The sequence below is a fragment of the Acinetobacter sp. ANC 4216 genome, from assembly GCF_004331195.1.
In the GTDB taxonomy this organism is placed as follows: domain Bacteria; phylum Pseudomonadota; class Gammaproteobacteria; order Pseudomonadales; family Moraxellaceae; genus Acinetobacter; species Acinetobacter kookii.
Genome location: NZ_SJOC01000015.1, coordinates 1 through 57671, shown reverse-complemented (window position 1 = coordinate 57671; position 57671 = coordinate 1). Strand labels below are relative to the sequence as shown.

General features: G+C 41.0%; 56 protein-coding genes and 1 pseudogene (1 of these 57 running past the window's edge). 37 read left to right on the top strand and 20 right to left on the bottom strand.

Annotated features, from left to right (window positions below):
• The 15 genes and pseudogenes from E0H88_RS12745 to E0H88_RS12680 all read left to right on the top strand — a co-directional run.
• Nucleotides 1–1772, top strand: the 3' portion of a protein-coding gene (locus E0H88_RS12745; protein ID WP_131274439.1) for a tape measure protein. 1306 nt of this gene lie to the left of the window's left edge; only the last 1772 of its 3078 coding nucleotides appear in the window; its start codon lies beyond the left edge, outside the window; it ends in the stop codon at nucleotides 1770–1772.
• Nucleotides 1769–2188 carry a hypothetical protein gene (locus tag E0H88_RS12740; protein WP_131274438.1) on the top strand — a complete coding sequence of 140 codons (420 nt, stop codon included), beginning with the start codon at nucleotides 1769–1771 and terminating at the stop codon, nucleotides 2186–2188. Before E0H88_RS12745 ends, E0H88_RS12740 begins: the two co-directional genes overlap by 4 nt.
• Nucleotides 2178–4097, top strand: a pseudogene (locus E0H88_RS12735) (hypothetical protein); the annotation flags it as partial. The gene E0H88_RS12740 and the pseudogene E0H88_RS12735, both read left to right, overlap by 11 nt.
• Before the next feature lie 139 nt (nucleotides 4098–4236).
• On the top strand, nucleotides 4237–5853 hold the full coding sequence (locus E0H88_RS12730) for a hypothetical protein (protein WP_131274437.1): 1617 nt from the start codon (nucleotides 4237–4239) through the stop codon (nucleotides 5851–5853).
• A 52-nt stretch (nucleotides 5854–5905) separates the two neighbouring features.
• On the top strand, nucleotides 5906–7207 hold the full coding sequence (locus E0H88_RS12725; RefSeq protein ID WP_131274436.1) for a hypothetical protein: 1302 nt from the start codon (nucleotides 5906–5908) through the stop codon (nucleotides 7205–7207).
• On the top strand, nucleotides 7204–7500 hold the full coding sequence (locus E0H88_RS12720; RefSeq protein WP_131274435.1) for a hypothetical protein: 297 nt from the start codon (nucleotides 7204–7206) through the stop codon (nucleotides 7498–7500). The genes E0H88_RS12725 and E0H88_RS12720 overlap by 4 nt, the downstream gene beginning before the upstream one ends.
• On the top strand, nucleotides 7497–7883 hold the full coding sequence (locus tag E0H88_RS12715; protein WP_131274434.1) for a hypothetical protein: 387 nt from the start codon (nucleotides 7497–7499) through the stop codon (nucleotides 7881–7883). The genes E0H88_RS12720 and E0H88_RS12715 overlap by 4 nt, the downstream gene beginning before the upstream one ends.
• 8 nt (nucleotides 7884–7891) lie before the next feature.
• The gene (locus tag E0H88_RS12710) at nucleotides 7892–8794 is read left to right on the top strand and encodes a LamG domain-containing protein (RefSeq protein WP_131274433.1); all 903 of its coding nucleotides are present in this window, start codon (nucleotides 7892–7894) and stop codon (nucleotides 8792–8794) included.
• 138 nt (nucleotides 8795–8932) lie between these two features.
• Nucleotides 8933–10783, top strand: a complete 1851-nt coding sequence (locus E0H88_RS12705; RefSeq protein ID WP_252152025.1) for a hypothetical protein — start codon at nucleotides 8933–8935, stop codon at nucleotides 10781–10783.
• On the top strand, nucleotides 10776–11009 hold the full coding sequence (locus tag E0H88_RS12700; protein WP_131274432.1) for a hypothetical protein: 234 nt from the start codon (nucleotides 10776–10778) through the stop codon (nucleotides 11007–11009). Before E0H88_RS12705 ends, E0H88_RS12700 begins: the two co-directional genes overlap by 8 nt.
• A 63-nt stretch (nucleotides 11010–11072) precedes the next feature.
• Nucleotides 11073–11447: a hypothetical protein gene (locus E0H88_RS12695; RefSeq protein WP_131274431.1), complete on the top strand. Its 375-nt coding sequence runs from the start codon at nucleotides 11073–11075 to the stop codon at nucleotides 11445–11447.
• Nucleotides 11444–12028 carry an N-acetylmuramidase family protein gene (locus tag E0H88_RS12690; protein WP_131274430.1) on the top strand — a complete coding sequence of 195 codons (585 nt, stop codon included), beginning with the start codon at nucleotides 11444–11446 and terminating at the stop codon, nucleotides 12026–12028. Before E0H88_RS12695 ends, E0H88_RS12690 begins: the two co-directional genes overlap by 4 nt.
• On the top strand, nucleotides 12028–12417 hold the full coding sequence (locus E0H88_RS12685) for a hypothetical protein (RefSeq protein WP_131274429.1): 390 nt from the start codon (nucleotides 12028–12030) through the stop codon (nucleotides 12415–12417). Before E0H88_RS12690 ends, E0H88_RS12685 begins: the two co-directional genes overlap by 1 nt.
• Nucleotides 12347–12547, top strand: coding sequence for an Rz1-like lysis system protein LysC (lysC, locus tag E0H88_RS16335; protein ID WP_502699736.1), 201 nt, complete (start codon nucleotides 12347–12349; stop codon nucleotides 12545–12547). Before E0H88_RS12685 ends, lysC begins: the two co-directional genes overlap by 71 nt.
• A gap of 458 nt (nucleotides 12548–13005) precedes the next feature.
• On the top strand, nucleotides 13006–13443 hold the full coding sequence (locus E0H88_RS12680) for an Sbal_3080 family lipoprotein (protein WP_092818259.1): 438 nt from the start codon (nucleotides 13006–13008) through the stop codon (nucleotides 13441–13443).
• A gap of 99 nt (nucleotides 13444–13542) precedes the next feature.
• Here the strand turns inward: E0H88_RS12680 and E0H88_RS12675 are convergent, their stop codons facing one another.
• Nucleotides 13543–13752 carry a cold-shock protein gene (locus tag E0H88_RS12675; protein WP_092818258.1) on the bottom strand — a complete coding sequence of 70 codons (210 nt, stop codon included), beginning with the start codon at nucleotides 13750–13752 and terminating at the stop codon, nucleotides 13543–13545.
• A gap of 455 nt (nucleotides 13753–14207) precedes the next feature.
• Here E0H88_RS12675 and E0H88_RS12670 point away from each other — a divergent pair, with 455 nt between their 5' ends.
• The 6 genes from E0H88_RS12670 (at nucleotide 14208) to E0H88_RS12645 (ending at nucleotide 21302) form a co-directional block, all read left to right on the top strand.
• Entirely contained in the window at nucleotides 14208–14567 is a 360-nt protein-coding gene (locus E0H88_RS12670) for a hypothetical protein (protein ID WP_131274428.1), read from the top strand.
• Between the two features lie 144 nt (nucleotides 14568–14711).
• A complete protein-coding gene (locus E0H88_RS12665; protein ID WP_131274427.1) occupies nucleotides 14712–14984 on the top strand; it encodes a hypothetical protein in 273 nt (90 codons plus the stop codon).
• A gap of 294 nt (nucleotides 14985–15278) precedes the next feature.
• Nucleotides 15279–17918 (top strand): bifunctional aconitate hydratase 2/2-methylisocitrate dehydratase, encoded by a 2640-nt coding sequence (locus tag E0H88_RS12660; protein WP_131274426.1) that lies wholly within the window; start codon nucleotides 15279–15281, stop codon nucleotides 17916–17918.
• 73 nt (nucleotides 17919–17991) lie between these two features.
• Nucleotides 17992–18978 carry a PD-(D/E)XK nuclease family protein gene (locus E0H88_RS12655; RefSeq protein WP_092818253.1) on the top strand — a complete coding sequence of 329 codons (987 nt, stop codon included), beginning with the start codon at nucleotides 17992–17994 and terminating at the stop codon, nucleotides 18976–18978.
• A gap of 194 nt (nucleotides 18979–19172) precedes the next feature.
• Nucleotides 19173–19394, top strand: a complete 222-nt coding sequence (locus E0H88_RS12650) for a hypothetical protein (protein WP_131274425.1) — start codon at nucleotides 19173–19175, stop codon at nucleotides 19392–19394.
• 342 nt (nucleotides 19395–19736) lie between these two features.
• Nucleotides 19737–21302, top strand: coding sequence for a sensor domain-containing diguanylate cyclase (locus E0H88_RS12645; protein ID WP_131274424.1), 1566 nt, complete (start codon nucleotides 19737–19739; stop codon nucleotides 21300–21302).
• A gap of 34 nt (nucleotides 21303–21336) precedes the next feature.
• Here E0H88_RS12645 and E0H88_RS12640 read toward each other — a convergent pair whose 3' ends face one another.
• On the bottom strand, nucleotides 21337–23889 hold the full coding sequence (locus E0H88_RS12640) for a bifunctional diguanylate cyclase/phosphodiesterase (RefSeq protein ID WP_131274423.1): 2553 nt from the start codon (nucleotides 23887–23889) through the stop codon (nucleotides 21337–21339).
• Nucleotides 23890–24668: 779 nt separating this feature from the next.
• Here E0H88_RS12640 and E0H88_RS12635 point away from each other — a divergent pair.
• From E0H88_RS12635 to E0H88_RS12620, 4 genes are all read left to right on the top strand, one after another.
• A complete protein-coding gene (locus E0H88_RS12635; RefSeq protein WP_131274422.1) occupies nucleotides 24669–25583 on the top strand; it encodes a cation diffusion facilitator family transporter in 915 nt (304 codons plus the stop codon).
• 179 nt (nucleotides 25584–25762) lie between these two features.
• Nucleotides 25763–26824 (top strand): HlyD family secretion protein, encoded by a 1062-nt coding sequence (locus E0H88_RS12630; protein WP_131274421.1) that lies wholly within the window; start codon nucleotides 25763–25765, stop codon nucleotides 26822–26824.
• Entirely contained in the window at nucleotides 26821–29577 is a 2757-nt protein-coding gene (rbbA, locus tag E0H88_RS12625; protein WP_131274420.1) for a ribosome-associated ATPase/putative transporter RbbA, read from the top strand. Before E0H88_RS12630 ends, rbbA begins: the two co-directional genes overlap by 4 nt.
• A 1-nt stretch (nucleotide 29578) precedes the next feature.
• A complete protein-coding gene (locus E0H88_RS12620) occupies nucleotides 29579–30706 on the top strand; it encodes an ABC transporter permease (protein ID WP_092818241.1) in 1128 nt (375 codons plus the stop codon).
• A 278-nt stretch (nucleotides 30707–30984) separates the two neighbouring features.
• Here the strand turns inward: E0H88_RS12620 and E0H88_RS12615 are convergent, their stop codons facing one another.
• The 3 genes from E0H88_RS12615 to E0H88_RS12605 form a co-directional block, all read right to left on the bottom strand.
• Complete coding sequence (locus E0H88_RS12615) at nucleotides 30985–31686, bottom strand: VIT1/CCC1 transporter family protein (RefSeq protein ID WP_131274419.1); 702 nt, start codon at nucleotides 31684–31686, stop codon at nucleotides 30985–30987.
• 557 nt (nucleotides 31687–32243) lie between these two features.
• Nucleotides 32244–32729: an Lrp/AsnC family transcriptional regulator gene (locus E0H88_RS12610; RefSeq protein WP_092818166.1), complete on the bottom strand. Its 486-nt coding sequence runs from the start codon at nucleotides 32727–32729 to the stop codon at nucleotides 32244–32246.
• Between the two features lie 270 nt (nucleotides 32730–32999).
• On the bottom strand, nucleotides 33000–33866 hold the full coding sequence (locus tag E0H88_RS12605) for an alpha/beta hydrolase family protein (RefSeq protein ID WP_131274418.1): 867 nt from the start codon (nucleotides 33864–33866) through the stop codon (nucleotides 33000–33002).
• A 118-nt stretch (nucleotides 33867–33984) separates the two neighbouring features.
• Here E0H88_RS12605 and E0H88_RS12600 point away from each other — a divergent pair, with 118 nt between their 5' ends.
• The gene (locus E0H88_RS12600) at nucleotides 33985–34455 is read left to right on the top strand and encodes a hypothetical protein (protein WP_131274417.1); all 471 of its coding nucleotides are present in this window, start codon (nucleotides 33985–33987) and stop codon (nucleotides 34453–34455) included.
• 78 nt (nucleotides 34456–34533) lie between these two features.
• Here the strand turns inward: E0H88_RS12600 and E0H88_RS16145 are convergent, their stop codons facing one another.
• Nucleotides 34534–34776, bottom strand: a complete 243-nt coding sequence (locus E0H88_RS16145; protein ID WP_092818163.1) for a hypothetical protein — start codon at nucleotides 34774–34776, stop codon at nucleotides 34534–34536.
• Nucleotides 34777–35247: 471 nt separating this feature from the next.
• Complete coding sequence (gene brnQ, locus E0H88_RS12590) at nucleotides 35248–36540, bottom strand: branched-chain amino acid transport system II carrier protein (RefSeq protein WP_131274416.1); 1293 nt, start codon at nucleotides 36538–36540, stop codon at nucleotides 35248–35250.
• A gap of 358 nt (nucleotides 36541–36898) precedes the next feature.
• Between brnQ and map the strand changes: the two genes are divergently transcribed.
• A complete protein-coding gene (map, locus tag E0H88_RS12585; protein ID WP_131274415.1) occupies nucleotides 36899–37693 on the top strand; it encodes a type I methionyl aminopeptidase in 795 nt (264 codons plus the stop codon).
• Between the two features lie 426 nt (nucleotides 37694–38119).
• Here map and E0H88_RS12580 read toward each other — a convergent pair whose 3' ends face one another.
• The 4 genes from E0H88_RS12580 to E0H88_RS12565 all read right to left on the bottom strand — a co-directional run bounded on the left by E0H88_RS12580 (nucleotide 38120) and on the right by E0H88_RS12565 (nucleotide 41329).
• Complete coding sequence (locus tag E0H88_RS12580; protein ID WP_131274414.1) at nucleotides 38120–39019, bottom strand: LysR substrate-binding domain-containing protein; 900 nt, start codon at nucleotides 39017–39019, stop codon at nucleotides 38120–38122.
• A gap of 96 nt (nucleotides 39020–39115) precedes the next feature.
• Complete coding sequence (locus tag E0H88_RS12575) at nucleotides 39116–39820, bottom strand: SIR2 family NAD-dependent protein deacylase (protein WP_131274413.1); 705 nt, start codon at nucleotides 39818–39820, stop codon at nucleotides 39116–39118.
• Between the two features lie 26 nt (nucleotides 39821–39846).
• Nucleotides 39847–40767 (bottom strand): alpha/beta fold hydrolase, encoded by a 921-nt coding sequence (locus E0H88_RS12570; RefSeq protein WP_131274412.1) that lies wholly within the window; start codon nucleotides 40765–40767, stop codon nucleotides 39847–39849.
• Between the two features lie 16 nt (nucleotides 40768–40783).
• Nucleotides 40784–41329, bottom strand: a complete 546-nt coding sequence (locus E0H88_RS12565) for a PadR family transcriptional regulator (protein WP_092818157.1) — start codon at nucleotides 41327–41329, stop codon at nucleotides 40784–40786.
• A 135-nt stretch (nucleotides 41330–41464) separates the two neighbouring features.
• On the opposite strand from E0H88_RS12565, the gene E0H88_RS12560 reads away from it, so the two are divergent.
• From E0H88_RS12560 to E0H88_RS12545, 4 genes are all read left to right on the top strand, one after another.
• A complete protein-coding gene (locus E0H88_RS12560) occupies nucleotides 41465–43489 on the top strand; it encodes an FAD-dependent oxidoreductase (protein ID WP_131274411.1) in 2025 nt (674 codons plus the stop codon).
• Between the two features lie 170 nt (nucleotides 43490–43659).
• Complete coding sequence (locus E0H88_RS12555; RefSeq protein WP_131274410.1) at nucleotides 43660–44070, top strand: nuclear transport factor 2 family protein; 411 nt, start codon at nucleotides 43660–43662, stop codon at nucleotides 44068–44070.
• Nucleotides 44071–44153: 83 nt separating this feature from the next.
• Entirely contained in the window at nucleotides 44154–45242 is a 1089-nt protein-coding gene (locus tag E0H88_RS12550) for a YheT family hydrolase (protein ID WP_092818154.1), read from the top strand.
• A gap of 267 nt (nucleotides 45243–45509) precedes the next feature.
• Nucleotides 45510–45746 carry a hypothetical protein gene (locus tag E0H88_RS12545; protein ID WP_425550232.1) on the top strand — a complete coding sequence of 79 codons (237 nt, stop codon included), beginning with the start codon at nucleotides 45510–45512 and terminating at the stop codon, nucleotides 45744–45746.
• 674 nt (nucleotides 45747–46420) lie between these two features.
• Here the strand turns inward: E0H88_RS12545 and E0H88_RS12540 are convergent.
• The 3 genes from E0H88_RS12540 to E0H88_RS12530 form a co-directional block, all read right to left on the bottom strand.
• The gene (locus E0H88_RS12540) at nucleotides 46421–46732 is read right to left on the bottom strand and encodes a hypothetical protein (RefSeq protein WP_092818153.1); all 312 of its coding nucleotides are present in this window, start codon (nucleotides 46730–46732) and stop codon (nucleotides 46421–46423) included.
• Nucleotides 46733–46823: 91 nt separating this feature from the next.
• Nucleotides 46824–47240 (bottom strand): hypothetical protein, encoded by a 417-nt coding sequence (locus E0H88_RS12535; RefSeq protein WP_131274409.1) that lies wholly within the window; start codon nucleotides 47238–47240, stop codon nucleotides 46824–46826.
• A gap of 205 nt (nucleotides 47241–47445) precedes the next feature.
• The gene (locus tag E0H88_RS12530) at nucleotides 47446–47916 is read right to left on the bottom strand and encodes a CinA family protein (protein WP_092818152.1); all 471 of its coding nucleotides are present in this window, start codon (nucleotides 47914–47916) and stop codon (nucleotides 47446–47448) included.
• Nucleotides 47917–48163: 247 nt separating this feature from the next.
• On the opposite strand from E0H88_RS12530, the gene E0H88_RS12525 reads away from it, so the two are divergent.
• The 4 genes from E0H88_RS12525 to E0H88_RS12515 all read left to right on the top strand — a co-directional run bounded on the left by E0H88_RS12525 (nucleotide 48164) and on the right by E0H88_RS12515 (nucleotide 52852).
• Nucleotides 48164–49579 carry an iron-containing redox enzyme family protein gene (locus E0H88_RS12525; RefSeq protein ID WP_131274408.1) on the top strand — a complete coding sequence of 472 codons (1416 nt, stop codon included), beginning with the start codon at nucleotides 48164–48166 and terminating at the stop codon, nucleotides 49577–49579.
• An 85-nt stretch (nucleotides 49580–49664) separates the two neighbouring features.
• On the top strand, nucleotides 49665–51791 hold the full coding sequence (gene katE / locus E0H88_RS12520) for a catalase HPII (protein ID WP_131274407.1): 2127 nt from the start codon (nucleotides 49665–49667) through the stop codon (nucleotides 51789–51791).
• A gap of 626 nt (nucleotides 51792–52417) precedes the next feature.
• On the top strand, nucleotides 52418–52558 hold the full coding sequence (locus tag E0H88_RS15950) for a hypothetical protein (protein WP_165493318.1): 141 nt from the start codon (nucleotides 52418–52420) through the stop codon (nucleotides 52556–52558).
• 72 nt (nucleotides 52559–52630) lie between these two features.
• Nucleotides 52631–52852, top strand: a complete 222-nt coding sequence (locus E0H88_RS12515; protein WP_092818148.1) for a hypothetical protein — start codon at nucleotides 52631–52633, stop codon at nucleotides 52850–52852.
• 459 nt (nucleotides 52853–53311) lie between these two features.
• Here the strand turns inward: E0H88_RS12515 and E0H88_RS12505 are convergent, their stop codons facing one another.
• From E0H88_RS12505 to E0H88_RS12485, 5 genes are all read right to left on the bottom strand, one after another.
• Nucleotides 53312–53545: a DUF2171 domain-containing protein gene (locus E0H88_RS12505; protein ID WP_131274405.1), complete on the bottom strand. Its 234-nt coding sequence runs from the start codon at nucleotides 53543–53545 to the stop codon at nucleotides 53312–53314.
• Between the two features lie 308 nt (nucleotides 53546–53853).
• A complete protein-coding gene (locus E0H88_RS12500; protein ID WP_131274404.1) occupies nucleotides 53854–54486 on the bottom strand; it encodes an SOS response-associated peptidase in 633 nt (210 codons plus the stop codon).
• 195 nt (nucleotides 54487–54681) lie between these two features.
• Nucleotides 54682–54933 carry a hypothetical protein gene (locus tag E0H88_RS12495; protein ID WP_092818145.1) on the bottom strand — a complete coding sequence of 84 codons (252 nt, stop codon included), beginning with the start codon at nucleotides 54931–54933 and terminating at the stop codon, nucleotides 54682–54684.
• A 228-nt stretch (nucleotides 54934–55161) separates the two neighbouring features.
• On the bottom strand, nucleotides 55162–55329 hold the full coding sequence (locus E0H88_RS12490) for a hypothetical protein (RefSeq protein WP_092818144.1): 168 nt from the start codon (nucleotides 55327–55329) through the stop codon (nucleotides 55162–55164).
• A gap of 164 nt (nucleotides 55330–55493) precedes the next feature.
• Nucleotides 55494–56360: a glucose 1-dehydrogenase gene (locus E0H88_RS12485; protein ID WP_131274403.1), complete on the bottom strand. Its 867-nt coding sequence runs from the start codon at nucleotides 56358–56360 to the stop codon at nucleotides 55494–55496.
• 257 nt (nucleotides 56361–56617) lie between these two features.
• On the opposite strand from E0H88_RS12485, the gene E0H88_RS12480 reads away from it, so the two are divergent.
• Together E0H88_RS12480 and E0H88_RS16330 are read left to right on the top strand one after the other, a co-directional pair.
• Nucleotides 56618–56827 carry a hypothetical protein gene (locus E0H88_RS12480; RefSeq protein ID WP_131274402.1) on the top strand — a complete coding sequence of 70 codons (210 nt, stop codon included), beginning with the start codon at nucleotides 56618–56620 and terminating at the stop codon, nucleotides 56825–56827.
• A 241-nt stretch (nucleotides 56828–57068) separates the two neighbouring features.
• Nucleotides 57069–57185, top strand: a complete 117-nt coding sequence (locus tag E0H88_RS16330; protein WP_502699739.1) for a hypothetical protein — start codon at nucleotides 57069–57071, stop codon at nucleotides 57183–57185.
• 248 nt (nucleotides 57186–57433) lie between these two features.
• On the opposite strand, the gene E0H88_RS12475 is transcribed toward E0H88_RS16330, so the two are convergent.
• Nucleotides 57434–57671, bottom strand: a 238-nt coding sequence (locus tag E0H88_RS12475) for a transposase (protein WP_131274401.1), incomplete at its 5' end; no start/stop codon positions are given.

The following is a 57671-nucleotide window of genomic DNA, read 5'->3' as shown; positions in this document are numbered from 1 at the left end:
CGATTGGTGTTTTGGTCCCCACTGTTTTTCAGCCAATAGGTACATGGTTGGGTGAGGCTGCAGCAAAAACTGAAGATTATGTTTTCAATAATGGAGAGCTAGCCAAATCACTAGAAACACTTAAACAGCAAGAGTTAGCATCTGAGGCTAGAGCAAAAGCTTTAGCTGATAGTAAAAAATTAATTGCTGAAGCAGCTGAAAAGAGCCGAGATAAAGCCTATCAATTAACTGAGCAGTCTAAAAAACTGGTTACAGAATTTAATGAGTTAATTAAAAAAGGTGAACCAACAAAAGATGCTTTAGAGAAAATATCTCAAGCTATGAAGTTTGACTCAACCAAAAGCATTAATGACTCGGTTACCGCATTAATTCTTTTAAAAGATCAAGGGAAGATTACAGGTGATCAACTTCAGCAGAGCTTAGGCAAGGCACTGGATGGTAAAGACCTAGTTGTATTTGAGACTAATGCGCGCGCAGCTTTTGCAGGAACATCAAAGGAAGCGGAGAAAAATGCCCAACTAACCGAAGCGGTAATGAAAGCAGCTTTAGAGCGCACAGGTTTAAGCACTGAGCAGCTGCAAGGTAAGTTTTCACTGGCATTTCAGTCTGCAAATAATGATGTGCAAACTGTAGTTAATAATCTTGATGCCTACAAAGCTAAGGGTATTGATACCGGATTAGCCTTATCCGCCAATCTAAATAAAGCGATTGATACAGCTCAAACCCGTGCTGAATTGGATTATGCAAAAGCCAAACTAATTGAGCTTGAGAAACAAGGCTTAATTACTGGTGAACAGGTCGCATTAGGTTTAGGGCTTATTGAGAAAAAAGCCCAGCAATTACCAGATGCATTAAACCCCGCTATTGCAGCATTTAATGCTCTTGGAATTAAAACCAAAGACCAACTAAATGAAGCAGCAGACGTTGCAAAAAGAAACTTTGATGTAGTGAGTAAGAGTGGGCGGGCTACAGCAGACGGTATCAAGCAAGCCTATACACAAATGCTTAATGCTGCGATTGCTTCAGGTGATCAGGCGCGTATTGCTGCAGTACAAGCTAAGGCTGCAAGTCATGGCTTAACAGTAGAAATTAGTGATACTGGCAAAGCGGTAGTCCAAACTACATCCGAGTGGGTAAAAGCTAATGCTAATGTTGAGAATTCTGCCCGCGGAATCGGCGATGGCTACCGTCATGCAGGGCAAATCGCACGTGAAGAAGCCAAGTCATCCACAGAGGCATGGCGTGATGCTGTTGCAGCAGCATCCAAACAGTTTGATGCAGAGATGAAACGCCAGGGTGAAGCACTCAGCAAAGGGATTTATAACTACAGCTCTTATAGTAAAGCCGATGTTTTATCACAGCTGAAGAGTAAGGGTTATAGCGATAAAGAGGCTGAAAAATTGGCTGGCTCAATCTGGTCCAAAGCCATGGAAGCGGATCGTGCTGCTAAAGAGCGTGGTCTAGGCGGTGATGGAAGTCTCGCAATGAAAGCATTAATTAATGCTGAATTTGATAGAGCTGCCGCTAAAGGCCTTACCACTCAAAACGGTACGAACAAGATCAATGAATTGTTGAGTCAAATCACTTTAAGCAGTCTTGCACCAAGTATCAGCACACCAACAACCAATATCCCTTCAACTGATGCTTCTAAAAACGTGAACTACAACATTAATTTTGGTGGTCAGACACTCTCATTATCAGGCTCAGTAGAACAGGAATCAGTAATGAATCAATTGATCAACCAACTTAAAATACAGGCGAAATCAACATGAAACTTATTCGCTTAGCAACATCAGAGACCGTCCCACTAGAGGACGGTTTTTTATGGCCTGATGAATTCTCCTGGAAGGCTATTGAGCAGACTCAAAACTATGCAATCGATGGCTCTCTGGTAATTCAAGAAGGGAAAAAGAAATCAGGCAGACCGATTACATTACAGCCGGCAGATAAGGAAATGGGCTGGATCAAGCTGCGTGAATTACGAACTGTTCTGGAATGGTCAAAACTGCAGGGTGAAAACTTTAAGTTGCAATTTGAGCAGCCACACGATAGTCGACAATTCACGGTCAAATTTAATCACCAGGATGGGGCTTTAGATGCCGATCCGGTTAAAGGGATTCCAGCGGTATCACTGGATGATTATTACAACGTGACCTTACGCTTTACGGAGTTAAACGATGGCGATTGAAACAAAGGATTTAGTGATTTACAAGTCTGAACGCTTGACTGATAACTCGGATGGCGGTGGTAAATACTCCGGTGTGGTGGTTCAAGATGGTATTAGTAACAACCTGTTCAACGATGTATCTGAGATGGATCGCACCATGGGTGATGTATCCATGCGTAAAGTTTTCCCAGCAGTGACTACTGAAGATGTTGATCTATTGATGGGTGCAACGGTCTTTGTATCTGAACTGCCAGAAGATCCAAACGTATCGGCATTGCTATTCAGTACTAAAAACTGGACCGATGAACGTCAGTCCGCCCAGAACCGGGTGGAGAATTATCTGGCCAAAGGCGGGCAGATTGCTGGTACACCACTGGATACACATTGGAAGGGCATGTCATCACTTCAGGTGGCTATGTTCCCGCAAGAAGTTGAATCATCCGTGGGTGACACAATTGTGCTGATCAGTGATGAAGGCAAGGCTTTGGAATATGAGCAGTATGTGCGTATTACCAAGGTTGAGACACGCACTGCAGTCATGGTGATCGATGGTAAAAATGTTGAGTACAAGGTAGCTACTTACTCGCTAAACGATCCACTTGAAATTGATTTTGTAGGTTTGTCAGCGCGTCAATGGTATTCAGGCAGCACATCAAAAACCATTATCCGGGACACTATTGTTGCCGATACCGGGTTGTATTACTCGTCTACTGCACTAGCATCTAATGCAAATGTAGGTGAGTTTACAGTCAATGCTAAAAGCATCTTTGCCCAACTGATCCCGTCGGCCCAGACTGAAACACCGATTATTGATGTCAATGCCGCAGGTGAAAGTGTGGTGCTGGTTGCGGGTAATACTGGCACTATTACAGCTGGTTACCCGAATATAGTGATTGGAGTCAGCCAGAATCTTTATATCGGCTCTGCAGTGATTCCTTCAAGCGTATCATTCACTTTGCAGGGTCAGCAAATTACCGATCAAGGCGGATTATTAAAGAATACTCAAGGCACCCAAGTTGGAACGATTGATTACCAGCGCGGTCTAATCCAGTGGACTTCATCTGCACCAGCTGGAACTGTGAGTTTGAGTATTACCTTCAAACCAGCAGCAGCGCCAAACCAGTATTATCAGAGCCAAGCTATTCCGGTAACTCAGAACAACCAAAGTACCAACTGGACCGGGGTTTTAATACCGATTCCAGCTCCGGGTGCTTTATCGATTTCATACATGAGTCAAGGCAAGTTTTATACCCTGCATGATGATGGATCGGGTCAGCTCAAAGCTTTAAGCCCATCCTTTGGTTCAGGCATGATCAACTATGAAACCGGTTCGTGGTTATTGACGACTGGTGCTTTGCCAGATGTGGATACACCAATTCTGCTTAACTGGGGTACACCAATCGCAACCTATCAGCGTGCTAATCTGCCTGTGTTGCCTGCGAAGTTTGAATTTGATCTTCTGCAAGAGGCTATTCTGGCTGGCAGCGTGACAGTGACTTGGGTGTTGGAAGGTGTGACAAAAACAGCAACTTCAAATAACGCCGGTAAATTTACTGGTGATGCAACAGGATTTATTAATTTTGCATTAGGTAGAGGCGCTTTGATTCCAAACCAGTTACCGCAAAAAGGTACTGTATTTAATTTTAGCTACCAGTTCGGTGAGGCAAAGACTCAGGATGTGCCAGCAGCCATACCTGATTTCAATCAACAGCTGGCTTTTACTATTAGCACCGGTGCAGCACTGCAACCCAACTCGGTCATGATTGAGGTACCGCTTACATCTGCATTGGGTGACACGGTTACGCTTGTGGTTACAGACAATGGCTCCGGCTCGCTGATTGATGCTTTTGGCCAGGTGCAGGGAACAATCAACTACACAACAGGTGCCGTAAGCATAACCCCGGTTGTTTTAACTTCATCTTTCTATGAAAAGACACCTGAGACTTTTAGCCTTTCCAGTTCAACCCAAAGTGGCTCTGGCTCATCACTGCCGACAGCCACAGTAACCACTATCTATAAGCCACAGTCAAACCCGTGGGCAAATTATGTTGCCGGTTAAGTGAGGAAATATGACAATTTATCAATCACAGCCAAGTAATGTTGCTCTTGGAAATACAACTTACAAGGCTTTTTCTGAAACGACAGGAATTAAAGCGCATTACCGCGATGCTTCAGGCAGCACATCAGGCACAAAAGCTATAACGAGTGGTGATTTAAAGTTTGATTTAACCTATGGTTTCAGTGAGCAGATTTTATCTGGATCGGTACGTTTTAAGCTGGGCAATAGCACTTTTATTGATCGTGATGGATTGGTTTATCGTGATATCAATCCAAGCAATGGTAGCGGTATTCAATCAGGTTTGATCCGCCTTGGTACCGGTGAGATTGAATTAAGCTCATGGACACCAGGGCAAACCAATTCATTAATGCTTGAATCTCTGATCACCACAACCGATCTACCGCCAATCAATAAGATCAGCTTTAGAACACCAATCATTCCGGTTCGCCCGCAGTCGATGACTATCGTTGTTGCATCGCTTGAATACGGACAACTCACACTGACCGCTGATGAAAATGGGGTGATTGAAACCAGTCGCGCTCATGGCCAGGTGAACTGGGACAATGGTTTTGTCACGATTTACTTTTACACCAAAACTAAAATCACTGAAGCCAACCGGGCAGAGATTGAGGCTAATGATTGGTATGACCCGTTGCTTGAATACCAAGAAGCTGCGGACACTTATATCAATGTCCCAGTTTGGGTAGACGCTTCATCAGTGCGATACAATGCAGTGGCCTATACCTACATTCCTTTGGATTCTGAGATTTTAGGCCTATCTGCTACCCGCTTGCCGATTGATGGCCGGGTGCCGATTTTCCGTGTTGGGGGAATTGGAATTGTTAGCTCAAGCAAAGCGCAAGAGCTACCAAGTGCAATTGCGGGCACTACCTATAATCTGAATGATCAGCGCATTTCGTGGGCGGAACTTGAAGATGCAAATGGAACCAAAGTGCCTTTTGACCTTTACACGGTTGATTACGACTATGGCCGCGTAACGCTGGGTGGTGATTTTGTGCTGGGTAATCTGGTTGCACCGCTAACAGTGAAATACCGCTATCAAGACATGGGCCTAATTCGTGACGTACAGATCAATGGTCAGCTAACATTCACTAAGCCGTTAACCCATAACTATGATGCTGTTGATACCATTGTTGGATCTGCTTTAGTCATTGGTGATATGCAGGCACGTTACACACGTAAGTTTGTGCAAGGGTCCTGGAGTAATGCCTGGGCAGATGAGCCAAGCTCAAGCATTTTAGCTAATTACAACGACTCGCTCTATCCACTTCAGGTCACCAATAAAGGTGCGATTCAAGAACGCTGGGCATTAATCTTTACCGATGCGCAATCGTTTCGATGCATTGGTGAATATTCTGGCCAGATTGGTACGGGTAGTGTGAATGTGGATTTTGCACCAATAAACCCGGTGACGGGTGTGCCGTATTTCATTATCAAGAAAGAAGGTTGGGGTGCAGGTTGGGCCAATGGCAATGTCTTGCGTTTTAATACAGTGGCCGCAAACTTCCCAGTCTGGGTGATTCGTACTGTAAAGCAATCGGAACCAGCGGTACTGTCAGACCAGTTTCAGATCATGCTACGTGGTGATATTGACCGCGTGGTTTAAAAGTTAAATCAAATATGGCCGCTTATGCGGTCTTTTTTATGAGTGAAGAAAAATGGCGACAGATGTAGATGTTCAATATTTTAGCCACTTAAATGACTTAACCCTTGGTAATAATTGGGGTGACTTAATTCGCCTGCTTGATAAAGCATTGGTGACAGGTATTGATTTCACTCAAATCACAGCAGCTTCTATTGATGAACAGGGTGATGTGCATATCACTCTATATGCAGCACACAATGCAATGCTGTTTCAGGTGGTAGAGTTATCTGGATTTACTCCAAGTTCTCTTAATCAAAAATACCGCATTAAAGGTGTACCAAATACTACACAACTGATTTTAAAATCAAAAAACGATATTGCTCAGCGTGCAATTATTACAATTGGCACCGGAAAATTAGCATCACTTGGATATGACATCATTTTCCGTGACACAAACGATGTGAAGCGTGTTTATCGTGCAAAAAATCCACGCTCAGAGCATCCGTTTATTCGTGTTGATGAAAGTTTGACAAGTCCAGACGGCACAACGGGCGTATATACACCAACTTATGCTAAATCAGCCATGGTCGGATTGCTAGAGCGCATGGATCATATTGATGATTATGAAAAGCCAGATGTGTTGCAGTTACCTTTTAATCCGAATGATCCCGCCAAAAATTGGAAAATAACAGGCACAGGTGCGACCGTAGTACGAGGTTGGGCGAAGTGGTATTGGGCGAGGGGTAGTGCAGCACCAAATAACACCGCACTCGAATCTAGCATACCAGCTTCTGGGTCTAGGAATTTTACTCTCACAGGTGATTCTGATGCTTTTTATTTACAACTCAATCCAGCCAACTTTTCAGCCAACAAGCAGATTATGGGATGTGGCTTATACAGCTCAGCGCTATTAAGTGACGTTATTCCTAACTGGTTCTTAATGACTACCCTGAAAGACAACGCAGCAAATAATAACACTCTCTCTGAATCAGTGCCCATTCGGCAGCTCGGATCAATGCCTCTACTAACAGATCAAACAAGTAATAGATTTTTTGTACCAAAGTACGACTTAGCTACACCTCTTTCCCCACACGCGTTAGCGGTAGGAATCCTACCTACAACCACGAGTGGGGTAAACAATCTGTATCCATCGTCAGCTATATCCGCGCTTGAAATACCCTTCTATTCAGAGGATGGTTACTTGCGCGGAAGCCTAAAACATATTTATTTTTCTGGAAAATACTTAGCTACCCATACGGCAAGCACTGCATTACTAGGGGAAAACCATTGCTTTGTTGCTGATAGTGTCCACAGCTTTGCTGGTGATAATAACCTTGTGGGCGGTGTTTATTATTATTTAGGGGCAATTGAATGAAGTCAGTGACGCGGAAGGTGATGAAATCATCGGTATTTTTACAGGAATTTAATGCAGCCAGTGTGATTGCGAAAATCAAAGGCTCTGTAAATAAATTAGGTGCGCAGTATAAAGATGCAACCGTTGTTTTGTATAGCAAAGCAAACTTACAGCCAATTGCGGTACGAAAGCCTGACATAAATGGCGATTATCAGTTTTTAGGTTTAAATGCGGACTTAAGAGTCTTTATTGTGGCTTTTGACAAGAACCAACAATTCAACGCAGTCATTCAAGATAACGTGGTGCCGAAATGAGTAAATCTTCCAATAAGGCTAAGCTAGCAATGGCACAAAGCTTCGCAAGCTTTATGGATAGCGGTAGCCAAAGTGCTACCGTTATTTTTTATGAAGGCACGCAGCCTGCCAATCCTGAAGTTGCGGCCGATTCCAATAATGCTTTGGTAACACTGACTTTTCCAGAGCCATGTATTAAACAGGTCACAGCTACTTATGTTGAGCTACACCCAACCGACATAGCAACTGTAATCAAAGCTGGTACTACAACCTGGGCACGTATCTATAACGGTTCCGGTGAAGTTGCTGCAGATCTTACTGTGGGTACAGATATTGCGCTTGCCAATACTAATTTTGCACTTGGTGGGTCATTCCAGATTAACTCATTTAAAATCAGACCGTAGGTGAATATATGGCGGCTAATTGTTTAGAGTTTGCGCAATTTGGTCATTTTGATTCGTTCGATATTATTCGATCTATGACAAGTATGGCCGGTGTTGCCGATGTTGATTTACCTACACCTATCGCAACTGGATTAAAGACCATGTATTACGTTGATACCAACGTAATTGAAGGTAATGTTTACTTCTATAAAGTACGCGTATGGCGAGGTGCCACAAGTTTTCTTAGTTCTGAAATATCTATCCGAGCTGAACGTGATGAATACTGGGCTTATGTAAAAGCTTTGCTTCACTTCGATGGTAATTTAACAGATGCTAGCGGAAATACAACCTATCAAAAGTATGGCTCAGGAGATTTTTCTTACTCAGATAATTATGCTGTTGCAGGTAAATCTGCGCGTATGAATGGGTCAAGCGTATATGTTGCTCCTGAAAATAGAAGTTTATGGTCACTTGCTGGAGGGGCGTTTTGCTTGGAGCTTACATTCACTATAAATTCCGTTCGTGGTGGTACGAATGGTTTGCTATCAAAATGGCACTCCGGAGTAACATCACTTTGCGAATACCACATTTATTTTGATTCTTCTGGGGTATATGTGGATATACGAAAGAGTAATCCTCTTGGTTATGTTTCGCTCCTGTCTGGGCCGTTACCATCACTAAATACTAAAACTAAACTAGCATTTACGTATGATGGAGCGACATATCGTTTGTTTTTAAATGGCGTATTAGTTTCCAGTAATTCTAGTGGCGCGCTAATTAATTTTGCACCCAATCAAAGTGTATTTATTGGGGCGCAATACGATTTCAACTGGTGGTTTGATGGTTATTTTGATGAGCTTCGTCTTACTAAAGGGGTGCCGCGTTATATTAGTGCATACACCCCAATAGATATACCATTTCCAGATCAGTAGGTAGGTATGAGCGACAATTACGAGCATGATAAGCCTTATGCGCTCACAGCGACATATCAAGTTACACCTGGGCCATCACAACTTACAAGTCCATACGACCTACATGCCGCATATGACCCTGATTACGCAGCAAATACGATAGATTTTAAAATAGATGCTGTATTTCAATTTGATGTTGATGCAATATTTACTGAAGGCTCAATCGTTTTTGCTTCAGTTGATACTACATTAGATGTCGAGTTTAGTTTTGCTATTGAGGCAACATACACACTTAATCTTTGTATTGTTGATATACAGCTTGATGATATTAATTTTGATGTTGATGCATTATTCGATATCAATCACATTGTTGGCTTGTCGTTATTTACATCAACATCATTTAGGCGAGCAATTACGCGCTTGAGTGTGACAAAAATCCCTTGGGCCAAGCCAATATTAAGAGTCTCAAACGAGGCTCTTTTTTATGAGCAGGGCTTGGTGATTTCAAATCAGGCCACTATTCAGCATGAGCAAGCAGGCTCATTAACCCGAGCGATTAGATCGCTACATGAACAAGCGACCGGTTTAAGTTCTGATGCGTATGTGATTTGGGAAGAAGCTGATAAGCGATTTATTCATCAGCTTTATGCGCATCAAGAAACAATTAAGCTGCGCCATAACCGCGAAGCTGTTTGGCAAGAAATGATTCGCAGGCGTAAGACTTTTACTTATTCACATGAAGTGGCTCAAGTATTTGAGCATCGTTTTTCGTTTGAGTGGGATAAAAGCCTTGAGATTGTCACCAAGTCAGATTTTCCCTGGGATAAAGCCAAAGCGATTCATTATCGCAAGCATCCGGTTCAACCTTGGCCAAAGCCTGAAATACCTAAGTATGAGGGCACTGGTGATTTAAATTTCATCTGTCTATGTCATGACGTTGATTCACACAATGTTGTTTTAAATTTTGGTGCAGATGACTGTATTCCAGCGCTGCCAAAACAAAACTGGTGGTATATCGTGAATACATTAACAGCCGTGCGACTAGACACCGGCGAGAATATCAAGGTCATGGAGGGTACATACAGTACCAGTCGGTCGCAGTGGTGCTGGACTTACTCAATTACCGTAGCTCATACCGAAAAAGACAAGCTGCAACCAATCAATGGTCAGCCTGTGGTTCTCAAAGTTATGATCAATGGATTTGAGCATCATATTCTGCTGGAAGATCCAGAAGAAACCCGACGTTTTGCCAGTGTTCTTTACACTTACCCAGGGCGAAGTGTCACAGCGCTGAACTCTGATAAATATGCGCCTTCACGCTCATTTATTCAGGATAACGAACGCACCTCTGTGCAACTGGTTCAAGCGGAACTGGATCGAGCGAACAGCGGTACCAACCTGGACTGGAAACTAATCGATGAACTGGGCTGGATCGTACCTGCTGAAAGCCTGAGTTATGCAGAACTGGCGCCAATTGATGCAATAAAGCAGGTTGTTGATGCAGGTGGTGGCTTTATCTATAGCCAGAAATCCGGCAACACACTCACTATTTTGCCTCGGTACCAGAAAGGCTACTGGGATTCGATGACCGTTAATGACTATGACATTCTGTTGCCAGAAAGTGTTGTGATGCAGCAGAACATCAAGAAGAACGATGAATACATTGCTGATTTCAATGCTATTACTATTGTGAATAGTCGCAGCGGTGAAAGCTTGAAAGTGTTGCAGCGTAGTACGTCTGGTGATGTGCCATTGGAAGCAGTCACAGGACCATTATTCAACGTGGTATCTGGTGCCAGTTACGGCAAGGCTGAGTTGATCAAGGCAAATATTCAGGAGCTTCACACCTTCGCGGACTTACCGGTAAGCCAAGAAATTGGCGAGATGTTGCCAGGTAAAACCATTGCTTTTAATGGCCAGTGGTGGGGTATCATTGATGGTGTGAGTGGCCGTTTCTCGCATGAAAAAGTGAATGAAACTATCACAGTGGAGCGTATCAGTCGTGAATAATCCTTTATTCGAATTACGAAAGCTTCTTAATCAAACCCATGCTGAATACATTGGCACTATTACATCGGTGAATCATCCTGAATATCGGGTACAGGTTGATGGTGGATCCGGTCCAGTACTCTGCACATCGGGTACAGCTTACAATTTAGGTACCCGGGTATTTATTGCCAATCAAGTTATCTTGCGACCTGCGCCCAGCGGGTCACATTCAGAAATAGAAGTTTAAGTAAAAACAAACCAATGGCACCCAATCGGGTGCTTTTTTATTGCCAAAAATTAGGGGTAACAGGTGGAACCAGTATCTAGCAGCGTGGCTGCATTTTTAAAGTTTTATGGAATGGTGGTAGTCACAACACTGGCTATCATCATGGTTGCAACTGTTGTACTGATGATGCGAATGCCGCGCTCACCACAAGAATGGGTAACCGGTCTGATTTGCACAGTGGTATCAAGCCTGGCAGGTGGTGCACTCATTATTATTAAGTTTGGCCTACATCAATGGGTCACTGATATTTGGGGAATGATCGCCCTTGGCGGATTCTTCTTTACGTGTGGATTGCCGGGATGGGCATTGGTCCGCTGGGTATTCAATTTTATTGATCAGCGCGAAGGTCGAACGCTGATTGAAATCATTCGTGAAATTAGAGGTGAGTATAAGAAATGAGTAAGAAACTGACTGAAGCACAAATTGCAGCTCAAGCCAAAGCATTGGGTATTGAAGTTGCAGCACTCCGAGCGGTGATTGAAGTTGAGTGTAAAGGCTCTGGCTTTAATGAAGACGGAACACCGGTCATATTATTTGAACGGCATGTCATGCGTCAGCGTTTGATCGCAAACAAACGTGATATCGATCTGAGTCTAATCAGTGTTGAACGACCAGATTTATGTAGTAAGTCTACCGGTGCTTATGGCCTGTATTCGGCTCAGCATGGACGATTAAATGCAGCTGCTCAATATCATCGTGATTCAGCATTGGAATCTGCATCATGGGGAATCGGGCAAGTGATGGGTTACCACTGGCATGCTTTAGGTTATCTATCGTTACAAACCTTCATCAACGCCATGTACAAAGATGAAGCCTCCCAGCTTGATGCTATGTGTCGGTACATCAAGGTAAATAACCTGGTTAATGCTCTGAAGAACAAAGACTGGAAATCCTTTGCACGTGGTTATAACGGTGCTGCTTATGCCAAGAACAGTTATGACGTGAAGCTTGGTAATGCTTATAAAAAATGGAGTAAATAATGCCAATACTCTTATTCCTATGGAAATTCAGATACTGGACCGCAATAGCGGTCTTTTTCTTTTTATGGGTGGGGCAAATTGCCTATACCAATCATTTGTCCGGGAAGCTGAAAGTCGCAGATGCTGAATGTGCCGAACGCATCAATAAAGTAAATGATGCTTATCAAGGTGCAATCAATGCATGGAGAACAAAAGTTTCAACTGCTGAAACAGAACTTGAGGCCGAACGTCAAAACATCAAAATCCAATTCAGGGATATAAAACATGAAACTCAAAAAGTTATTACTCAGCGTATTTATACTGATTGCAAGCTTACCGATGATGGCATGTCAATCGCTGAAGCCGCCCGCATTGCCGCCAATTCCCGCAAGCATGCTGGTACCATGTGATGAATACAAAGCTCTAGAAAACAATACAATGGGTGAGTTGCTGACTCGTTATGTTGAAAGTCTAGAAATCGGCGCTGAATGCGCTGCAAAGGTTGATGCATTTATTAAGATTCATAAGCCCTCTAAGTGAGGGTTAACTCCACACCCCACTCAAAACCACATAATTACTCTGCAAATTTAAACCCCACCCAGGCTCCTTCCTAAAAATCTCTCCATTCTTAATCGTGTGCTCTATATAAAAGTAGGTCCATGTTTTCATATCCATCTCTTGTAGTTATTTTTCCCATCTAAATTATACCCATATATAGTCATGAAAAAAATGTAGACTGATTTGTAGACTGTTGAATTGTATTTGTAGACTGCTCATGGTTGTTAGTGCGAAGTATTGCATATAAACAATACATTTGAAAACAATGATCTACAGCTATTTATAGCTAATTAGATCAATTGCAAAACAATGTTCTCAGAACTGGCGTTTCTAAATTTAGCGTTGTGATCTTCTTTTCATCATTAACCGCCTTCGGGCGGTTTTTTATGATATAAAATATTGTTTTTACTGTTTTATTATTAATTATAAGAAGGGTTAGAATGAAAAAATTATTGATTGTGGGAATGGTGGCGAGTGGCTTGACCGGTTGTACGGCTATTCAGGTGAATAACAGCACTGGATTTCATCCGGAGTCGATTAAGCAGGTATGTATTGTTCATAATCCAAAAGTCATCATTAATAATTTTGATCAATTGGTTGTGAAGAGTTTTGCACGCTACAACATTCAGGCACAAACCTACAAAGAAACCGATAATTTAAGTTTCTGTCAGACTACACTGCATTATACTGCTTTAAGAGCATGGGATCTTGCGCCATATATGGTGTCTGCACGGTTTAACTTGATTCAGAATGGCCGCCAGGTGTCTGAAGCATCCTTCAGATTAAAAGGCAATGGAGGATTTGCATTAAATAAATGGCGGAGTACCGAAACTAAAATCAATGAACTGGTAGATCAATTGTTAAATAAAACGCCATAAGTTAGCGCATAAGCATTTTATAAAGCACAAAAAAAGCGAGAGTTTGACTCTCGCTTCTTAAAAAAATCACGCTTGCAGCAGGCAAGCGTGATTTTAAAATTATAGTGCTACGATGTTTACAGCATTCGGGCCTTTTTGACCTTGAGCGATGCTGAATTCAACTTGTTGGCCTTCAGCTAAAGTTTTGAAGCCAGAACCTGTGATTTCGCTGAAATGAGCGAAAACGTCCGGGCCATTTTCTTGTTGAATAAAACCGAAACCTTTAGTTTCGTTAAACCATTTAACAGTGCCTTTTACAGTGTTAGACATAATACAATCCTATAAAAATGTTTTTAGCTTATTGAAAAGCCAGATAATTTAACTTGAAAAGAAGAATGGAACTTTAAATCTGAAAAACGAAGGATTATGACTAAAACTGCGAAATACAAGAAGATTTACCAGAACAAACTATTTTTCTAGTTATCCTTAAGCATACAGCTATGTTTGAGCTTATGCAAATGAATAGACTACCTATCGCTGTTTTTTATAACTGAAATTTGTAACTGACTGATTATTTGAAATGGCGTGCATCATTTAAAGCAGATGAGTTAAAACATACCCAGGTTCCATTCCACGTATTTATTGAATATCTTAAGCTAAAATAGGGTTTATCTTATTTGTATCATTCATCTTATTTCGCTCATGATTTTTCTGGATATCCGGTTTCCATGATTTCGTATTTTGCCTAACTTTGATTATGATAGGAGGCAACAGGAGAGATATTGATGAAAAAGTTATTCACTTTGATGGCATTGGTTGCTTTGGTGGGCTGTACTGAAAAGAAGCCATTAACACCTGAAGAGCAGTGGAAAGGCTATTGTACGAGTATGGGTAATGCGGCAAACAATATTATGTATGACCGTCAAAATACCATTACCAAAGAGGCAGCTATAGAACACGCCAACAAGATTGAAGATCAAATCACCAAAACCTTTATTCTGGATATTATTGAACAGGTTTATGCATTTCCATTGCAGGAAATCACTCAAGATCCGGAAGCCAGCCGTAATCAATTCAAGCAGAAAATTACCGAAAAATGTATCGTCACGCCGCATGACAAGATGCCAAATTACAAACCGTTCTAATGAACGGTTTTTTTATATCTATCTATAAAATAGCCTAAGCAAAATTAAAAAATAAATTGTGACATTTGCTTAAGTAAAAATATAGAAAAGCTTATCTTGTTATTGAATAATGAGATAAAGAATTATAATGACTGGAGTAGAAATATGGATGTGATTGGCTACTTGCATCATGAAGATTTGCTCTTGGAAGATGAGCATGGTGTAGCGATTATTGGTGGGGCAAATTATGTCCTGAGTGTGGGAGATAAAGTGTTTCTGCGCAAAAAATTGGCAGATCAGCATTATCCACGCTATCTGGTTGATATTTCATTTGCCAGTAATCAGTATCAGGGCTTATTTGAAGATGAATGTGCCGTTAAATTTACCGGGAACCGCGCGGAATTAGCTCAATATTTAACAGCAACCACTGTCCACTAAGGTTGAATATTTTTATAAAAGCAAAAAAGGCAACATAGGGTTGTCTTTTTTATGTTTAATGTTCCATTAAAAGTGAATTTTCATCATTAAAAAGCTTTAAAAGTGAAGGATTTGCTTATTGTGTAATCGATATGCGCATCATTTAGCTACAAAATAATGGGCATCACAAAGAAACACTGTACTTGCATTAACTTTTAACTGGAATTTTAGTAAAATTTAGCAGTCCATATTATTTGCGAAGCTTTGAATAAGCTGGAATTCGTAAATAATTTTTTAAAAAAGAGGAATAACACCGTGCTAGAAGCTTACCGCCAACACGTTGCAGAACGTGCTGCACTCGGAGTCCCACCGAAGCCACTTGACGATGCTCAAACAGCTGACTTGGTTGAACTATTAAAAAATCCCCCAGCTGGAGAAGAAGCATTTTTAGTTGACTTGCTTGAAAACCGTGTTCCAGCAGGTGTTGACCAAGCTGCTTATGTTAAAGCTGCTTTCTTGGCTGCCGTGGCAAAAGGTGAAACAACTTCTCCATTAGTTTCTAAAGAACGTGCGGTTTACTTACTAGGTACTATGCTTGGTGGTTATAACGTTGCGCCTTTAGTTGCTTTACTTGATGACGCTGTTCTTGGTGAGCTTGCTGCTGAAGCGCTGAAAAAAACTCTTCTTGTATTTGATGCATTCCACGACGTAGCTGATAAAGCGAAAGCGGGTAACGCAAATGCAAAAGCTGTGCTTCAATCTTGGGCTGATGCTGAATGGTTCACAAGCCGTAAAGATGTTCCAGAAGAAATCAAATTAACAGTATTCAAAGTTACTGGTGAAACCAACACTGATGACTTGTCTCCAGCTCAAGACGCTTGGAGCCGTCCCGATATCCCATTACATGCAAATGCGATGTTGAAAAACGTACGTGACGGTATTAACCCGGAAGTTCCTGGTGAAGTTGGTCCGTTAAACCAAATCAAAGAACTCATCGCGAAAGGCAACCAGGTTGCTTATGTAGGTGACGTTGTTGGTACAGGTTCTTCTCGTAAATCTGCAACTAACTCTGTACTTTGGTTCTTCGGTGACGAAATCGCTCACATCCCGAACAAAAAAGACGGTGGTTACTGCTTAGGTTCTAAGATCGCTCCGATTTTCTTCAATACGATGGAAGATGCTGGTGCATTACCGATCGAGATCGACGTTGCTAACATGAACATGGGCGACGAAATCGTTCTTAACATCGATCATGCTGCTGCAAAAGTGACTGCTTCTAAAAATGGCGAACAAATCGCTGAAGCTGAACTTAAAACTCCAGTGCTTCTAGACGAAGTGCGTGCTGGTGGCCGTATTAACCTGATCGTTGGTCGTGGTCTAACTGCTAAAGCGCGTGAAGCTTTAGGTCTTGCACCTTCAACTTTATTCCGTACTCCGGTTCAACCTGAGAATACTGGTAAAGGCTTCACTCAAGCTCAAAAAATGGTAGGTCGCGCTTGTGGTCTTCCTGAAGGTCAAGGTGTTCGTCCAGGTACTTACTGCGAACCTAAGATGACGACTGTTGGTTCTCAAGATACAACAGGTCCAATGACTCGTGACGAATTAAAAGACTTGGCTTGCCTAGGTTTCTCTGCTGACCTAGTTATGCAATCTTTCTGTCACACAGCTGCGTATCCAAAACCAGTTGACGTACAAATGCAACACACGCTTCCTGATTTCATCATGAACCGTGGCGGTGTGTCTTTACGTCCAGGTGACGGTATTATCCACTCTTGGTTAAACCGTATGCTTCTTCCAGATACAGTAGGTACTGGTGGTGACTCACATACTCGTTTCCCAATCGGTATTTCATTCCCAGCGGGTTCTGGTCTTGTAGCGTTCGCTGCAGCAACTGGTGTTATGCCACTTGACATGCCTGAGTCTGTACTTGTGAAGTTCAAAGGTAAAATGCAGCCTGGTATCACTTTACGTGACCTTGTACATGCGATTCCTTACTACGCAATTAAAGAAGGTGACTTAACTGTAGAGAAGAAAGGTAAGAAAAATATCTTCTCTGGTCGTATCCTTGAGATCGACCTGACAGAAATGGAAACTGACCTGACTGTAGAGCAAGCGTTCGAACTTTCTGATGCTTCTGCTGAACGTTCTGCTGCTGGCTGTTCAATCACGCTTTCTGAAGAGAAAGTTGCTGAATACCTTCGTTCAAACATCACCATGCTTAAGTGGATGATCTCTGAAGGTTATGGCGATGCGCGTACTATGGCTCGTCGTGTTGAGAACATGGAAAAATGGTTAGCGAACCCATCACTTCTTAAAGCTGATGCTGATGCTGAATACACTAAAGTGTATGAAATTGATCTAGCTGACATCAAAGAACCTATCCTTTGCTGCCCGAACGACCCAGATGACGCTAAACTTCTTTCTGACGTTCAAGGCGTGAAAATTGACGAAGTATTCGTTGGTTCATGTATGACAAACATCGGTCACTTCCGTGCTGCTGGTAAATTACTTGATAAAGTACCTGGTGGTTCATTGTCTACTCGTTTATGGTTGGCTCCACCAACTCGTATGGACGAGCACCAATTGATGGAAGAAGGTTTCTATAACATTTATGGTAAAGCTGGCGCGCGTACTGAAATGCCAGGCTGTTCATTATGTATGGGTAACCAGGCACGTGTAGCTCCGAACACGACTTGTGTATCGACTTCTACCCGTAACTTCCCGAACCGTTTAGGTCAAGGCGCTAACGTTTACTTGGCTTCTGCTGAACTTGCATCTGTTGCTGCTGTACTTGGTAAATTACCAACTCCAGAAGAATATCAACAATATGCAGCTCAAATCGACAGCATGTCTGCTGACATCTACCAATACTTGAACTTCGACAAGATGGGCGAGTATACAGATGCTGCTAAAGACATCGATACCAAGAAAATTGCTGCTGCTCAATTGTCTTAATTGATTGAAAATTAAGATAAAATGAGTTAAAAATAAGGGCTGATTTATCAGCCCTTATTTTTTGAGTATAAAAATGGATAAGCCAAATATTTTTAAATATGCAACAAAAGAATTATCGCAAGATGCTTTTATTTTTTGGTTATTAGATCATGCAAATCCTAAATATATGCATGTTAATCAAGATCTAAAAAATTGTGCTTTAAGTTTAATCTCAGAATTTTTTAAATTAGAAAATAAAGAAATGCCTGAGAAATTTGAAAACTTCAGTCTTTCTAAACAATATAAAAATATTGATATCCTACTTAAAATAAATGAATTTTCTATCATTATTGAGGATAAGACTGGTACAAAAGCACATGGTGATCAATTAACTAGATATAAAAATATAATAGCCTCTGAAGTTGGAGAGGAAAATGTATTAGCTATCTTCTTTAAAACCCATGATCAATCAAATTATAAAAAAGAAATCAATGATGGATTTAAAATCTTTTCTAGAAATAAGCTGATTGCAGTTTTAGATAACTTTGAAGATGTATCAAGCGACATTTTTAATGACTTCAAAGATTATATTAAATCTATTGAAAATGAAGTAAATGCATTTGCGGTTAAAGAAAAGTGGAATAATAAAAATTGGATTGGATTTTTCAAATATCTTCAACAAGACTTAAAGCGTGGAGATTGGGGGTATGTATCTAACCCTAATGGTGGATTTATGGGTTATTGGTGGGCATTTCAAAGAAATGAATTTTGTCTACAATATTTACAAATCCAACAAGATGATTTGGTTTTAAAAATTAATAGTAATAAAGCTGAAAATGATAAAAAATTTAGAGATATTTGTTATAAACACTATTTAAATAAAGCTAAGCAGGAAGGTTTAAGTTTCGAAAAACCAGCAAGATTTGGGAAGGGAGAAACAATGACTATCCTCACTACAAAATATCTTGTGAAGAATAAGGAAACAGGCTTAGTTAATATTGACCAGACAATTGCAAGACTAAGAGAATACACACAATTTATTGAAAAGCATGCTTTAACAGCGGATGAATTTTTAGGATAGCTAGAAAATCAACATCTTCTAGTATTTTTTACTCGGATTCATATGTATTGAATATGATTTTAAATTATCAGATCAAGATGTACTTGGTCTGATTAAAAGTTTCTATATTCATGTTGTTGGCTACACTTTACAGTTGTAGCAATACATCGTTTAATCACGCAAGTTGTAGTGATTTAAAAAGTTGATCTAAGCACATGTCCAAACAATCCCGCTTCCTCTGCATCGGTGGTTTCCTTAACGGAACCCAAGTCAAAGACCAAGGCGACAGCTTTGTCTGCGTTGAAAAAGGTAAAAATGTGACTTATACAAAAAAGGAAATCTTCCATCAAGATGCATGGGATCATGACTACTATGTCTATGAAAACGTAACCGACCAACAAGCACGAAATTGGGTGTATGACATCAAATCAAGCTAATAGATTATTCGGTAAATATATTTTTTTTTAAATGCTCATACCGTAAAAATGATTTGAGCCCTGAATCCTAAGCGGTATTAGCCGTAGTTTCAGAATTCTTATTGTCCGTATAAAGTAAAATGAACTGCTGACAGTAAATTTTGAGCCAATTTATAATTTATTTTTTCAATTTTTCAACTTTAAATTTATACTGTGATTTACGCATTAAGCTCGGGTTCCAGTAACTCAAGGCCAGAGCTTAAAAGCATGAATGATCTAGTTTATTTTAAATAAATTTGTTAAATTAGTCATTGAATATGTTGTAAAATATAAATAAAGTCACACTCGTTCGGGATCAGGTTTTTGAAACAGATTCTCTTGGCACTTAAATTAAATCTTCGAAAACTGATCCTGATTTCAATTATTATCAGTGTTTCGTGCTTGTTTATTGTTTCTGTATTTATTCTCAATTATGTTATTAAAGACCAATTAATTCAGAATTCACTTTTAGTGAATGTCAAATATGCTTCAAAAGTTGCCAACAGCGCAGATCAGCATTTCGACGATATGCTCAAAGAGTTAAAATATAGTGCTGACCTGTTAGGACAGGACTTTTCTAATCCTCAGTTAATACAACAGGAAGCAAAGCGTCTTAAAAATCAGTCCAACAAGTTTAATAGCTTATTAATTGTTGATAAACAGGGAAGAGTCATCTCTTTTGCACCGCAAAGTTTAAATTTGAGCCCCCATATTTCATATAAATCAGTGGGAATTGTTGAATCTTTAAAGCATAAAAGCACATATATTTCTCCTCCCTATTGGTCAATTAGACATAACCTTGTTGTGCTGCTGTCTCAACCTATTTATGACCAGAATAAAAATTATCTGGGTATGGTGGGGGGCACAATTTATTTACAAAAAAATAATCTGATTCAGAAAATGCTTTCAACCGAGTATGACTTTAAAAAAAGTTATATGTATGTCATTGATCAGGAGAATCGAATTATTTTTCATCCTGATCCGAGCAGAATTGGAGAAAAAATTATTAATAATACTGGCCTAGATTATATGACACGTACACGAATGGGAAGTGTCCGGTTAATCAATAGTCGGGGTGTCGAAAATTTGGCAGGTTTTGCAGATATTCCCAGTGTGAACTGGATTATCGTTTCCCAGCAACCGACGGAAGAGTTGTTCAAACAGGCGAATGATATTCTTTTAAAAGTTTCAGTTGGAATTTTAATTTTTTATTTGTTTATCTTTTTTATTGTCTGGCGAATGTCACGCTTTATTTCTTCACCTTTAAACAGTTTGGCAAAAATGGCCAGCATGCTTAATCAACCAGACATTCAAGATAAAATCAAACAAGTCGATCCCTGGTATTTTGAAGTTTTAAAGTTTAGAACGTCATTGTTACTCAGCTCGCAAACGTTCAGTGAAAAGATTACTGAATTACGTCATCATGTGAATACTGACCCACTGACGGGTTTATATAATCGGCGCGGTATGCAGATTTTCTTGAAAGAATTGGTGAGTTTAGGAAGAAGTTTTGCTGTGCTGGCAATTGATATCGATTTTTTTAAGAATGTGAATGATAGCTATGGTCATGATCAAGGCGATGCCGTTTTAAAAACCCTGGCCAGTTTGATGAAAAATAACTTCAGGGACGAAGACATCTGTTGTCGGACAGGAGGCGAAGAGTTTATTGTATTAATGACCACTTCAGACCCTAAGGTTGCTTACAATGCTGCGGAACGCTTAAGAAAAACAATGGAATCAAGCAACAGCAATACTATCGGCCCAATTACCCTGTCTATTGGAATCGCATTTTGGCCTAAAAGCTCAACCGATGTGAGCGAAGTTTTTAAAATGGCGGATAATAAACTTTATCAGGCTAAAAATAGCGGACGTAACTGTATTCGTTATTAGAGTGGAACAGTATTTATTTTCATACTCATCCTATCTACTTATAATTAAGTTTAAGCTCCCTAAGAGCAGCTGGTTTGGCAAAATAGTAGCCCTGAAAATCATCACATTCATATTTTTTTAGAAACTGGGCTTGATCCTGATTTTCTATTCCTTCAGCAACCACGTGCAATCCTAGTTGATGAGCCATAACAATAATGGCTGCGACAATCGCGCCATCTTTTTCATTTTGAGGTAAATGTTCAATAAAACTGCGATCAAGTTTTATCTCATCCACAGGTAAAGTCCGTAAATAACTCAGACTCGAGTATCCTGTGCCAAAGTCATCGACAGAAACCTTGATGCCCAAATCACGAACAGCTTTTAGAATTTCTAAAGAACGGTCAGCACCCGCAATTAACATGGTCTCGGTGACTTCAATTTTTAATAACTCGGGCTGTAACTGGGTATCTGCAAGCGTTTCCTGTAAGTCATGCAAAAAGCCTGTGCGCTTAAATTGTAAAGGGGAAAGATTGACAGCTACACTCAGGTTAGCCCCATTTTTCTTGTTCCACGCAACAATATCCTGACAGGCTTGCTGTAACACCCATTGACCAATAACTACAATCTGGCCGGTTTTTTCAGCAAACGGAATGAATTCTACCGGAGAGATAAAGCCTCTTTGTGGATGCTGCCAACGGATTAAGGCTTCGACACTTTTTAATTGGCCTGAGCGAGCATCAATAACGGGTTGATAGACTAACCTGAACTGCTTTTCTTGCATGGCAACCATTAATTCGTGGCGCATCAGCACGTAATCGATTTTCGGTGTGCCGATAGAATTAAACGCATACCAATGCCAGGCATTTCCGCCTTCTTTTTTCGCTTCATTCATGGCATGTATCGCATGATGAAGTAATTGAGTCGATTTTTCTATTTGAGGGTCATCATCTGCAATGCCAATACTCGCACTCATATGAATTTTATGGCCATCAAGCTCAAATGGAGCTGACAGGCTTTTTAATATTTGCTCTGCAATAACAGCGACCTGTTTTAAATCATGGCATTTATTCAGAAGTATGCCAAATTCATCTGCTGAAAAATGAGAAATGATATCTTCTTCTTGGATGACCTGACGCAGGCGATTTGCTACAGCAATCAGAAGTTGATCACCAATGATGTGCCCCAAACTTTGATTTAAAGGCTGGAATCCATCTAAATCAACATACATCACAATCAGGGAGCGATGATTATCATGTTGAAGGTGGAAGGCAACATCCAGTATTTTTTCAAAAGTATGATGGTTAATTAATCCGGTTAAACTGTCATGGGTTTGCTGACGGGCAATATATTCGCTATTCGCCCGCTGTTGGGTAATATCTTGCTGAATCCCGATAAAGTGCGTGCAAAAATTTTTATCATCAAAAACGGGTCCTAATATGAGCTGGTTCCAGAACCAGCTGCCATCTTTACGATAGTTTTTTAAGGTCACCTGGATTTCTTGCTGTTCTTGAAGTGCATTGTGGATTTTATACACTGCCTCTGGATCTGTTTCGGGACCTTGCAGAAAGCGACAATTTTTACCGGTGATTTCTTCTTTTTTATAACCCGTCAGGCTTTCAAAAGCAGGATTCACATATTCAATGGCCTGGTCCGCGGTGGCCTTAGTCAACACGATGCCATGAGGATTGGCATCGACACTACGTTTCAGTAGCCGTAACATTTCTTCGGTTTCATGCCGTTCGGTAATATCATGGGCAATCCCAAATACACCGACCACCTGTTGGGCTTGTTGAATAGGTAAATAAGTGAGGTCTAGCCAGTAACATTTCCCCAAGGCATTCTGTGCCTGGATTTCCAGGTGTTGACTGTGGCCTTGCAAGGCCTGTTCAAATGCAGTTTGAGCTACTGACTGAAAGTCAGCACAAATAAATTTTGAGAAATGTGAGCCCCGAGTCTGTTCAAGATTAAATTTAGTGATCTCTTCAGAGGCGAGATTGACATCAATAATGATGCCTTCAGGATTATGTTCAAAAATGGCATCGGGATGGTAGGTGAAGAACGAACGGTATTTATCATTGAGCGCCAGTCTTTGTTGCCGTTCTGCATGCAGGTCCATACTCAGGGCAACCAGAGATGCGGCATGAGAAATTAACTTAATATGAGTAGAGGTGGGGCATTTAGGAGAACGATAATAGGTTGCAAAGGTTCCATAGAGGGTTCCCTGCGCATTGATAATAGGTGTTGACCAGCAGGCGTTCAGATTTTCTTCTTGAATCAGGCTATGGAAAGCTTCCCAGTTGGGGTCAGTGGCTAAATTTTCACAAATCACCAGTTTTCGGTGAAAAGCTGCTGCACCACATGCTCCCACATGTGGACCAATTTTTAGATCAGAAACGGTTTCTATATATCGGTTGGAAAAATGCTGGCTACCACTAATTAAATTTAAAGTTTGTTTTGTTTCTGAGTACAACATGATGGAGACCATTGAATCCGGTATCCGGGCCTCTAACCATTCACTGACGGTCTGATAGATGATTGCTAAGTCTGCATGTTGCCCAATTAAATTAAAGATGGATTGAGTATCTAAATAACTCGCTGTTTGACTCATATAGCATACCGTCCTTGAGTTGTATTGCGCATTTTTGATAGATTCTCAAGCGAAATTACGTAAAACCAAAGCTAAAGGTTGATTATTAATCTCACATAAATAATATAACAAAAATACGATAACCTTCACACATAATTATCAGAAAGTCTTATAGATAATCAGGCTTTAATTTAAACCGCTCGCCTAAACGATGCTAATTTAATCCTAAAAATCATTAGGGCTGAAAGTAGAATTTTATCTTTAAGGCTAAACAGCGTATTCACGCAGTTGCATTGCAACAGTATATTGTCCTTCACAGTCAAAACACGCTGTAAATTGTATCCGGCGGAATAGAACCTGTAATCGAACCATCAATAATAGAAACATAGTGATTAAGCAGGCATTCAGTACTCTCAAAATGTTGAATAGACTTGTAGGGGTATTGAGGCAGAAGACAAAGATTGGAGCTGAGAATCGGTTCAATTATCGGGATTTATGCTATAGAACTGAGCAAAAAATGACGTGTGAAAGGCATACCCGTAAGGAACACTGACTTTTTGAGCTTATCTAATCCAGCTTATTTGTGGCTCCATATAGTAACATCTAAAAACATGTTGATTGATTATTCAAATGAATTGGCCACTCCGGTTGTTGAGGCAAATGGGCTTACTCATATTTTTACACCCGAAAATATCATGGGATGTCTCATTGAAGAAGAATAGGTACTCGAAAAAATTTATAATCCATCATACTGATATATAATTGATTTCAATCAAATGAACTGAGCGACTGGAGCAGCGATGTCTGTACAGCATTTCGATGATGATACCCATGAAGATGATTTAATCCATCCAGAAGAACGTGCGCAGGCAGCAAGTAAAACCACTTGGGTCAGTGTATGTATTAACCTGTTTTTATCCATCTTTCAGATTGTGGTCGGCATTTTTGCCAAGTCCCAGGGTCTGATTGCGGACGGTATTCATACCCTCAGCGATTTGGTGGCAGACTTTATTGTCCTGTTTGCCAACCATCACAGCAAAAAAGAAGCCGATGAAGATCATCCTTTTGGCCATCACCGTTTCGAGACGGCAGCCTCTTTTATTCTCGGTCTGCTGTTATTGGGAGTCGGTATTGGCATGCTGATTATGGCAACGAATAAAATTCTTAACCCTGAAGACATTCCAAAAGTACAGGCAGTGGCCTTGTATATCGCAATGCTGGCGCTGGTAGGGAAGGAATTATTGTTTCGTTACATGCTGAAAGTGGCCAAAAAAGTCAAATCCAGTATGCTGGTTGCGAATGCCTGGCATGCCCGTTCTGATGCCGCTTCATCTCTGGTGGTACTGGTCGGCATTGCCGGCAACCTGTTGGGTTATCCCATTCTTGACCCGATTGCTGCCTTGGTGGTCGGTTTGATGATTATAAAAATGGGTTGGGAATTTGCCTGGCAAGCATTAAGTGATCTCATGGACCGGGCGGCAGATGAACATGAAATCAAGGCAATCGAACAGACATTTCTCTCTACTGAAGGTATTCTGGGAGTGCATAATATTCGGACCCGTAAAATGGGCGATATGATTATTGTGGATGCACATATTGAGGTCGATGGTAATTTGAGTGTGCGTCAAGGACACGATATTTCAGTGAATGCCAGAAATCGGGTGATGAAGAAGCATCAGGTGATAGATGTCATCACTCATATGGACCCTGTTTAATTTATCCTGAAGGTATTTGATACACAACCTCAGCGACTGAGCGTTAAACTACAGTAGATTGACAGCGCAAAGTTGCTTCATTCGCTCCACGGTCACCTTATGCTGCATATTGAGGGTGACCTGACGGCTATAAAATAATTTTGAAAGATGTCTTTAGAATAAAATTTGGGTAAATGCACATGAATATAAAGAAACTCTCTGTTGTCGGTGCAATTGTGGTTTTGGGGCTGGTGGCCTATCTGGTCTGGAAAAACATGAACCAGCCGGATACACAGGCGTTGGTCAGTGGCAATGGGCGGATTGAAGCGACTGAAATCAATATCTCCAGTAAATTGTCTGGCCAGCTGGAAGAAATCCTTGTGCAGGAAGGTGAATTTGTCGAAGCTGGTCAGGTTTTGGCACGGATTAAAGTTTCTACCCTGGAAGCACAGCTGCGCGAAGTTCAGGCCCAGCAGCGTCAGGCACAGGATGGCATTGCGACCGCAGAAGCCCAGGTGGCAATGCGCATCAGTGAAAAAGCGGCAGCCGCAGCCATGGTCGAGCAGCGTGAAACCGAACTGGTCGCTGCCAAAAACCGTCTGGCACGAACCGAAATTCTGGCCAAAGACGGGGCAGTCTCTAAACAGCAGCTAGATGATGAGCGTGCCGATGTCAAAAGTGTTGCAGCCGTGCTGAGTGCGGCAAGAGCACAAGTGGACAGTGCACAAAGTGCGATTGTGGCAGCACGTAGCCAGGTGTCGAGTGCACGCTCGCAAGTCGATGCCATCAAGGCCACCATAGAGCGGATCAATTTCGATATTGAAGATGCCCAGCTTAAGGCACCTTTGAAGGCACGCGTCCAGTTTCTGGTGGCACAGCCGGGTGAAATGATTGCCGCAGGCGGACGGGTCATGAACCTGATCGACCTTTCTGATGTTTATATGACCTTCTTTCTGCCGGAAACCGTGGCCGGCCGGATTGCGATAGGCAGCGAAGTCCGTATTGTACTGGATGCAGCCAAAAACGTAGTCATTCCTGCCCGCGTTTCTTTTGTCGCTGATACAGCCCAGTTCACCCCAAAGACGGTGGAAACCGAAAGTGAACGTCAGAAGCTGATGTTCCGGATCAAGGCGAAAATTGATCCGGTACTGTTACAAAAATACATCCAGCAAGTCAAAACCGGCCTTCCGGGCGTGGCCTATATCAAAATTGATGATAATGCCCCTTGGCCTGCATTCCTAAGTAATCTGGTTAAATCATGACAGTCTTATCTGCACAGGGCACGATTGTTGCCGACATTCAGCAGGTCAGTCTGAAATATGGCAAGACCCAGGCCTTAAAGGACATTTCCCTGTCGTTGCCAGCGGGTTGCATGATGGGTCTGATCGGTCCGGATGGCGTGGGAAAATCCAGCCTGCTGGCATTACTGGCCGGTGCCAAAGTGGTTCAGCAAGGCCGCTTGATGGTGCTTGGTGGCGATATTGCCGATGCAAAACACCGTAGAAAAGTCTGTCCGCATATTGCTTATATGCCGCAGGGGCTTGGCAAAAACTTGTCCAAAACCCTTTCAGTTGAAGAAAATCTGCAGTTTGTTGCCCGCTTATTCGGACACAATGCAGCAGAAAGCCGAAAACGTATTGATGCACTGACCAAAAGCACGGGGCTGTATGAGTTTTTGGATCGTCCGGCCGGAAAACTGTCCGGCGGGATGAAACAGAAGCTCGGCCTGTGTTGCTCCCTGATTCATGATCCGGACTTTTTGATCCTGGATGAACCCACCACCGGGGTCGACCCCTTGGCACGTGCACAATTTTGGGAGTTGATTCAACGTATCCGTAGCGTCCGTCCACAGATGAGTGTCATTGTCGCCACGGCGTATATGGATGAAGCGCAGGGCTTTGACTGGCTGGCGATGATGGATGCAGGCAGCATCCTTCAAACCGGTAGTCCCCAGGAATTGTTGGCCCAGACGGATAGTAGCAGTCTGGAAGAAGCCTACATCAAGCTTTTGCCGGAGGAAAAGAAACAGGGCTATGAACCGGTGGTGATTCCGCCTTTAGCGGATGATGGTTCGGATGGCTATGCCCTGGAAGCCCAGAACCTGACGGTTAAATTTGGCGACTTTACAGCAGTGGATCATGTCAATTTCCAGATTCGCCGTGGTGAAATTTTTGGATTCTTAGGCTCTAATGGTTGTGGCAAGTCGACCACCATGAAGGTCTTGACCGGATTGCTGGAGGCTTCGGAAGGGCAAGCCTGGCTGTTCGGACAACCGGTGCAAGGCAGCGATATTGCCACGCGTCGGCGTGTCGGCTACATGTCGCAATCCTTTTCCCTTTATAGTGAATTAACCATCATTCAGAACCTGGTGCTGCATGCCAAACTATTCCATGTGCCGGCAGAGCAGATCGCGTCACGTGTGCAAGAAATGCTGCAACGCTTTGACCTGATGGCGCTGAAAGACAAATTGCCGGATGATTTGCCACTGGGGATCAGGCAGCGTCTGTCACTGGCGGTAGCATTGGTGCATAATCCTGAAATCCTGATTCTGGATGAGCCAACCTCCGGGGTCGACCCGATTGCCCGGGACAAGTTCTGGCATTATCTGATCACCCTGTCGCGCCAGGATGGGGTTACCATCTTTATTTCCACCCACTTTATGAATGAAGCCGAGCGCTGTGACCGCATGTCGCTGATGCATGCCGGACGGGTGCTGGACAGTGCTGCACCGGCCAAATTGATGCAGAACCGGCAGGCTGAAACCCTGGAACAGGCCTTTATTGGTTATCTATTGGATGCGGGTGCGGGCAGCCAAGCTGCAGCGGAAGAACAGGAGGAAAACAGTTCAGCCGATCATCCGCCCATCAGGACGCAGCAAAGAACATCCAGCCGATTCAGCCTGCAACGGCTGCTCAGTTATGCCTGGCGCGAATCACTGGAGCTGGCCCGTGATCCGATTCGTGCCACCATGGCCTTGGTCGGTTCGATTATCCTGCTGTTTGTGATGGGTTACGGCATTACCATGGATGTGGATGGTCTGACTTTTGCAGTGCTGGACCGGGATCAGACCGGACTGAGCCAGAACTACAACATGAGTATAGCCGGTTCACCTTATTTCGTCGAAAAGGCACCTTTGCAAAGTTATGATGATCTGGACCAGCGCATGCGCAGCGGCGATATTGCTTTAGCGATCGAGATTCCGCCGGGTTTTGCCCGGGATGTGGCCCGGGGTGAAAATGTCAAGATTGGCGCCTGGATTGATGGAGCCATGCCCCAGCGTGCCGAAACGGTGCAGGGCTATGTACAGGGCATTCATGCACACTGGTTGATGCAGCAGGCGCTGGAGCAAAGCGGGTATAAAATATCAAGTACAGTCAATGTTGAAACCCGCTTCCGCTATAACCCGGATATCAAGAGCCTGCCGGCAATGGCACCGGCCTTATTTCCGCTGCTCATCCTGCTGATTCCGGCCATGCTGACGGCGTTGTCTGTAGTGCGGGAAAAAGAGCTGGGTTCGATAGTCAATCTGTATGTCACTCCGGTCACCCGCAGTGAATTCCTGATCGGCAAGCAGATTCCCTACGTGGTGCTGGCCATGCTGAACTATGTCCTGATGTGCCTGATTATTGTGCTGATGTTTGATGTACCGATCAAAGGCAGTTTCCTGACCCTGACCCTGGCTTCATTCCTGTTTATTATTTTTTCTACGGGCACGGGTTTACTGGCCTCCGCCCTGACCAAAAGCCAGATTGCCTCGATGTTTCTGGTCATGCTGGGTACGCTGATTCCGGTGATGCAGTTTGCCGGTATTATTAATCCGGTTTCCTCACTGGAAGGATTTGGCCGCTTGTTTGGCGGGATTTATCCTGCTACACATATGGTGAACATCAGCCGTGGCGTGTTTAACAAGGCTTTAGGTTTTCAGGACTTGCATCAGTCTCTTTGGGTCATCTTGCTGTCGGTGCCGGTCATTATGTGTGCGGCAATCCTTGCGCTAAAAAAACAGGAGTCTTAGGATGTTCAGTCAGAAAATACAGAATATCTACCAGCTCGGTTGCAAGGAATTGTGGAGTCTATGGCGTGACCCGGTCATGCTGATCCTGATCATCTACACCTTTACCGTGGCGATTTATACGGCAGCGACCGCCATGACCGACAGCCTGAACATGGCGCCGATTGCGATTGTGGATGAAGATCATTCGACCTTGTCCGAGCGAATCACTTCGGCATTTTACCCGCCTTATTTTATTCCGCAAAGCACTGAGCTGAATTATATGGATGCCGGAATGGATGCCGGGGAATTTACCTTCGCACTGAATATTCCGGTTAATTTTCAGGAAGATGTGCTTGCAGGAAAAGCAGCTGCGGTTCAGGTCAATGTCGATGCTACGCGCATGTCTCAGGCGATGACCGGGGCTGGCTATATTCAGCAGATTATTCAGTCGGAAGTCAGTGAATATGTGTTGCACAACAGGAAAGTGAGCAGCATGCCGGTTGAACTGGAGATGCGTGCCCGCTTTAACCCGTTGCTGGACCAGAAATGGTTCGGCAGTGTCATGGAAATCATCAATAACGTGGCGATGCTGTCCATCATTCTGACCGGAGCAGCGTTAATCCGCGAGCGTGAGCACGGTACGGTAGAACACCTGATGGTGATGCCGGTTACGGTGTTTGAAATTATGATGTCCAAGGTCTGGTCCATGAGCCTGGTGGTATTGATTGCAGCTTTTACCGGGCTGAAACTGGTAGTACAGCTAGCCTTGCAGGTTCCGGTTGAAGGGAACCTGCTGCTGTTCTTCTTTGGGGCATTATTGACCCTGTTTGCCACCACTTCGATGGGTATTTATCTGGCCACCATGTCGAAATCGATGCCGCAGTTTGGTTTATTGATGATGCTGATTCTGATCCCGATGGAAATGCTTTCAGGCGGGATGACACCGCGTGAAAGTATGCCGGAGGTATTGCAGTATCTGATGCTGATTGCCCCGACCACGCATTTTGTTGAACTGGCCCAGGCTATTCTGTATCGAAATGCGGGACTGAATATCGTTTGGCCGTCGTTTCTCTGGCTGGTTGGCATTGCCGTGCTGTTTTTCTATGTGGCCTGGAAACGCTTTAAAGATACCATTCATACCATGACCTGAGCATTTATATGAATATGCAAGAAAAACCGGGGGGCAGGTAAATATCAGTATTTTTAAATAGCGCTAAGTGGCCCGTAAAGATAGCTTTGCTTGGACAGGCCTCATGCTGATGGGATACGAGCAAGATTTCACTGGAGCTGAATGCGTTGAAAATAAAGATGCTTTTTAACTTAAAATGACATGCTTGATCAATATAAAGCATGTCACACATTTCTATCTATAGACTGAGGATTTATGTCCATCATGGGCAAAGACTGGGAAACATATACAAAGCGGTCTTAAGCCACACTCACATTAAATAATGAGCCGATCCAGGCGCTGAATAACATGGCGATAATCCCCCAAAGCATGACCCGGATGGAGCCTCTCCAGATGCTGACTCCACCAGCATAACTCGCTAATGCCCCCATAATGCCGAGACTTAATACCCCAATTACCATCACGCCTTTCTCTAAATATTGCTCGGGCAGCAGCAGAATTGAAACTAAAGGAAAGAGTGAGCCGATGGTAAATGCAGCAGCTGAAGAGAAGGCCGCGCGAAAAGGCTGTGCAGAGGTATGATCTGAAATACCAATTTCATCACGCGCATGTGCATCTAAGGCATTGTGTGCAGTCAGCTGGCGGGCAACTTCTTCAGCTAAAGCGGGTTGCAATCCGCGTTGTATATAAATGTTCTTTAATTCTTGCAATTCTGGCTCAGGATGGCGTTGCAGTTCGCGCTGTTCCATCTCCAGATCATTCTTTTCAATGTCCTGTTGTGATTTAACCGAGATATATTCACCGGCAGCCATTGATGCCGCCCCAGAGATTAATCCGGCGACACAGGTCACAAGTAAAGTATGGGTAGATGCGCCACTGGCCGCGATTCCGACCACCAGACTGGTGACGGAGATAATGCCGTCATTTGCCCCCAGCACAGCTGCACGTAACCATCCGGCACGTTCGATATAATGTTTTTCAAGATGATATGAATGGCGCACAAGGTATATCCTTTTTTATTATCATGATGATTATAGTTAAATTTATTTCAATGTAGAGATGATTATTGAATAATTTTGAAAAAGCTGCTGAATAATCTCAGTGAGTTGGCTATCTCATTGTTCCTTCCAATTGTTCCTTAAAGCTTGCACAATTCAACAAGTGGGTGATGGAATGTCATTAATTGATGATTTTGAAAATAGTCAATCATATAAATTATGTATAAAAAAAGATTGGGTGGCAGTATTTCAAATGTGTCAGATAAAGTGAATTTGATTACTTTAGAATATATCCTTTTAAACGCTGTTATGTTTGAGCCAGTGGTTGATATGGCAATGAATCATTTGAGGGAATGATATTGCTCATGGCATGCCTTAAAGACGAAAGCAGTTCAAGCAAAGGCAGTTAAAATATTTTATTTTAGAGATGAAAAAGCCCCATGGTTAGGGGCTAGTCGTATGCACATCCAGGGCACATACTGTAAGAGGCTCATCTCATACTGCGCGTATTAAAACATAAATACATCTGCTTGTGTGATTGAAGTTCTTAATCTTTCAGATTATTCAATCATCATTAAATCGGCCGTATTGGCCAGTTTTAAAGGCCTTAAGGCAAAAATCGAACGGGTATGACGGATTCCATTCATGCAATATAAATTTTTACGCAAAAAACGCTCATAGTGTTCCGAATTTTTTACCGCAACTTTGACCAGATAATCATAATCACCCGTGACCAAATGAGCTTCCACCACTTCAGGCATATTAGCTAGGGCTTCACTAAACTGTTCCAGAATTTCATCATCATGACGTTCCAGGGTAATCTCAATAAAAAACAGCTCATTAATACCAATCGCCTTGGGATTGATATTGGCGGTATAGCTATCAATGACTTTCAGGTTTTCCAGACGCTTAAGACGCGTCCAGCAAGGAGAGGAAGACAAACCGACTTTTTCAGCCAGTTGCGTCACCGTTAAACGGCCATCACGGTGAAGTTCAGCAAGAATACGGCGGTCAATCTTGTCCAAACTGTAATTATTTTCCTTCATAACACAAACTGCAAAAGATTCTTCTGAATAAATGTTATTTATAGCATGAGTATGCTGTTTAAAAGAAAAATCCTGGAGAATTAGGCAAAATTATTGGGACAAAGGTTGCTAATATAAGCACATCAACTCAGGGTTGTTTGGGTCAATAACCTTGAGTGTGCATACGGCACCTGATGTATTGCTACATAGGTGCCGTATGCATTTTGAATGACGAAAATAGAAAATATTGCAGCAGATGACGGATCACATGGTGAAGAGTGAAAAAGGAAACTAGACAGACAGGTGCTGTTCAATCACCGGCCACAAGTTTTGATGAGACTTCCTAAACATCAGCATATGACCAATGCCTTTGTGCCCATATTCCTGCGGTTGAAGTTCAATCATTTCTGTATGCGATTTTGGATATAAACGCAGCAGGTCTTTCACATTGGCTTGAGTCGCGATCTCATCATCCGTTGCCCAGATGGACGTAATCGGACAGGTGATCTGGGCATGATAATCATGTGCGGATGCCACTTTTTTACCAATCGCGTTGATGATATAACCTGGTTTGCTACAGAACTGTGCCCATTCACGTGCCACATCTTTAGGCAAGTTTTCGCCCATGCCGATAGCCTGGGTTGGGCCATAACCTTTGGTAATACGTGCCAATGGAAAAATGACATTAAACATGACAGGAGCGAGCAATCTGGTACGGCCCTTTAAGCCTTTAACATGTCCTGTTGAGCCTGAAACCGCGACGACTTTGGCTACTTTTTCATGGTTAGGCACAATACCCAAAAGCTGACCGCCAGCACTGTGACCCACTAAAATGACCTGATCTGCTTGAGTTTTATATAATAAGGTTTTTATTGCAGCAGGAATATCCAGTTGCCCCCAATCTACAATACTGGCTTCAGATTGGCTAACCGGACCATGTAAAGAACGGCCAATTCCGCGGAAGTCAAAACTCAAAACATCATAGCCTTGCGTGGTTAACCATTCTGCAAAAGCTTGATAAAAATTTTGGGTAATCCCGGTTGCTGGGCAGATGAGGACGGGACAATTCTTTTTTTGCATAGCGCTGGCCGTATAAAAGCGAGCGCTGAGTGAATATCCATCTTTACAGGTAATTGTTAATGCTTCAAAAGTGTTCATATGAGGGAATATAGGATAAGTGGGTATGATGACTACTGTAGCTAAGTTCTAAAAAGAAACTTGTAAAATGAATGACTTTAAAGTCAAAATAACGGTCTAAAAATAAGGATATAAATCAATGGAAGCGGAAAATTTAACGCAGGCCGTAGCTTGGGCAGTGCTATTTAGCGGTATTTTTCTTTGGGTGGGGATGCTGACCGGAATATGGAAATATTATCAAATCAGGCAGTCAGCACAGGCACGTGCGCATTATTATGTCGATATTGCGCATAGAAGCAGTTTGCTCTATGCACCTGCCAGCCTGATTATTGCAGTTTTAGCCTATTTTTCAGTATGGAATGAACTGCTCAATTTAATCTTGGTATTGATCAATCTTTTCTTTTTTAGCTTTTCAATTTTAAGCTATATATTGCATGGCTGGCTGAAAGATACCACCAATCAGTTTAAGCAACCGCATCAGGTGGGACGTTGGCATTTACCGAAATGGATGCTGAGCAGTGCAATGATTTTGCTGATCATCGGGGAATTGGGGGCTACAGCAGGATTATTGCTGGGTACAATGCTGGGCTTGGGCAAGATTTTAATTTGATGGTTTGTTTTTTATTTTAAGTATTTGATCATTAATCTTTTTAGTTCTTTTTAAGATGGGTGATAGTTCACCCATCATTTATTCTGTAGATGTATTCTGCTTCTGGTACCGATATTTCTGATCGACTATAGCCCACACATAGAAAGCTACCGATACAATAAAAGCATATATGAAGAATTCAGGCTTTAAATTGCCTTGAATTAATCCATGAATAATGAGCGTCACAAGCAGAGCAGCAGTGGTACTCAGATAAGTGACCATATTCTTATTTGCTTTTAGAGCGTTAATGAAGATTTCTTTATTGAAATGTAATGATAACATCTCCACCCCTCCGGTTGTTTATTGACCTAAACCTAATTGTTTTAGTCAGATTAGTTTCTAATGTTGTACTTGTTATTTCATTTCATTTCAATAGCAAATGTCATTATTTTGTAATAAAAGCATGTTAGTGCATAAATGAACATGATGACCTTATTCACATGAATATTGGTTATTTTTAAGCATATATCTATGCTTATCATCTGCTTGTGAATGAGAAACCATTAAAGTTACAACAATAGTGAATATAAATAAGCAATATTGATGCCAGTCTGGAAGTGCATCAATGTCTGAAAGGGGATTGCAGCGATAATTTGCCTGATAGGGACTGATTTAATTTTATATTTTTAACAAACCGTGTTGGGGCGATGAAAAGTAAACAATAAAACCCAGTTTGGGTAAAACATGGCGTTTTATTGATCACGGTTAAAATCTGATTTGGGTAAAACGAGATTTTAATCATATCAACAGCGGTTATTGTCTAACTTTGTCGATGACGATGGCAATAATCAGCACAATAATAGAGGGAATTAGCCAGGCTAAATTTTGTGCATTTAAAGGTAAATTTTGAATGAAACCCGGTAAGTATGCTTCGAGTCCTGCAACTTTCAGGCCGTCAAAAATACCGAATAGCATAGCCACTGCAGTGACGGGTGCAACCACATAAGCGGGCTTGTTGAAAAATTTCCACAAGAAGCTCAGTAGAATCACCACAATTGCCGGTGGATAAATGGCACTTAAAACAGGCACAGATACTGCAATCAGTTTGGTTAAACCGAGGTTTGAAATGATGAAAGAGAATCCCACTAAAATGAAAACCAAAATTTTATAAGGAACTTTGGTCAGTTCCGAGAAGTATTCTGCACATGCACAGGTTAAACCAATTGCTGTGACCATACAGGCCAGGAAAATCATGCCGGTCAGGAACACCGAGCCAATATCACCAAAAGCATGCTGCACGTAGGCATGCAGGATCACTGCACCATTTGCTGCATTTGGCGCGACTTCATGGCTACCTAAACCGAGCTTGAACAGGCTTAAATAAACCAGAGTTAAACCTACACCGGAAATCAGGCTGGCAATCACGGCATACTTGGTCACCAGTTTTTTATCCGTTACGCCACGTGAATGAATCGCGTGAATAATGACAATACCGAAAACCAGTGCACCCAAAGTGTCCATGGTTAAGTAGCCGTTGACAAAACCTTCAGAAACCGGGGCGGCAACATAATTGTTAATTGCAGGTGGAATGAATCCGGCAGGAATGACAAATGCGGCGATACCTAATACCGCCAAAGAAATAATCTTTAAAGGTGCCAGGAAATGACCGACAGTGTCGAGCAGTTTATTGGGGTATAAGGAAATAGCAGTGACGACTGCAAAATAAATTGCACTATAAGTGAGCAGACTGCTACTTGAGGTACCAAAATAAGAAGAAAAACCGATTTCATAGGAAACCGTGGCTGTACGAGGCGTTGCAAATAAAGGACCAACAGCTAAATAACATACAATGGTTAAAATCAGACTGGCGACTTTACCCAAAGGTGAACTTAAATTCTGGATAGATCCTTCTACACGTGACAGTGCCATAATGGTGATAACAGGCAGACCAACTGCGGTAATCAGAAAACCTAAAGCAGCTAACCATACATGTTCACCCGCTTGTTGAGCGACAATTGGTGGAAAGATAATATTGCCCGCACCAATAAAAAGTGCAAAAGTCATAAAACCCAAGGCAATAATATCCCTTGTACGGAGATTTGTCATAAATGGGGAGAGGAATTAAAAAAAAAGCGATTTTAGAGGATATCCGCGCTTTTTTATAGTTCCTTTTATGAGACTTATAAATTTTAGTAATTTAATCATCCACTAAAATGAGCAACTGGGAAAATTTAAGTCTATTTATATATTTGATTAATGGGTAAAAAATAGAAAAATATAAAATATTATTCTTTTTTAATTATTTAAGTAATTTTTTAATTTTCGGTTAGGGTTATTTAAATGTATGTAAATTAATCACACAGTTGGCTAAAAAGGTTCAAAACTCCACTGTTTATCTGCTCATATTAAACAAAATTAATGTAAAAGGACTATAATCATAAGCCTTATTCCTGAGGATGATGCAATGAAAGCTTCCACTATTACCATTAAAACTGAGCAAGATTTAGAGAAACTCCGTATTTCCGGACGTTTGGCTGCTCAGGTTTTGGAGATGATAGGGAAGTATGTCAAGCCTGGAGTAAGTACGGAGTATCTGGATGATATCTGTAATGATTTTATTGTGAATACCTTAAAAGTGATTCCGGCCAATGTAGGCTATTATGGCTACACCAAAACCACCTGTATCTCTCCAAATGAAGTGGTGTGTCACGGTATCCCATCGCCAAACACCATTTTGCAGGATGGCGACATTATCAATATTGATGTGGCAATCATTAAAGATGGGTATTTTGGCGATACCAGCCGGATGTATTATGTCGGAAATGTAAAACCGGAAGCGAAAAAACTGGTTGAAACCACCTATGAAGCCATGGTGGCCGGCATTCATGCGGTGAAACCGGGCGCAACTTTAGGCGATATCGGTTTTGCCATTCAATCGGTGGCTCATCGTGAAGGTTATAGCATTGTCCGTGAGTACTGCGGTCATGGCATTGGCAATGTCTATCATGAACAGCCGAATGTGCTGCATTATGGGCAGCCTGGTCAAGGTCTGATCCTTAAAAAGGGCATGGTTTTTACCATTGAACCGATGGTCAATGCAGGCAAGGCACGTGTCAAAGAGCTTAAAGATGGTTGGACCGTAGTGACTGCTGACCGTTCCTTAACCGCTCAATGGGAACACATGGTTGCTGTAACAGATACCGGTTTTGAGCTTTTATCTCCTTGGCCAGAAGGTACCGGTTCATATCCTGAAATTTAAACGAGAAAGATAAAATGAAATAGATTGTTTTATGCTTTGGTATAAAATTGTTGATTTTATGTTCAAATTAAGTTTTAAAATCTATTAATTTTAATTTATAGTTTTGATTTATATAATAAAATTATTTTTATTATTATTTTGTAATATATTTTATATATTAGATTTATATATTTTTTCTTTGTACTATACAACTATAGATTCTAGCTGTAGTTTCTTATTTTTCCTTATTTAAAGTTTATAAGCTTATCCACCTCGGATAAGCTTTTTTTTTGCCTAAAATTTTGTATTACTCAAGTGAATTTTACTTTTTTGAGACCAGGCTAGCCGTTTGTAGGATGCAATCAACAACTCAAAGGCTTTGTCCGCTGGCTTGAAGATAAAGCTGGTTGTTTTCCAAGATTGTTTTTCCAAGCAGAGGTATGGGTATTAATACTTGCTGAGCTGTTCCACCAAATAATCGATAAAGACACGGACCGCGGGGAGCAAGCCACGGCGTGAAGGATAGACTGCATGGAAAATACCATGCGGTGCTTTCCAGTCCGGCAGTACACGCACCAGTTCACCACTTTGAACATAGTCCTGAACAATGCTGTCCGGCAATAACACAATGCCGCAATTTTGTCGTGCCAGTTGTGCCAGCATCATCAGGTCAGACCCCATTACCATGGGATTGACCTTGATTTTCTTCTGCTGTTTTTTATTATCGTGTACAACAATATACTGGTCTAAATGCTCATCCGACATGCTGAGAATTTGATGATCGCTTAAATCTTCCGGCTGTTTTAAGTCGCCAAATTCATTCAGATAGGCCTGGCTGGCAAACAGGTGCTGTTCGATATTTTCAAATTTGCGTAAAACCAGATTCGGGTCATTATCCAGATTGGAACGTACCCGGAGTGCCACATCAATGCCTTCATTGATGATATCGACACGGCGGTTACTGACAATGAGCTGTACCTTAATTTCAGGATAGGTTTTCAGGAATTTCGGTAAAATCTTGGCAATTTCATTTTGCGCAATTGAAACAGGCAGGCTGACCTTAATCACACCGCGTGGCTGAATGCTGAGATGATCGACCAGATCGTGGGCCGCTTGTGCCGCATTCATCATGACCTGGGCATGGCGGTAAATATTCATGCCAATGTCGGTTACGGCAAAATGGCGGGAACTGCGCTGAATAAGCCGGATTCCTAAATGTTCTTCCAGATTGTAAACGCGACGGCTTAATTTCGATTTTGGAATATCGGTTGCGCGTTCTGCTGCACTAAAGCCTCCATGTTCAACCACCAAGGCAAAGCAATAAAAATCATCAAGATCAGACAGCATTTAAGAATTCCATTTATGCAACAATAAGCTGATTAAAATTTTATTGTTGCATTATGTCAATGCCTACTTTGTAGTTTTGCTATTAAACAGAAGGGTTTATGGATGTTGTCGCAATATTTTTTTCAGGTATTGCATGCCTTGAGTAGCGGTCATCACAATTTTCTGGAATTGGGGCGGAAGCTGCTGCTGATCAGCTTTGGGGCCAATATAGTAAGCGTTACAATTGGCTGAAATTTCATGGATTAGACCTGCCACGGGATAAACCTGTAGGCTGGTACCAATTACGATAAAAATATCCGCGTCCTGTACACAATCCTGTGCATAGGCATAGGCAGGCACAGCCTCGCCAAACCAGACTACATGTGGACGTAAAGGATAGCCATCTTTGCAGAAGTGTTTACTCAAATCTAGCTCTGCACCTTCGACCGGATAGAATTTAGTACTGTACTCAGCGTTTGGACCCGAGCTCTTAGCCAGGCGAATATTGCCATGTAGATGAATGACCTTGCTACTTCCAGCACGTTCATGCAGATCATCAATGTTTTGGGTAATGACGTGTACATCAAAAACATCTTCAAGTTCGGCAATCAGCAGATGAGCAGCATTGGGTTTGGCAGACAGAATATTTTTGCGCCGTTCGTTATAGAAACGTTGGACCAGTTCTGGATCACGTTTCCAGGCTTCAGGTGTGGCGACGTCTTCAATTCGGTACTGTTCCCATAAGCCATTACTGTCCCGAAAAGTGTTGATGCCACTTTCGGCACTCATGCCAGCACCCGAAAAGACTACGAGTTTTTTCATCTCGGCTCCTGACTTCATTCAGCTGTTTAAGGTTTATAAGCCGCATTGGCTTGCAGGAATTCACTAATTTCTCGCGCAAATTTTAGCGGTTCAGTAAGCAAAGGAGTATGTCCAGATTTTTCAAAACGGATCTGTTTAGCATGAGGAATACTCTGCGCAATCAAGGTTTGACCTTTCACCGGATAAAGCTTGGATTGCGTGCCACTGAAAAAAGTCACTGGACATTGCAATTTTTGCAGGGCTTCGCGGTAATCTTCCTGATGGTACAGATAGTTGTTGATATACCAGGCCATATAGTCGACCCGGTGAGAGGGCAGTAATAAGCTTTGCAATCGCGACTGGTTGAGTACCCATTCAAAGGCTTTTAAACTGTATCTATTGCTATTTTGCAGGCCAATAAACTCTAGCCAGAGCTTGGCAAGCTGTCCGCGGGCTTGGCTATTCAGGTATTTTATATATTGAATGTGTTGATGCTGAGCCAGCAACTGCGACAGCTCGGTCAGAATAGAAATAAACAGCTGATGCTGTGGGCCAAATAAACCATAATCCCAGCTATCATCTACCGAAATTTTAGGGGTCTGGTCAATATGTAAATAGGCTGCGATCTGTTCGGAAAAGTTGCCATATTGCATGCCATGCATGGCCGTGGTTGCACCCATGGAATAGGCGATCACTACAATATCGTTTAACCGAAGCTGTTCAATCAGGCTGTCAATATCACGCCAGTGACTGGAAATGGCATCCAGTTCGGGAATGGCACACCCTTGTGAACCCCCAAAACCGCGCCAGTCTGGAATAATAAAGCGATGCGTTTTAGTATTCCGGTAAAGAAACGGAAGCCATTGCCAGCTTTGCATCCCTAAACCTGACAGGACCAAGACCGGTTGTCCTTGTCCAAATTCGCGAACAAACAGTTGTTCATTATCAGGCATCAGGTAATATGGCATGCGTGTGTCCTTTTTTTTAGTTCTTATGTTCAAATGCTTTTAACTGTGGAATCATGGTCTCCAACCACTTGATCCAGCCCATTTCCAGGTCAATCCCCAGTTGCAGAATCATTTTATGAATAAACAGGGTCCGGTCCTGATCCTGTGCATGGGCAAAATCTTTGGCAAAAATCGTTTGATAGATTTTCAAATTTTGTTGATGCAAGATCAGGTGCCTTTCCAGTTCAGGCAACACCGTATTGCCACCGAGTTGAGCTTCGGCACGCAAACGCACCATTAAGTCGTCACGCAATTGCGCAGGTGGACTTTGTTTGAGCATCCAGTCGGCCAGTTCGGCGCGCCCCAATGCTTCAACCTGATAGGTCTTTTTGCGGGTATTGGAACTGTGATCTTCAAGCGTGGAGATCCAGTTCTTTTGTTGCATGGCGCTGAGTTCACGGTAAATCTGCTGATGGGTCGCATTCCAGAAAAATCCCATGGAGCGGTCAAAGCGACGAGCCAAATCAATACCGGTACTGGGTTTTTCAATCAGGCTGGTCAATAAAACATGGGCTAAGGACATAAACGGCTCAGTCAATAAATCTTTACAGCTTCATTATGCAACATGTTGCATAAAAAACAAATCTGGAATATAAGTTATGCAACAAGTTGCATTAAAAGATATTTGCCAGCTGAGAAAGCACGCCAAGGAGATTGTATGTCTAATTACCCGCATTTATTAGCGCCTTTAGATTTAGGCTTTACCACACTTAAAAACCGCGTTCTGATGGGATCCATGCATGTCGGTCTGGAAGAGGCTCCACGTGGTTATGAGCGTATGGCGGCATTTTATGCAGAACGTGCACAAGGAGGTGTCGGGCTGATTGTGACGGGCGGGATTGCACCGAATGATGCAGGTCTGACTTTTGCGGGCGGAGCGAAATTAGACTCTATACAAGAAGCGGAAAAACATAAGGTGATTACCCAGGCGGTGCATGATGCCGGGGGTAAAATTGCCATGCAGATTTTGCATACCGGGCGTTATTCCTATCAGGCCGACCTGGTTGCACCGTCTGCCATTCAGGCACCGATCAACCCGACTAAACCGCATGCCTTAACCAGCGCAGAAGTACAACAAACGATTGCTGACTTTGCCCAATGTGCAAAACTGGCACAGTATGCCGGATATGATGGCGTAGAAATCATGGGTTCGGAAGGCTATCTGATTAATGAGTTTATTGCGGCACGGACTAACCATCGTGATGATGAATGGGGCGGCAGCTATGAAAACCGTATCCGTTTCCCGATTGAAATCGTACGCCGTACCCGTGAAGCGGTAGGTGAAAACTTTATCATCATCTACCGATTATCGATGCTGGATCTGGTCGATGGCGGATCTACTTTTGAAGAAGTGGTGCAACTGGCCAAGGAAATTGAAAAAGCCGGTGCCACCATTATCAATACCGGGATTGGCTGGCATGAAGCGCGCATTCCGACCATTGCCACCAAGGTGCCACGTGCAGCATTTACCTGGGTTACAGAAAAACTCAAGGGTTTGGTCAAGGTTCCTCTCATTACTTCAAACCGTATCAATACCCCGGAAATGGCAGAACATGTATTGGCTTCGGGTCATGCCGACATGATTTCCATGGCGCGTCCCATGCTTGCCGATGCCTTCTTTGTGCAAAAAGCAGAACAGGGCCGCAGTGATGAAATCAATACCTGTATTGGCTGTAACCAGGCCTGTCTGGACCATATTTTCTCGATGAAAATTGCATCCTGTCTGGTCAATCCGCGTGCCTGCTATGAAACGGAGCTGATTTTTAAAGAAACGTCGCAAACGAAAAAGATCGCCGTGATTGGTGCAGGACCGGCAGGCTTAAGCTTTGCCACTTATGCGGCTGAACGTGGACATCAGGTCACTCTTTTTGAAGCCGCCAATCAAATTGGGGGGCAGTTCAATATTGCCAAAGCCATTCCGGGTAAAGAAGAGTTTTATGAAACCTTGCGTTACTTCAAACGTAAAATTGAATTACAGCCCAATATTAAGCTGCTTTTAAATCATCCGGCGACCTATGAAGCATTAAGCCATTCTGATTTTGACGAGATTGTTGTAGCGACCGGTGTCACTCCGCGTCAGTTAGAAATTGAAGGTATCGACCATCCGAAAGTACTGACTTATCTCGAAGTATTAAAAGAACGCAAGCCAGTAGGGCAACGTGTGGCGATTATTGGGGCGGGCGGTATCGGCTTTGATACCGCGGAATATTTAACCCATGAAGGAGATAGTGCCAGCCTGAACCCTGAAAAATTCTATAATGAATGGGGTATTGACACCCGTTATGAAAATGTCGGGGGATTGAAGAACGCACAAGTAGAACAGTCCAATCGTGAAATTTACTTATTGCAGCGTAAGGCAAGTTCAGTGGGCGCAGGTCTGGGTAAAACGACGGGCTGGATTCACCGTACCGGATTGAAACACCGGGAAGTAAAAATGCTGGCAGGTGTCAGCTATGAAAAGGTGGATGATCAGGGCTTGCATATTGTAGTGAATGGTCAGCCGACTGTTTTAGAAGTTGATAATGTCGTGATCTGTGCCGGTCAGGAACCTTTCACCGCAATGTTCGAGCAACTGAAAGCCGATGGTAAAAATGTGCATTTGATTGGGGGGGCCAAAGAAGCCGGCGAACTGGATGCCAAGCGTGCCATTCGTCAGGGTGCAGATTTGGCGGCAGTGATTTAATTTCTTTCAATGAAGTCCCCCTTTATAAAAGGGGGATTTAGAGGGATTCTTATCAATGAATGCTAAAAATTAATCCTTCCCAATCTTCCTTGCGCTTCGTTTTAAGGCAATGCTTTAAAACTTGCTCAGGGAGGAGTTTTTTTAAATACACAACAAAAAAGGAAGCCTAAATGACCATTGAAACAACAAAACAGGCCATTAAACGTTGGCACACCATGCTGCAAACACGTGACATGTCGATTTTAAATGAATTACTGGCTGAAGATGTGGTGTTTCGTTCACCAGTCGCCTATCAACCTTATCCGGGTAAACAGGTGGTGTTTTTTATTCTGAGTAATGTCATTCAGATCTTTGAAAACTTTAAGTACCATCGCGAATTCTATACCGAAGATTGCATGAATGTGGTACTGGAGTTTTCTGCGAATGTCGGTGAGAAAAAACTCAAAGGCATTGACATGATTCAGTTGAATGAACAAGGTCAAATTATTGATTTTGAAGTGATGTTGCGTCCGAAGAGTGGTCTGGAAGCATTGGCGGCACAGATGGGGCAACGTATGGCTGCTTTTATACCAAAAGTATAAAGAGTATAGTAAAGATATATGCTGTTAATGGAGTGACATGTACTAAGTATTTTGCGTTACATCATTTTTGAGGTAAACCGAATATGAAGTTTGTGCTCAATAAAATCAGTCAGTTGGTGCAAGAAATTGTCGATCAGGTGACAGGGGCTGAATTACCTACCCTGTACTATGATCCACAAGGTGAAGCAGGGCAGATGCTTGAAATTTTGCCCCAACTCAAACAGAAATACCGTCCAACGCCGTGGTTGTCCAATACACATCTGCATCTGATCTATTTTGACTTAATCAAAAAAAAAGCGGTGCAACTCCAGTATGATGTGATCGAACATCTCAAGATGTCTGATGGTGGAGTTACCGCCATTGCCTGGTATGGGCTTCATGTTGCTGCAGATACGCCAACCATTGTGTTGATGCCTACCTTGACCGGTACGCCGGAAAGTATGGCCGAACTGGTCCGTGACTTGCATCGACATACCGGATGGCGTGTAGCCTTATGTTTGCGCCGTGGCCATGCCAATTTACCGCTGCCTGTTCCCAAAATTTCCATGTTCGGTTCGACTGATGATTTGCGTGAACAGATTCAGTATATTCAAAGCAAATTTCCAGATTCCACCCTGTATGCGGTTGGCTCATCTGCGGGCACCGGATTATTGGTCCGCTATTTAGGAGAACAAGGCGAGCAAACACCGTTCAAGGCAGCATTTGCATTGTGTCCCGGTTATGACACTGAACTGGGTTTTCAAAATGTGCATCCTTTCTATAGTAAAGTGATGACGAAAAAACTATTTGAATCCTTTATTCATCCTTATAGCGAAACATGGCAACAAACCGCTTCCTTGCCCAAAGTGCTGGCTTCCAGGAATTTATTAGAGTTTCAATCTCATTATTTTGAACTGGCAGGCTATAGCAGTTTTGAAGACTATAATCAGGCCACCAATCCGATTCATGTATTCGAAAATGTCAAAATTCCATTGATGATTTTAAATGCGGAAGATGATCCTGTGTGTCATATCCGGAATCTGGAACCTTATAAGGAAACCCTTCAGAAGATGCCGAATATTGTCGTCGTGACCACTAAAAAAGGTAGCCACTGTATTTTTTACGAAGGTTTTAAACAACCGGAATCTTGGGCATCACGTTTGATTGCAGACTATTTAAGGGTATATCAGTAATTTCCTGTATTTCTCGGTTTCTAAGGAAAGGGAGGGCTTAAAAACTGAAATATTTAAATACAATTTTAATTCATAACGCTGATATACTGATGTATCTTAAATCAATATTTCTGTTATAATAATTTCAACAATAAAACTGACATGAAAATGTTCTCGTTCAAAATTAGTAAACGAGAAATCTCCGCTCATTTGAGTGATCCCAAGTTAAGGTTGTTATTTTGAAATGCCAATGGTGGCTTTTCTATCTGTATTAAAAAATTGGTGTAAATGTTGAATAAAACTGAAAATTTAGTTGCAAAATCTGTAAATGGCCGTGAAATTGTTGTATCGCTGATTCCTTTGAAAAAAATGCAAAATACCCGTGATGGCTTTAAATGGGTTGAAGTAGGCAAAAAAGTCTTGCTTGAATCCGGTATTGAAATTGAGTTGAATCTTGATGGCCGCAGTTTCTATACGGGCGTAAATGAAATGTTCCGGCTTAATGCGCATGTAAATGCCGTGTAAGAGTGAGAACAATACCAAAACCGTCTTCAAGGCGGTTTTTTAATGCCTGAAAATTTTACTTGAGCTTGACTGTTGAACAAATCGGGAAATGTTTGCTCGATGGACCTTTAGGCAGCAGTAAGTGAAGAAGAGCGAAAGTCTACAAGTTGTAAAAAAATTTAAATCCGATTCTAAAACCCTTAAAAATGAGTAGCAAAAATTAACAGGAAAGTTCAATTATATAGGGGGATCTGAATATTTGAATGTAAATAAAAAAGTTGAAAAAGTTAAATTCTTAAATTTTAAATCATTGAAAAATAGATATATATTAAATAAATAAACTGCTGTAAAAACAAGAGACATATTTTGCAATGAATTTTTGTATTTGTGATGAGAGGAAGTGTAGATTTTAAAATGTGATATTTATATTTTTAGTATTTTTTGATACATTTATGTCAATAATTGTTATTGTCTGACAAAAAATCTCAGTGTATAAAGAGTGTTCCACGATAAGGAAGTGAGAGTGGGTTATGAAAACAATAGAACTCCTTGTAACTTCATCATCTGCACTGATGCTGATGTTTGTAATCTATGCATTTGGACAAATGTTTAATTAATCAGAAAAGTATTGCACAAAAAAGCACCCGAGGGTGCTTTTTTAACGAGTAGAATTTAAATGGAAATTTTTCATTCCTTTACATTCTATCCCATGCATCTTTTACGGCATGTTTCGCTTGTTGCCACTTTAAGCGAGAGTTCGCTTTAAACTGCTCCCATTTACTTTGAAGATCATTTTCCGAGTCTTCAAAACGGGCATTTTCGCCGTATTCAGAACGTGAATGTTTTCCAAATTCATAAGCAGAGGATAAATCCTTGTCATAATCAATATCGGGAATATCACGCTGTAAATCTTGATAATAAGGTCGACTGGTATAATTTTCACGCCAATACCGATCAGATTCACTATTTGACGTACGGTTTTGATTTTCTAAAGTGGGATCAGTCATTCTGTGTAGCTCCTCATTTTTGAATCAATAGCCAAGCAATGAAAGACAATTTCACAATCTAAAATGTGAAAGTGAATGTTCAATCAACGCATTATTGCTGTTGATTGTTTTGGTCATTCTGATTTTGTCTAAAATTTTGCTGTTGACCTGTTTGCTGACGTTGCTGATCATTTTGCTGCTGTTGTTGCAGGTTACCTTGCTGCTGACCAGTTTGTTGGCGCTGCGGGTCATTTTGCTGTTGCTGTTGGTTAGGTTGTTGCTGCTGACCAGGCTGTTGGCGTTGCTGATCATTTTGTTGCTGCTGTTGTGGCATGCTGCCCTGCTGCTGACCAGGCTGTTGACGTTGCTGATCATTCTGCTGTTGCTGTTGTGGCATGTTGCCTTGCTGCTGACCAGGCTGTTGGCGTTGCTGTTCATTCTGTTGTTGCTGTTGGCGTTGTTGGTCGTTCTGCTGTTGCTGTTGGCGTTGCTGATCATTTTGTTGTTGGGGTTGATTTGGATTAGTCATCTCTACACCTCATATATATTTTTTAATAACATCTGTTTAACCAGATATAATTATTATTAGCATGAATATTTCATTAAAAAATAAAAGGGATGTTACATAATGTTTGAAATGTAATTATAATGATTCGTTTATATATTATATCCATGAAATATATGGTTTATTGGAAAGCCTTATATTTACAAATTTAAATTTTAATTATATTAATTTAAATTTTTTTAATAATTTTAATGAGGCTTTTACATATGGATTGGATAAGCTTGTTTAATTTTTCTGTTTTCTTTCCTTTACACAAACATCGGTAATTATATATTTTGTTTTTGTATAAAATTGAATAAAAAAAAGTTCCTACAGGTTTTTCTGGAGTTTCAGAACCGCCGGGTTTGAGTAATCCAGTACATCCCACATATATATCCGAGGTAAATATATTCTTTGCTTTTTTTACTAATTCTTCAGTAATTTCAATAGATTCTGCAGTATATTTTTTTATGAGCTTGGGAGATATCTTAAGTACTTTTTCTTTAACTTTTAAATCATAACATACCAGAGCTCCATTTAAGATTTCGCCAGAAAATGGGGTGAGTGAAAAACGGTAAGCCAAATAACCTGCTGAAGCACTTTCAATGAAAGTCACTTTTAATTTTTTTTTAGCCAGTAATTTACAGCATTGAGTAGTCATATTTCTTCACTTTATTTTAATATCATATTTTTATTTTAGATAATAAATAAAATATTAACAATAAAATATTTTAAAAAGAGAACTATTTCTCATTTTAAGGCGTGATTATAATTTTAACTGTTTGATTAATCAGATTTGATTACTATTGAATCAACATAAATTAAACGAATGAATAACAATTATAGGGTTTTTTCATGAATCGCAAGTGGATTAAGGTTATATGCTAATTACCGCTTGGAGAATAAAAATGCCAGTAGCAGTAAAAAAACAGCCGCTAGAATCAGTAGATAAAAATCATCAGAATTATTTTGATTTGGTTAATTTTTTTCTTAATGGAGATGTTCCTGTTCAGGAAAAGGAAAGAAAAGCCTCATATTTTTTAAAAAAAGAAATTCAAAATCTAAATTATAATTCCAACGATTTTCCCGCTGATGTGAGTAAAATCCATGACTGGATTCTAAAGAATAATAAGCTTCAATGTGCTGAATACCAAGCCTATTTAGAAAGAAGAAATAGCGGGGCAGGGCGAGAATATTTTAAAAATGTGGGGCAGGCATTCGAGTTTCTGATTAAAGTTGCGCCTGTAAAGCAAGTTGACGGTTCCTGGTTGTTTAGCATTACCCATTACTGGAATGATCCAGTTTTCAGAGACCTCATACAGATTTATCTGGAAGAGCTGGGTTTGGGCTTAGCCAAATCCAACCATGTGTGCTTATTTAATGATCTTATTATCAATTTAGGACTGGAACATTTTGTACTGGATCTGGAGGATGAATATTATCATCAAGCTGCAATTCAACTCGCGCTGGCTTATGCACCACCCGAGTTTATTCCGGAAATCATTGGTTTTAATCTGGCCTATGAGCAACTTCCGTTACATCTGCTGATCACCAACTATGAACTGCAAGAATTAGGTATAGATTCAAAATATTTCAATCTGCATATCACCATCGACAATATTGATAATGGGCATGCAAATTTATCTATTAAAGCATTTGAAAAAATTTACAGTAAATTCAATGATAAACGGTCTTTTATAGAAAAAATGAAGGCCGGTTTCGCTTTGAGTGATAAGGGCTTGTCCTCAAGGCAAATTATCAAGAATCTAAATCTAGACACTTTGGTGATTAAGATTTTAAAACGAAAAGCCTTGGTTGGTAATGTTATTCATAATGATAAATGCACCTTTAATAACAAAACCATTAATTCTTGGCTTGCATCACCCGAGTCAGTGGAAGAATTTGTTGATGTACTCATTGATAAAAAATGGATCAGGCTGGGTAGAAATCCAGAAGAAAGCCGCTTCTGGAAGCTGATTAGCCAGGAAGATGGAAAAATGTTTGGCGTATTTACGGTTACTGAAAAGCAGATCATTTATGACTGGATTGCCGGTGAATCTGCTCCAGATGCCGATTTAAATGCTCGCAGAATTCAACTTGAACATGAGGATCAAACTGATTTTATGTTCAGTTTTTTATCTGATGGGGAACTGGAAGATATTCAGCACCAGATTTATGAAACCGGCAATCTGGCCATGAAGATCAATAAACTGCTGCCTTATTTAGCCCCTCATGCCCATCATCATGAAACAGGTCTCTGGTGTACCCAACGTTTTACCGATTACCTGTTTCCCTTTTTAAGCAATCAGAAGTTTACCCATTAACTTCAATCATACAGGCGAATGTCTACTGATCAACGCATTCATTTTATCAAACACATGTTTAATGGAATAGAAAAGAGGCGCAAATATGAATCATAAAGCTAAGCAAAGTGAAGTTGCAGGTACCGATGCTTTAGACAAAAAGAATGAAAGTGTAAAAACACAGCAGTTAGATGCTTCACGCAGTGATGCTACTGATCATGCACTGACCACCAATCAGGGCGTAAAGATTGCAGATAATCAAAACAGTTTAAAGGCAGGTGTACGAGGTTCGACCTTACTGGAAGATTTTATCTTAAGGGAAAAAATCACCCATTTTGATCATGAGCGCATTCCTGAGCGAATTGTGCATGCGCGTGGTGTAGGGGCACATGGTTATTTTCAGGCTTATCCGGGCAATGAACAATATACCAAAGCGGGCTTCCTGACCGATTCCAATATACAGACCCCCATTTTTGTACGTTTTTCTACAGTACAAGGACCCCGTGGTTCTGCCGATACCGTGCGGGATATTCGCGGTTTTGCGATTAAATTTTACACTCAGGAAGGCAATTACGATTTGGTCGGCAATAATGTTCCGGTTTTCTTTGTGCAGGATGGCATTAAATTTCCAGACTTTGTACATTCTGTCAAACCGGAACCGCATACGGAAATTCCAACCGGAGGGTCAGCCCATGATACCTTTTGGGATTTTGTCTCTTTGGTACCGGAGTCTGCCCATACCGTGATGTGGGCGATGTCGGACCGTGCTATTCCCCGTAATTTGCGCTCGATTCAAGGTTTTGGTGTCCATACTTTCCGTATGATCAATGCTGAAGGTAAAGCCATATTTGTCAAATTCCACTGGACACCAAAACAGGGTTTAAGCCAGCTGCTGTGGGATGAAGCGCAAAAGCTGTCAGGGAAAGACCCGGATTTTCACCGTCGGGATTTATATGAAGCGATTGAGTCGGGGAATTATCCGGAGTGGGAACTCGGTATTCAAATTGTCGCTGAAGAAGATGAAATGAAGTTTGATTTCGATTTGCTTGATCCAACAAAAATCATTCCGGAAGAACTGGTTCCGGTCACGCCAATTGGCAAGTTTGTACTGAACCGTAATGTCGATAATTTTTTTGCAGAAATTGAACAGGTGGCATTTTGCCCGGCCCATATTGTACCCGGTATAGATTTCACCAATGATCCTTTGCTACAGGCACGTTTATTTTCTTATACCGACACCCAGCTGAGTCGCTTAGGTGGGCCAAACTTTCATCAATTGCCCATTAATAAACCGGTTTGTCCATTTCATAACAACCAGCGTGATGCCATGCATCAAAGCTTTATTCATCGCGGTCAGGCATCCTACCAACCCAATTCGATTGATAACAACTGGCCAACCGAAACTCCGCCTGCTGCCCAGGAAGGCGGTTTCGAGAGCTATCAGGAACGCATAGACGGTAAAAAAATTCGTCAGCGCAGTGAATCATTTTCAGATCATTTCTCGCAAGCACGTCTCTATTATCAAAGCTTGGCGCCGCATGAACAAAAACATGTGGTGGATGCATACACCTTCGAATTGAGTAAGGTACAACGTCCACATATCCGCCAACGCGAAGTGCAGGAAGTGTTGGCCAATATAGATCTGGATCTGGCTCAACAGGTGGGTAAAAACCTGGGTATAGAAGTCACTGCCCCACAAAATCCGGCAAAAACTTCTTCAGTAGAAAAATCGGCGCGTCTTACTATGACGGCGTTTATTCCTGAAGATATTCAAGCTAAAAAAATAGCCGTATTGGTTCATGATGGAGTGAGTCAAGCCAATATTGACGCGATTCAGCAATGGGCTAAGGCTGAAAAAGCTGTTGCGCATATATTGACCCCAACGCCGGGCCCTGTGCTTAATCAACAGCAGTCTCCCGTTGCATCAGATGGCATGCAAAAAGCTGAGCCTTCCATTGCCTATGATGCTGTCGTCCTTGTAGATGGTGATAATTACCCGCAAGCTTTAAAAGATGGGGTAACAAAACATTATCTGCTGGAGGCCTATAAGCACCTGAAACCGATTGTATTGTTGGGCGACAAACAAAAACTTTTACATGAGCTGAAATTGCCGCATGACGAAGGGACTTTAAATGCAGAGGATTTTACCGCTGTACAGGAACAGTTTAAAACCCTGATTCGTCATCATCGGGTGTGGTCGCGTGAAGCTATTGCCGACACCGTACCAGCTTAAATCATGATATTTTTGCATTTATCTTTCATAAAAAACCCATCTTTATGATGGGTTTTTTAGTGCACATCCTTTGCAAAACTTCACTTATTGTTTCCCATACACGACATCCTGAGCCAGTTTTAAGCACTGCTTTAAAACGCAGCGCAAGGGATGGGAAACGTGTAGCATCCATGCCACACTCATGAATCTAATATCGACTAAAATCTATTTTTAATTTTAGCTTTAAGAATAATTATTAGTTTCTAAAATGATTTATGAAAAAAGTCTAATAAATATAAAGGTTTTGTTTATATTTTTATTTATGTATTGGTTTTGTTTTAGATTTTGTGAAATAAATAATATTTAAAATCCAGATAAATTATGAGGTTTTATGTATGTGTTGGAATTATATGTAATTTACTATTAAAAATAATGTATTAATAATTTATTTGTTAAGTGACTAAATTTTTTGTTTAAGCAGGATATTAAATATTATTAATGTATTACTATTGTAATATTATATTTTGATACATCATCATTGTTTTTATTCAGTTAACTTGGGTATATGCTGATAGAGTGATAAATAATTAGGCCGTTAATTGTTGTTAATTGATTGGCATCAAATAATGACAAGAAGGAATAGTATTATGTCTAAGTCAAAATCTCAAAATCAAACAGATATGAATCAAAGGAATCAACCGATAAAACAACCCCATCATTTACCACAGCAAGACCATAAGCATAATCAGCAGAAAGATACTGAAAAGCAGTCTCAAAATGAAAAATAAAACAGGAGTCATTGCTATGGTCATTGAAGTTTAAAGGGAGCGAAGCCCCTTTAAACATAAAAGGAGTTAATCATGAATATCAGACCTGTAAAAGCCCATAAAATGAATGAGGATTTCGATACATCACCCACCGTAATTTATACGGGGGAATATGATGAGGAGAATCATTTGATGAATGTATATGATTCATCCCAAGAACAATTGACAAAAATGATGGGCACCAATCAATGGATTTTGAATTCTACAGGTGAGGTATTCTTTATTGAAGAGGATGTACCTTATTTTGCTAATTAACAAGGTCAGGTAAAATGAATAATACAGTAACTACATATCCACAGAAACTCATTACATTTTATAAACTCGACAGCCCGGATATTCAACGAGGTGTATGGGCGAATTACGACAAGAATGGAAATTTTCTCAATCTGACCAATTATTATGGTCATCGATTAGATTTGATTGGACCGGACCGAGTACGTATAGATGGTGAAGTTTGGGTATGTAAAGATAATTTTAAATAAAAATAGGTTTAATTTTATGAAAAACTGATTTTAAATATAAAATATAAAGAAATTAATAGAATAAAAAAGGCTATTAAAAACATTAAAATCAGAAAAATAATATTTTAAGCTTTAGTATAATTAAATAGAGATGGTTAGCTCAAGCTGTTTTAATATTGTTAAATTTAAACGATTAAGTTTAAATAAGCCCTCCAGAGCGAAGAAAGGGCTTATATCAAGGTGTTTAAACTGTTTAAGCAGCAATCCAATGACTTTTGACTTCTTCGGCATCCACATTAAGCATCACTTGATTTTCTTTAATTTCACTTACCCATGAAAGTGGAATAAGGTGATGACTACCTTCTTCATTTCTTGTTAACTTGATTTGATCTGTACCTTGAAGGTGATCTACTGTTCCTACTTTTTGACCATCTGAAGCAATTACATCTGCATGTTTGGTAATGTCATTTACGTTCATAGTAGCCATTTCATACCTCTCCTGTATAGCGGTAATCTTGCACCTTCTAATTTAAGACATTCTCTAATCTTTCGCGCCCTATATATGCAAAAGGGAACAAATCTTTAAGCAAATTTACCTTAGTACATAAATATCAAGCTTTAGAAAAAAATTTATGTCTATTTAAAATTTATAGAGCAACTCAGTATTCAATGTTCTCTGTTCTGGATCATTTTAAGTTGAAGAAAATAATGATTGAGAAAAATTTTTAAATTAAATAGCCCTGATTTTTATCATTTAAAATGAATGTAATGATGAGTTACGATCAATAGTGAACATTAAAGTCGAGTCATGACTGCACGATTTTTAGGGACAGCAACATATTCATCCTGCATTTCAAAGAAAAATTGACTCGCTTCATTATATTGGCAATTCAACCAGTCCATTCTCGCATTTTCGGGAATAACAATGACTGAGCGCTTTTCATCTTTGGGTGTGTGAAATTGACGCATAAAGGGATGATGGTCAGCATTGATGGTCAGCAGGCTCATGGAGCGAACCTGCCTGTTTCCAATTACTGCATTTTCATATATGGCAGCGAGGGTAAAGGGCAGTTCATCTTTACGAAAAATGGCGTACCAGTGCGGTTTGCCATTTATGTATTTGGGTTCATAGATCGCATCGACAGGTACAAGTGCAAACTGATTTTTATGCCAGGCATGACGAAAACTGGGCTTACTAGACACGGTTTCAGTTCGGGCATTATAGGTATGACGGCCATATTTTAATTCTTTTGCCCAAGAAGGAATCAGGCCAAATTTGGCAAGGTCCCATTCTGGCCGATCTGCACCATGAATTAAAATTGGGGCATCATATAAGGGATAAATATGGTCAGGATATTGGAACTGTGGCTCGGAAAGACCAAGAAGAAATGCCCTATTTTTTTTAATTGCTTCAAAATTTGCGCACATAGCTCAGTTCCTATTTTTTATTGATCCTCATTACAGCAAAAAACATGGGCCGGCTTCCTCATTCTTACAAATTTAGCACTATTCGTATTCAAACCTTTAAGGTAGTTGATGATCAGTTCTAGCTGCCCGACTATTTTGATCAATAAACAGCTATTTAAATAAAATTGTCGGGCAGATCATAGATAGGGGGACAAATTAAAGTTCATCGTATTCATATCTGTACAAGTTTATTTCTGCCTGGATAAAAGACTCTCCATAATAGGTATTTAGAAAAACTTCTGCTTCAGTTTGTGTAATAAAAATTTTTGCTACATTTTTATCGGTCGTCCAGTACCATGGGCTTGCTAAGGCTAAATCCAGGTCAGACATTTGCCAATTATGGCAGTCATCAAATTGATCTCGATAAGCGAGAAAATGCTGATTCTTTTTAATGCAATAGAGTGTCATCTGTATCACCCCTTTGACGGGTAAACTAAGATTTTAAATGAGTAGATTCATGGAAATCTTTAAAAATTGTGAACAGCAGACGCATATATTTTCTAAAGCTAATAATAATCATGCTGTTATATTATTTTTCTGATGACATTATCCGACAAATGGTAAAATGGCCTGATGATAGGTGGGTCAATTAAATAAAGCTCTGATGAAAGAGCTTTATAAAACTATAAATAACTATTAATGGTGTCTTTTTTTCTTGCCACCACCATCCTGCTTATTTACGGTAGCCCAAGCAATGCGTTCAGCATCCTCCTCGGAAAGCCCACGCTCTTTTTCACTTTCCTCAATATGTTTGGCTTGCCGCTTCTGTTTGGCAGTATAAGATGATTTATCGCCTCTAGGCATAATGAATCCCTCTTTGAATTTACAGCTTCATTCATTTAAGCAAAAAAAAATGAATGGTGGGTAATAATATGTCAAGGTTTGGTGTGGATTTGATTCATCATGATTCAAATTATTCTTACAGGCTAAATGGTTAAATAAAATTCCAATCGGTAATTTTAAATGCTTTAACCATTAATAATGCTACCGCCATTAACATGAATGACTTGTCCTGATATATAACTTGCTTCATCCGAGGCTAGAAACAAGTAAGCAGGAGCCACTTCACTGGGTTGTCCCATGCGTCCCATCGGCGTGGTCTTACCAAAATCTTTTAACTGTTCTTCATCAAAACTGCTTGGTATTAACGGTGTCCAGATCGGTCCGGGAGCGACTGCATTGACTCTAATCCCGGTCTTATTTTTCAATAAATTTGTGGATAGACTTCGGGTAAATGAGGTAATTGCACCTTTGGTGCTTGCATAATCGATGAGTAGATCATGGCCATGATAACTGGTGATGCTGCTGGTGTTGATGATTGCATCGCCTGGTTTCATATACGGAATCACCATTTGGGTCAGATAAAACATAGCCAGTATATTGATTTCAAAGGTTTTAAAAAGTTGTTGGGTATTGATATCTGTAATATGTTTTTGCGGGTACTGAACGCCGGCATTGTTAATTAAAATATTGATGGTTTGAAATTTTTGCAGCGTTCTTTCAACTATCTTGCTTATTTCATCGTGATGTTGCAAATCGCATTTCAACAGCAGGCAACGGCGACCTTCTTGTTCTACCATTTTCTTGGTTTCTTCCGCATCTCCATCTTCTTCCAGATAGCATATGGCAACATCTGCACCTTCGCGTGCAAACAGCACGGCGATTGATCTGCCAATGCCGCTATCACCCCCCGTAATCAGAGCAACTTTGTCTTTTAATTTATTGCTTCCCTGATAGTGGGGTTTGATGACTTCGGGCTGGGGATGCATTTGCGATTGAATACCCGGTTGATGGGCTTGAACTTCAATGGAGGGGCTTTTAGGATATTTGTTCATATTCTGCTTCACTATTTTTTTAAATGCTTAAAACATATTAGAAGCTTTAGAAGATGAATTTAGATGAGGCAAACATTAAATAACATAATGTATAAAAAGTTATCAACGATACACTTGGATATTTCTTTTTATTTTTTTCTCTTTAGATTGGAAACTAAAAAGCTAAACCAGTTTACATTCAAGCTAACAAATTAATTCACACTTTAAGCTCTAATTTCTTATGATAAAGATCAAAATATAAATGAAGATCAATGGTTATGATTAAAATTAGAAACCCCAATTCAGGCGAAGAACGAATGATTAACAAGGTTTTAGGCGATGAAGTCACCTTGGCTCAGGCACAAGACCATGCTGGTTATTATGATATGGATAATCATCAGTTTATTCCCAAGCTGAATGAAAATGATGAAGTAATCGGCTTTGTTGAAACTTCAGAAAATTCGATCTTATGGGAAATTTTGATCTAAATTTTCTCGCTTAAAAAAATATTCTCATGGTCCGAATCAACAGTGGAGCATCGAGAGAAATATTGGCAGTTATTATAAAAATTTTCCTATCCTGAGTGATTTTTTACTCAAAAAGCCGTAAATAAAAATTGAATGAATAAGCCGTTTTTACATTTTTGCTGTAAAAATTGAACCGTGTAATTCAGTAACTCTTCTATTCTTAATTTTGATAGAAAGAATATAAGGATTGATGATGAAAAAAATGCTATTTATAGGAGTAGTGCTTATGCTAGGTCTAAGTGCCTGTCAAAAACAGGATAATGATACATCGCAGCAAGATAAAACCACCACTCCTCATTCCATGGATAAAGACCAGTAAAGACCAGAATTGCCAAATTATTTTAATATCTTGCTCTGAAATTTTGACCTTATTATTTGAAAGTTATGCTGTTTATACCCATATTATTAAGTATTAATCCTTTTTCTGAACCGGTAGGTGAGGTGAAAGATATGCTTAATACATTTCGTAAACTTTTTTGTATTCATGTTTATGAATTCAATTGGGATCACAAGCACGGCTACGTCCAGGAATGTCGCAAATGCGGTAAAAATGACTAGGGCGTGTCCTCATTTGGCTTTGCACCAAATAAATATGCAGGCTATACGGATCATAGATTTATAATTGCGTGCTAGTTTATCAAATCGAGTTGCAATAGCACGGAAATGTTTTAATCTCGCAAAAGCATTTTCAACTAAATGTCTTAATTTATATAGATATTTATCAAATTCCTTATTTGATCTCTTACTGTTTGATCTCAATGGAATAATGGGAATCATATTCTTGTTCTTGGCACATATTCTAATG

Bases quoted from the DNA above. Each gene is read 5' to 3' on its own strand.
- E0H88_RS12550 (WP_092818154.1), top strand. From the start codon at position 44,154: ATGAAGTTTGTGCTCAATAAAATCAGTCAGTTGGTGCAAGAAATTGTC.
- E0H88_RS12525 (WP_131274408.1), top strand. From the start codon at position 48,164: ATGCCAGTAGCAGTAAAAAAACAGCCGCTAGAATCAGTAGATAAAAAT.
- E0H88_RS12555 (WP_131274410.1), top strand. From the start codon at position 43,660: ATGACCATTGAAACAACAAAACAGGCCATTAAACGTTGGCACACCATG.
- E0H88_RS16145 (WP_092818163.1), bottom strand. From the start codon at position 34,776: ATGTTATCATTACATTTCAATAAAGAAATCTTCATTAACGCTCTAAAA.
- E0H88_RS12605 (WP_131274418.1), bottom strand. From the start codon at position 33,866: ATGAACACTTTTGAAGCATTAACAATTACCTGTAAAGATGGATATTCA.
- E0H88_RS12740 (WP_131274438.1), top strand. From the start codon at position 1,769: ATGAAACTTATTCGCTTAGCAACATCAGAGACCGTCCCACTAGAGGAC.
- E0H88_RS12515 (WP_092818148.1), top strand. From the start codon at position 52,631: ATGAATATCAGACCTGTAAAAGCCCATAAAATGAATGAGGATTTCGAT.
- E0H88_RS12530 (WP_092818152.1), bottom strand. From the start codon at position 47,916: ATGACTACTCAATGCTGTAAATTACTGGCTAAAAAAAAATTAAAAGTG.
- E0H88_RS12725 (WP_131274436.1), top strand. From the start codon at position 5,906: ATGGCGACAGATGTAGATGTTCAATATTTTAGCCACTTAAATGACTTA.
- E0H88_RS12630 (WP_131274421.1), top strand. From the start codon at position 25,763: ATGAATATAAAGAAACTCTCTGTTGTCGGTGCAATTGTGGTTTTGGGG.
- E0H88_RS12560 (WP_131274411.1), top strand. From the start codon at position 41,465: ATGTCTAATTACCCGCATTTATTAGCGCCTTTAGATTTAGGCTTTACC.
- E0H88_RS12545 (WP_425550232.1), top strand. From the start codon at position 45,510: ATGTTGAATAAAACTGAAAATTTAGTTGCAAAATCTGTAAATGGCCGT.
- E0H88_RS12680 (WP_092818259.1), top strand. From the start codon at position 13,006: ATGAAAAAATTATTGATTGTGGGAATGGTGGCGAGTGGCTTGACCGGT.
- E0H88_RS12580 (WP_131274414.1), bottom strand. From the start codon at position 39,019: ATGCTGTCTGATCTTGATGATTTTTATTGCTTTGCCTTGGTGGTTGAA.
- E0H88_RS12690 (WP_131274430.1), top strand. From the start codon at position 11,444: ATGAGTAAGAAACTGACTGAAGCACAAATTGCAGCTCAAGCCAAAGCA.
- E0H88_RS12670 (WP_131274428.1), top strand. From the start codon at position 14,208: ATGAAAAAGTTATTCACTTTGATGGCATTGGTTGCTTTGGTGGGCTGT.
- rbbA (WP_131274420.1), top strand. From the start codon at position 26,821: ATGACAGTCTTATCTGCACAGGGCACGATTGTTGCCGACATTCAGCAG.
- lysC (WP_502699736.1), top strand. From the start codon at position 12,347: ATGATGGCATGTCAATCGCTGAAGCCGCCCGCATTGCCGCCAATTCCC.
- E0H88_RS12610 (WP_092818166.1), bottom strand. From the start codon at position 32,729: ATGAAGGAAAATAATTACAGTTTGGACAAGATTGACCGCCGTATTCTT.
- E0H88_RS12490 (WP_092818144.1), bottom strand. From the start codon at position 55,329: ATGCCTAGAGGCGATAAATCATCTTATACTGCCAAACAGAAGCGGCAA.
- E0H88_RS12675 (WP_092818258.1), bottom strand. From the start codon at position 13,752: ATGTCTAACACTGTAAAAGGCACTGTTAAATGGTTTAACGAAACTAAA.
- E0H88_RS16330 (WP_502699739.1), top strand. From the start codon at position 57,069: ATGCTATTTATAGGAGTAGTGCTTATGCTAGGTCTAAGTGCCTGTCAA.
- E0H88_RS12485 (WP_131274403.1), bottom strand. From the start codon at position 56,360: ATGAACAAATATCCTAAAAGCCCCTCCATTGAAGTTCAAGCCCATCAA.
- E0H88_RS12650 (WP_131274425.1), top strand. From the start codon at position 19,173: ATGTCCAAACAATCCCGCTTCCTCTGCATCGGTGGTTTCCTTAACGGA.
- E0H88_RS12730 (WP_131274437.1), top strand. From the start codon at position 4,237: ATGACAATTTATCAATCACAGCCAAGTAATGTTGCTCTTGGAAATACA.
- E0H88_RS12620 (WP_092818241.1), top strand. From the start codon at position 29,579: ATGTTCAGTCAGAAAATACAGAATATCTACCAGCTCGGTTGCAAGGAA.
- E0H88_RS12570 (WP_131274412.1), bottom strand. From the start codon at position 40,767: ATGCCATATTACCTGATGCCTGATAATGAACAACTGTTTGTTCGCGAA.
- E0H88_RS12715 (WP_131274434.1), top strand. From the start codon at position 7,497: ATGAGTAAATCTTCCAATAAGGCTAAGCTAGCAATGGCACAAAGCTTC.
- E0H88_RS12685 (WP_131274429.1), top strand. From the start codon at position 12,028: ATGCCAATACTCTTATTCCTATGGAAATTCAGATACTGGACCGCAATA.
- E0H88_RS12495 (WP_092818145.1), bottom strand. From the start codon at position 54,933: ATGACACTCTATTGCATTAAAAAGAATCAGCATTTTCTCGCTTATCGA.
- brnQ (WP_131274416.1), bottom strand. From the start codon at position 36,540: ATGACAAATCTCCGTACAAGGGATATTATTGCCTTGGGTTTTATGACT.
- E0H88_RS12480 (WP_131274402.1), top strand. From the start codon at position 56,618: ATGATTAAAATTAGAAACCCCAATTCAGGCGAAGAACGAATGATTAAC.
- katE (WP_131274407.1), top strand. From the start codon at position 49,665: ATGAATCATAAAGCTAAGCAAAGTGAAGTTGCAGGTACCGATGCTTTA.
- E0H88_RS15950 (WP_165493318.1), top strand. From the start codon at position 52,418: ATGTCTAAGTCAAAATCTCAAAATCAAACAGATATGAATCAAAGGAAT.
- E0H88_RS12540 (WP_092818153.1), bottom strand. From the start codon at position 46,732: ATGACTGATCCCACTTTAGAAAATCAAAACCGTACGTCAAATAGTGAA.
- E0H88_RS12640 (WP_131274423.1), bottom strand. From the start codon at position 23,889: ATGAGTCAAACAGCGAGTTATTTAGATACTCAATCCATCTTTAATTTA.
- E0H88_RS12500 (WP_131274404.1), bottom strand. From the start codon at position 54,486: ATGTGCGCAAATTTTGAAGCAATTAAAAAAAATAGGGCATTTCTTCTT.
- E0H88_RS12655 (WP_092818253.1), top strand. From the start codon at position 17,992: ATGGATAAGCCAAATATTTTTAAATATGCAACAAAAGAATTATCGCAA.
- E0H88_RS12575 (WP_131274413.1), bottom strand. From the start codon at position 39,820: ATGAAAAAACTCGTAGTCTTTTCGGGTGCTGGCATGAGTGCCGAAAGT.
- E0H88_RS12505 (WP_131274405.1), bottom strand. From the start codon at position 53,545: ATGGCTACTATGAACGTAAATGACATTACCAAACATGCAGATGTAATT.
- E0H88_RS12710 (WP_131274433.1), top strand. From the start codon at position 7,892: ATGGCGGCTAATTGTTTAGAGTTTGCGCAATTTGGTCATTTTGATTCG.
- E0H88_RS12600 (WP_131274417.1), top strand. From the start codon at position 33,985: ATGGAAGCGGAAAATTTAACGCAGGCCGTAGCTTGGGCAGTGCTATTT.
- E0H88_RS12535 (WP_131274409.1), bottom strand. From the start codon at position 47,240: ATGACTAATCCAAATCAACCCCAACAACAAAATGATCAGCAACGCCAA.
- E0H88_RS12635 (WP_131274422.1), top strand. From the start codon at position 24,669: ATGTCTGTACAGCATTTCGATGATGATACCCATGAAGATGATTTAATC.
- E0H88_RS12720 (WP_131274435.1), top strand. From the start codon at position 7,204: ATGAAGTCAGTGACGCGGAAGGTGATGAAATCATCGGTATTTTTACAG.
- map (WP_131274415.1), top strand. From the start codon at position 36,899: ATGAAAGCTTCCACTATTACCATTAAAACTGAGCAAGATTTAGAGAAA.
- E0H88_RS12565 (WP_092818157.1), bottom strand. From the start codon at position 41,329: ATGTCCTTAGCCCATGTTTTATTGACCAGCCTGATTGAAAAACCCAGT.
- E0H88_RS12665 (WP_131274427.1), top strand. From the start codon at position 14,712: ATGGATGTGATTGGCTACTTGCATCATGAAGATTTGCTCTTGGAAGAT.